The 57,019-nt window shown below is 55.5% G+C and carries 62 protein-coding genes and 2 riboswitches; of the genes, 7 read left to right on the top strand and 55 right to left on the bottom strand.

The window, feature by feature from the left end:
- Positions 1-229 precede the first annotated feature (229 nt).
- From BUA65_RS18230 to BUA65_RS08555, 23 genes are all read right to left on the bottom strand, one after another.
- The gene (locus BUA65_RS18230) at positions 230-382 is read right to left on the bottom strand and encodes a hypothetical protein (RefSeq protein WP_165613218.1); all 153 of its coding nucleotides are present in this window, start codon (positions 380-382) and stop codon (positions 230-232) included.
- A 160-nt stretch (positions 383-542) separates the two neighbouring features.
- Positions 543-2,102 carry a methyl-accepting chemotaxis protein gene (locus BUA65_RS08670; protein WP_072868927.1) on the bottom strand — a complete coding sequence of 520 codons (1,560 nt, stop codon included), beginning with the start codon at positions 2,100-2,102 and terminating at the stop codon, positions 543-545.
- A 519-nt stretch (positions 2,103-2,621) separates the two neighbouring features.
- Positions 2,622-2,714: riboswitch (cyclic di-GMP riboswitch) on the bottom strand.
- A gap of 984 nt (positions 2,715-3,698) precedes the next feature.
- Entirely contained in the window at positions 3,699-4,052 is a 354-nt protein-coding gene (locus BUA65_RS08655) for a 4Fe-4S dicluster domain-containing protein (RefSeq protein WP_072868921.1), read from the bottom strand.
- Between the two features lie 22 nt (positions 4,053-4,074).
- A complete protein-coding gene (locus BUA65_RS08650) occupies positions 4,075-6,402 on the bottom strand; it encodes an FAD-dependent oxidoreductase (RefSeq protein WP_072868920.1) in 2,328 nt (775 codons plus the stop codon).
- Between the two features lie 60 nt (positions 6,403-6,462).
- Positions 6,463-6,786 (bottom strand): 4Fe-4S binding protein, encoded by a 324-nt coding sequence (locus BUA65_RS08645; protein ID WP_013823024.1) that lies wholly within the window; start codon positions 6,784-6,786, stop codon positions 6,463-6,465.
- Between the two features lie 23 nt (positions 6,787-6,809).
- Entirely contained in the window at positions 6,810-8,567 is a 1,758-nt protein-coding gene (locus BUA65_RS08640) for an adenylyl-sulfate reductase subunit alpha (RefSeq protein ID WP_072868918.1), read from the bottom strand.
- A 73-nt stretch (positions 8,568-8,640) separates the two neighbouring features.
- Positions 8,641-10,149: an SLC13 family permease gene (locus BUA65_RS08635; RefSeq protein WP_084062197.1), complete on the bottom strand. Its 1,509-nt coding sequence runs from the start codon at positions 10,147-10,149 to the stop codon at positions 8,641-8,643.
- 272 nt (positions 10,150-10,421) lie between these two features.
- A complete protein-coding gene (locus tag BUA65_RS08630; protein ID WP_072868916.1) occupies positions 10,422-11,084 on the bottom strand; it encodes a Crp/Fnr family transcriptional regulator in 663 nt (220 codons plus the stop codon).
- Between the two features lie 225 nt (positions 11,085-11,309).
- Positions 11,310-11,879: a SpoIIIAH-like family protein gene (locus tag BUA65_RS08625; RefSeq protein ID WP_084062195.1), complete on the bottom strand. Its 570-nt coding sequence runs from the start codon at positions 11,877-11,879 to the stop codon at positions 11,310-11,312.
- Positions 11,879-12,517, bottom strand: a complete 639-nt coding sequence (locus tag BUA65_RS08620; protein ID WP_084062194.1) for a SpoIIIAG-related protein — start codon at positions 12,515-12,517, stop codon at positions 11,879-11,881. The genes BUA65_RS08625 and BUA65_RS08620 overlap by 1 nt, the downstream gene beginning before the upstream one ends.
- 34 nt (positions 12,518-12,551) lie before the next feature.
- Entirely contained in the window at positions 12,552-13,211 is a 660-nt protein-coding gene (gene spoIIIAF / locus BUA65_RS08615) for a stage III sporulation protein AF (RefSeq protein ID WP_072868914.1), read from the bottom strand.
- Positions 13,212-13,224: 13 nt separating this feature from the next.
- Complete coding sequence (spoIIIAE, locus tag BUA65_RS08610; protein WP_072868912.1) at positions 13,225-14,406, bottom strand: stage III sporulation protein AE; 1,182 nt, start codon at positions 14,404-14,406, stop codon at positions 13,225-13,227.
- Between the two features lie 11 nt (positions 14,407-14,417).
- Positions 14,418-14,804, bottom strand: coding sequence for a stage III sporulation protein AD (spoIIIAD, locus tag BUA65_RS08605; RefSeq protein ID WP_072868911.1), 387 nt, complete (start codon positions 14,802-14,804; stop codon positions 14,418-14,420).
- 13 nt (positions 14,805-14,817) lie between these two features.
- Positions 14,818-15,021, bottom strand: coding sequence for a stage III sporulation protein AC (gene spoIIIAC, locus BUA65_RS08600; RefSeq protein WP_072868909.1), 204 nt, complete (start codon positions 15,019-15,021; stop codon positions 14,818-14,820).
- Between the two features lie 16 nt (positions 15,022-15,037).
- On the bottom strand, positions 15,038-15,556 hold the full coding sequence (gene spoIIIAB, locus BUA65_RS08595) for a stage III sporulation protein SpoIIIAB (RefSeq protein ID WP_072868907.1): 519 nt from the start codon (positions 15,554-15,556) through the stop codon (positions 15,038-15,040).
- Entirely contained in the window at positions 15,556-16,566 is a 1,011-nt protein-coding gene (gene spoIIIAA / locus BUA65_RS08590) for a stage III sporulation protein AA (RefSeq protein WP_072868905.1), read from the bottom strand. The genes spoIIIAB and spoIIIAA overlap by 1 nt, the downstream gene beginning before the upstream one ends.
- A 116-nt stretch (positions 16,567-16,682) precedes the next feature.
- Positions 16,683-18,362 (bottom strand): FAD-dependent oxidoreductase, encoded by a 1,680-nt coding sequence (locus BUA65_RS08585; protein ID WP_072868896.1) that lies wholly within the window; start codon positions 18,360-18,362, stop codon positions 16,683-16,685.
- Positions 18,363-18,491: 129 nt separating this feature from the next.
- Positions 18,492-18,938, bottom strand: a complete 447-nt coding sequence (locus tag BUA65_RS08580; RefSeq protein WP_072868894.1) for a CD1247 N-terminal domain-containing protein — start codon at positions 18,936-18,938, stop codon at positions 18,492-18,494.
- A gap of 107 nt (positions 18,939-19,045) precedes the next feature.
- Positions 19,046-19,603 carry an elongation factor P gene (efp, locus tag BUA65_RS08575; RefSeq protein WP_072868893.1) on the bottom strand — a complete coding sequence of 186 codons (558 nt, stop codon included), beginning with the start codon at positions 19,601-19,603 and terminating at the stop codon, positions 19,046-19,048.
- 58 nt (positions 19,604-19,661) lie between these two features.
- Complete coding sequence (locus tag BUA65_RS08570) at positions 19,662-20,747, bottom strand: M24 family metallopeptidase (protein WP_072868891.1); 1,086 nt, start codon at positions 20,745-20,747, stop codon at positions 19,662-19,664.
- Positions 20,731-21,186 (bottom strand): type II 3-dehydroquinate dehydratase, encoded by a 456-nt coding sequence (gene aroQ, locus BUA65_RS08565; RefSeq protein WP_072868962.1) that lies wholly within the window; start codon positions 21,184-21,186, stop codon positions 20,731-20,733. The genes BUA65_RS08570 and aroQ overlap by 17 nt, the downstream gene beginning before the upstream one ends.
- Before the next feature lie 75 nt (positions 21,187-21,261).
- The gene (locus BUA65_RS08560) at positions 21,262-22,626 is read right to left on the bottom strand and encodes a TldD/PmbA family protein (RefSeq protein WP_072868889.1); all 1,365 of its coding nucleotides are present in this window, start codon (positions 22,624-22,626) and stop codon (positions 21,262-21,264) included.
- A gap of 73 nt (positions 22,627-22,699) precedes the next feature.
- A complete protein-coding gene (locus BUA65_RS08555; protein ID WP_072868887.1) occupies positions 22,700-22,912 on the bottom strand; it encodes a hypothetical protein in 213 nt (70 codons plus the stop codon).
- Positions 22,913-23,077: 165 nt separating this feature from the next.
- On the opposite strand from BUA65_RS08555, the gene BUA65_RS08550 reads away from it, so the two are divergent.
- Positions 23,078-23,356 carry a DUF3243 domain-containing protein gene (locus tag BUA65_RS08550; RefSeq protein WP_013823042.1) on the top strand — a complete coding sequence of 93 codons (279 nt, stop codon included), beginning with the start codon at positions 23,078-23,080 and terminating at the stop codon, positions 23,354-23,356.
- A gap of 65 nt (positions 23,357-23,421) precedes the next feature.
- Here BUA65_RS08550 and BUA65_RS08545 read toward each other — a convergent pair whose 3' ends face one another.
- From BUA65_RS08545 to cobK, 30 genes are all read right to left on the bottom strand, one after another.
- A complete protein-coding gene (locus tag BUA65_RS08545; protein WP_072868885.1) occupies positions 23,422-24,063 on the bottom strand; it encodes a Uma2 family endonuclease in 642 nt (213 codons plus the stop codon).
- Between the two features lie 32 nt (positions 24,064-24,095).
- On the bottom strand, positions 24,096-25,514 hold the full coding sequence (locus BUA65_RS08540) for a TldD/PmbA family protein (RefSeq protein ID WP_072868883.1): 1,419 nt from the start codon (positions 25,512-25,514) through the stop codon (positions 24,096-24,098).
- Positions 25,515-25,602: 88 nt separating this feature from the next.
- Positions 25,603-26,247: a Uma2 family endonuclease gene (locus tag BUA65_RS08535; protein ID WP_072868881.1), complete on the bottom strand. Its 645-nt coding sequence runs from the start codon at positions 26,245-26,247 to the stop codon at positions 25,603-25,605.
- Between the two features lie 82 nt (positions 26,248-26,329).
- Positions 26,330-27,079, bottom strand: coding sequence for a type 4a pilus biogenesis protein PilO (locus tag BUA65_RS08530; RefSeq protein WP_072868879.1), 750 nt, complete (start codon positions 27,077-27,079; stop codon positions 26,330-26,332).
- Positions 27,076-27,876 (bottom strand): PilN domain-containing protein, encoded by an 801-nt coding sequence (locus BUA65_RS08525; protein ID WP_072868878.1) that lies wholly within the window; start codon positions 27,874-27,876, stop codon positions 27,076-27,078. The genes BUA65_RS08530 and BUA65_RS08525 overlap by 4 nt, the downstream gene beginning before the upstream one ends.
- Positions 27,873-28,937, bottom strand: a complete 1,065-nt coding sequence (gene pilM / locus BUA65_RS08520) for a type IV pilus assembly protein PilM (protein ID WP_072868876.1) — start codon at positions 28,935-28,937, stop codon at positions 27,873-27,875. Before pilM ends, BUA65_RS08525 begins: the two co-directional genes overlap by 4 nt.
- Positions 28,938-28,967: 30 nt before the next feature.
- A complete protein-coding gene (locus tag BUA65_RS08515) occupies positions 28,968-29,462 on the bottom strand; it encodes a type II secretion system protein (RefSeq protein ID WP_072868874.1) in 495 nt (164 codons plus the stop codon).
- A 103-nt stretch (positions 29,463-29,565) separates the two neighbouring features.
- The gene (locus BUA65_RS08510; protein ID WP_072868872.1) at positions 29,566-30,993 is read right to left on the bottom strand and encodes a PilX N-terminal domain-containing pilus assembly protein; all 1,428 of its coding nucleotides are present in this window, start codon (positions 30,991-30,993) and stop codon (positions 29,566-29,568) included.
- Between the two features lie 54 nt (positions 30,994-31,047).
- On the bottom strand, positions 31,048-31,662 hold the full coding sequence (locus BUA65_RS08505; protein WP_072868870.1) for a PilW family protein: 615 nt from the start codon (positions 31,660-31,662) through the stop codon (positions 31,048-31,050).
- Between the two features lie 40 nt (positions 31,663-31,702).
- On the bottom strand, positions 31,703-32,089 hold the full coding sequence (locus BUA65_RS08500; RefSeq protein ID WP_072868869.1) for a prepilin-type N-terminal cleavage/methylation domain-containing protein: 387 nt from the start codon (positions 32,087-32,089) through the stop codon (positions 31,703-31,705).
- Positions 32,086-32,208, bottom strand: coding sequence for a type II secretion system protein (locus BUA65_RS19195; protein WP_165613219.1), 123 nt, complete (start codon positions 32,206-32,208; stop codon positions 32,086-32,088). Before BUA65_RS19195 ends, BUA65_RS08500 begins: the two co-directional genes overlap by 4 nt.
- Positions 32,209-32,447: 239 nt before the next feature.
- Entirely contained in the window at positions 32,448-33,089 is a 642-nt protein-coding gene (locus BUA65_RS08490) for a prepilin-type N-terminal cleavage/methylation domain-containing protein (protein WP_242656269.1), read from the bottom strand.
- A 154-nt stretch (positions 33,090-33,243) separates the two neighbouring features.
- Positions 33,244-33,825: a prepilin-type N-terminal cleavage/methylation domain-containing protein gene (locus BUA65_RS08485; RefSeq protein WP_072868865.1), complete on the bottom strand. Its 582-nt coding sequence runs from the start codon at positions 33,823-33,825 to the stop codon at positions 33,244-33,246.
- A 186-nt stretch (positions 33,826-34,011) separates the two neighbouring features.
- Positions 34,012-34,530 carry a prepilin-type N-terminal cleavage/methylation domain-containing protein gene (locus tag BUA65_RS08480; protein WP_072868864.1) on the bottom strand — a complete coding sequence of 173 codons (519 nt, stop codon included), beginning with the start codon at positions 34,528-34,530 and terminating at the stop codon, positions 34,012-34,014.
- A gap of 522 nt (positions 34,531-35,052) precedes the next feature.
- On the bottom strand, positions 35,053-35,196 hold the full coding sequence (locus BUA65_RS18810) for a prepilin-type N-terminal cleavage/methylation domain-containing protein (protein WP_242656268.1): 144 nt from the start codon (positions 35,194-35,196) through the stop codon (positions 35,053-35,055).
- A 76-nt stretch (positions 35,197-35,272) separates the two neighbouring features.
- Positions 35,273-35,854 (bottom strand): prepilin-type N-terminal cleavage/methylation domain-containing protein, encoded by a 582-nt coding sequence (locus tag BUA65_RS08470; protein WP_072868861.1) that lies wholly within the window; start codon positions 35,852-35,854, stop codon positions 35,273-35,275.
- A gap of 153 nt (positions 35,855-36,007) precedes the next feature.
- Positions 36,008-36,505: a type II secretion system protein gene (locus BUA65_RS08465; RefSeq protein ID WP_072868859.1), complete on the bottom strand. Its 498-nt coding sequence runs from the start codon at positions 36,503-36,505 to the stop codon at positions 36,008-36,010.
- 324 nt (positions 36,506-36,829) lie between these two features.
- Complete coding sequence (locus BUA65_RS08455; protein WP_072868855.1) at positions 36,830-37,336, bottom strand: prepilin-type N-terminal cleavage/methylation domain-containing protein; 507 nt, start codon at positions 37,334-37,336, stop codon at positions 36,830-36,832.
- A gap of 130 nt (positions 37,337-37,466) precedes the next feature.
- The gene (locus BUA65_RS08450) at positions 37,467-38,699 is read right to left on the bottom strand and encodes a type II secretion system F family protein (protein ID WP_242656267.1); all 1,233 of its coding nucleotides are present in this window, start codon (positions 38,697-38,699) and stop codon (positions 37,467-37,469) included.
- Between the two features lie 54 nt (positions 38,700-38,753).
- A riboswitch (cyclic di-GMP riboswitch) is annotated at positions 38,754-38,842 on the bottom strand.
- A gap of 68 nt (positions 38,843-38,910) precedes the next feature.
- A complete protein-coding gene (locus BUA65_RS08445; RefSeq protein ID WP_072868854.1) occupies positions 38,911-39,996 on the bottom strand; it encodes a type IV pilus twitching motility protein PilT in 1,086 nt (361 codons plus the stop codon).
- A gap of 25 nt (positions 39,997-40,021) precedes the next feature.
- Positions 40,022-41,719, bottom strand: coding sequence for a GspE/PulE family protein (locus BUA65_RS08440; RefSeq protein WP_072868852.1), 1,698 nt, complete (start codon positions 41,717-41,719; stop codon positions 40,022-40,024).
- Between the two features lie 2 nt (positions 41,720-41,721).
- Positions 41,722-42,483 carry a prepilin peptidase gene (locus BUA65_RS08435; protein ID WP_072868850.1) on the bottom strand — a complete coding sequence of 254 codons (762 nt, stop codon included), beginning with the start codon at positions 42,481-42,483 and terminating at the stop codon, positions 41,722-41,724.
- 136 nt (positions 42,484-42,619) lie between these two features.
- Positions 42,620-43,198, bottom strand: coding sequence for a Uma2 family endonuclease (locus tag BUA65_RS08430; RefSeq protein ID WP_072868848.1), 579 nt, complete (start codon positions 43,196-43,198; stop codon positions 42,620-42,622).
- A 32-nt stretch (positions 43,199-43,230) separates the two neighbouring features.
- Positions 43,231-44,319, bottom strand: a complete 1,089-nt coding sequence (gene aroB, locus BUA65_RS08425; RefSeq protein WP_072868950.1) for a 3-dehydroquinate synthase — start codon at positions 44,317-44,319, stop codon at positions 43,231-43,233.
- 76 nt (positions 44,320-44,395) lie between these two features.
- A complete protein-coding gene (locus BUA65_RS08420) occupies positions 44,396-44,914 on the bottom strand; it encodes a shikimate kinase (protein WP_072868847.1) in 519 nt (172 codons plus the stop codon).
- A 37-nt stretch (positions 44,915-44,951) separates the two neighbouring features.
- Positions 44,952-46,301, bottom strand: a complete 1,350-nt coding sequence (locus BUA65_RS08415; RefSeq protein ID WP_072868845.1) for a chorismate synthase — start codon at positions 46,299-46,301, stop codon at positions 44,952-44,954.
- Positions 46,302-46,386: 85 nt separating this feature from the next.
- Positions 46,387-47,343 (bottom strand): shikimate dehydrogenase family protein, encoded by a 957-nt coding sequence (locus BUA65_RS08410; RefSeq protein ID WP_072868843.1) that lies wholly within the window; start codon positions 47,341-47,343, stop codon positions 46,387-46,389.
- A gap of 78 nt (positions 47,344-47,421) precedes the next feature.
- Positions 47,422-47,943, bottom strand: coding sequence for a YqeG family HAD IIIA-type phosphatase (locus BUA65_RS08405; RefSeq protein ID WP_072868842.1), 522 nt, complete (start codon positions 47,941-47,943; stop codon positions 47,422-47,424).
- A gap of 23 nt (positions 47,944-47,966) precedes the next feature.
- The gene (mobA, locus tag BUA65_RS08400) at positions 47,967-48,629 is read right to left on the bottom strand and encodes a molybdenum cofactor guanylyltransferase (protein ID WP_207543874.1); all 663 of its coding nucleotides are present in this window, start codon (positions 48,627-48,629) and stop codon (positions 47,967-47,969) included.
- A 16-nt stretch (positions 48,630-48,645) separates the two neighbouring features.
- Positions 48,646-49,416, bottom strand: a complete 771-nt coding sequence (gene cobK / locus BUA65_RS08395) for a precorrin-6A reductase (protein ID WP_072868840.1) — start codon at positions 49,414-49,416, stop codon at positions 48,646-48,648.
- Positions 49,417-49,559: 143 nt separating this feature from the next.
- Here cobK and sigK point away from each other — a divergent pair, with 143 nt between their 5' ends.
- Entirely contained in the window at positions 49,560-50,273 is a 714-nt protein-coding gene (gene sigK / locus BUA65_RS08390) for an RNA polymerase sporulation sigma factor SigK (RefSeq protein ID WP_072868838.1), read from the top strand.
- A 182-nt stretch (positions 50,274-50,455) separates the two neighbouring features.
- Here sigK and BUA65_RS17620 read toward each other — a convergent pair whose 3' ends face one another.
- The gene (locus BUA65_RS17620) at positions 50,456-50,758 is read right to left on the bottom strand and encodes an aldehyde ferredoxin oxidoreductase C-terminal domain-containing protein (protein ID WP_242656271.1); all 303 of its coding nucleotides are present in this window, start codon (positions 50,756-50,758) and stop codon (positions 50,456-50,458) included.
- A 113-nt stretch (positions 50,759-50,871) separates the two neighbouring features.
- Entirely contained in the window at positions 50,872-51,678 is an 807-nt protein-coding gene (cas6, locus tag BUA65_RS08380) for a CRISPR-associated endoribonuclease Cas6 (RefSeq protein WP_072868948.1), read from the bottom strand.
- A 650-nt stretch (positions 51,679-52,328) separates the two neighbouring features.
- Between cas6 and BUA65_RS08370 the strand changes: the two genes are divergently transcribed.
- From BUA65_RS08370 to BUA65_RS08350, 5 genes are all read left to right on the top strand, one after another.
- On the top strand, positions 52,329-52,874 hold the full coding sequence (locus BUA65_RS08370) for an ATP-binding protein (RefSeq protein WP_242656266.1): 546 nt from the start codon (positions 52,329-52,331) through the stop codon (positions 52,872-52,874).
- Between the two features lie 21 nt (positions 52,875-52,895).
- Positions 52,896-53,552: an IS607 family transposase gene (locus tag BUA65_RS08365; RefSeq protein ID WP_072868834.1), complete on the top strand. Its 657-nt coding sequence runs from the start codon at positions 52,896-52,898 to the stop codon at positions 53,550-53,552.
- Positions 53,509-54,726 (top strand): transposase, encoded by a 1,218-nt coding sequence (locus tag BUA65_RS08360; protein ID WP_072868832.1) that lies wholly within the window; start codon positions 53,509-53,511, stop codon positions 54,724-54,726. Before BUA65_RS08365 ends, BUA65_RS08360 begins: the two co-directional genes overlap by 44 nt.
- Before the next feature lie 183 nt (positions 54,727-54,909).
- Positions 54,910-55,056, top strand: coding sequence for a hypothetical protein (locus BUA65_RS18550; protein WP_207543875.1), 147 nt, complete (start codon positions 54,910-54,912; stop codon positions 55,054-55,056).
- Positions 55,057-55,570: 514 nt separating this feature from the next.
- Positions 55,571-56,797: an IS110 family RNA-guided transposase gene (locus BUA65_RS08350; protein WP_072868946.1), complete on the top strand. Its 1,227-nt coding sequence runs from the start codon at positions 55,571-55,573 to the stop codon at positions 56,795-56,797.
- Positions 56,798-57,019 lie beyond the last annotated feature (222 nt).

The raw sequence follows: 57,019 nt of genomic DNA, 5'->3' as shown, positions 1-57,019 counted from the left end.
GTAGATGGATTGTCAATGAACCTAACTGCTTCGTGCACCCCCTGGTCGCATCCCCCCTTTTTTACCAAAAAGAATTCGGCCTTTCGAAGAGAGATTATAATTTAATTTTACAACAAAAACAAAACCTTTTGCTCATGCGTCGAGCCATTCGGTGATCGTGCCGTTGGTCAGGGTGCTCCCGGTAACCAGCAAAAGCGTCCACCAGAACTACTGAAGGGACTTAGTGATGCTATTCCATTTCTTCAAGGGCTATTTCCAGATTCGTAATCATCACATCCACCTCCCACGGATTGGCGCCAATAATCCTGTCAACCTTGCTGGAGAGAAGCTCTCTGTATCCTTTGTCGTGGGAATGGTGGTGGGACTGTCTGTCATCAGGCACGGGTTCATTCCTCCTGTGGCTGTATTATACCACATCCGGCCGGGGATTGACATGAGGCGGGCTGAACCGGATTCTGAATCGTGTACCGGCAGTGAAAAGAAAAAGCCCCGCCGGCGCGGGGACGGGGAGCTCGATAAGTTAATAAGTTAAGTGCCTGGCACTACACGCGAAAGCGTGCGGCTAACCTGTCCAGTTCGCCAGCCAGCGCGGTAAGCTCTTCGGTAGAGGCAGAGACTTCCTCCATTGCCGACGTCTGCTCTTCTGTTGTCCCGGCAACGTTCTGCACGCCAGCCGACATTTCTTCCGCAGCAGCGGCCACCTCCTGGACCTGCCGCGCAACATCCTCGATGGCAAGGTTGATGGCCTTGATATTGGCCCCAACCTCGTTGATCACCTTGCTTCCCTCCGTGACCTCCACCGCCCCGGTGGCCATGACTTCGACCGCCTTCCTGGACTCGTCCTGGACCGTAGCGATCAGCTCGTAGATCTCTTTGGCGGCGTTGGCGGACTGCTCGGCCAGCTTGCGAACTTCCTCGGCGACGACAGCGAAGCCGCGGCCCTGTTCCCCGGCGCGGGCCGCTTCGATGGCGGCGTTCAGGGCCAGCAGGTTCGTCTGGTCGGCGATCTGGGTGATCAGGTCCACAATCTGGGTGATCTGGCCCGCGGTCTGGTTCAGAGCATTAATGGCGGAAGAAACGTTGGCTGCTGACTGCTCAATGACCTTCATCTGCCCGATAACCCGCTCGATCCCCCTGGCACCTTCAGCGGCCTGGGCCGCTACCTGTTCCGCCGACGCTGAAACCATTTGCGCATTTTCGGTTACCTGTTCGACGGTCGAAGCCATTTCGCTCATGGTGGCGGCCGTTTCGTTCGCCCCGGCGGCGGTCTGTTCGGCCTGGGCGGCGAGCTGGGAGGCCGAGTCGGCCACCTGCTTGGACGTTTGGATTACCTGGCCGATGATCTCGCGCAGGTTTGTACGCATGCGGTTGAAAGCCCCGGCCAAACGGGCAATCTCGTCCCGGGTACGTACCACCAGTTCCTCGCCTGTGAGGTCGCCTTCAGCGATACGATCCGCTTCCCGGACGGTAGCCAGGATCGGACGGGTGATCATGCGCGTTATAAAAACTGCCATGAGGAGCCCGGCGGCCAGGGCAAAAACGCTGATAATGACGACCCGGGAACGGCCACGGGCGGCATTGACCTGCATGTTATCCACGACGTCCCCGGTCTTTTGTTCATTTTCCATAATCAGTTCGGCCAAAATCTTTTCAGCGTCGTTGGCATACGAAGCGAAGCTTTGTGCTGCGGCAACTGCTTCCTGGAACTTGCCTTCCTTGGCCAGAGGAATTGCACTGCTGGTAAGCTGACGGTCGTATTCAGTAACCTTGGCGAGCACTTCCTCCAGTTTGGGTCGGGCCTGGGCAGAACAGTTATTGAGTCGTTTCTCCAGCAGGGTCTGCGTGTTCTCGATATCCTTTTTGTATTCGTTTAAGTATTTTTCGTCACCATAAAGTAGGTAAGCCCGCAGGTCTCTTGATGCTTCCTTGTAGGCGTCGACAATCTGATAGTCAAGACTGAGGCGTACCACCCGCTGATCGACATAGGCGGCATCCGAGATCGTATTCCCCATTATTAGCAACGACTGGATTGCCACGGCAGCCATGAAAAGAAGCAACAATACAAAACCGCCGCCGATTTTCATCCCAATGGATATTCTCATTTCAAGATCCTCCTAGCATCAGGTTCAACAACGGTCAGATTGGTAACAAACCACATTCTTTTCTAAAAGCAGGACAACTCCACGGCTGTCTCTGGTAACCATGACCGTCGTAACGTTCATGATGATAAAGCACCATGCGGCTGAAAAACACCCGGGCAACATGTGCTATTGAGTCCATAGAGCCACGTCAGGGAAAGAGAAGCTGAAAATACAATCTTTATTATGGGGAAGCAAAGAAGAGACAGGGGGAGATCAAAAGGAGGGGAACGTAAGAGGAGAACTAAGTTGGTTGATACACCATTTGCATAATATGCTATATTATGACATTGTTTACAGAATCCCCCCCCCCCCCCCCCGAACATATGTTACATAACACCTGGTCCGTCCGGTCATTAAAAAATCCCCCTACAAAGAAATTTTTCATGATAAAAATTTTAAATGAAAAATTTCGTTCACTCAATCAAACCTTCAAACAAAAAACCACAGGGAGATACCGACTACCCTGCGGCTACCCTTCTCCCTTGCAACCCAGCCGTCATGGTTTCTTCAATGAGAAACTTTAGACCTGTAGCTTTGCGTCCCCGGCTTTCGCCGGGTTTGCCCGCCGGGATTTAATATTGTCTACATTTTTGACCATTGTTTTTATTAAATCATCGTAATTTACCCCCTGTCAAGGAGAATTATGTCATATTTTGTTTTTTAATTTTATAGGGTTGCAGGGCGCATCGAGTAGGAGAGGGTGGCTAGCCCCCGTCCTCTCACACCGCCGGACATGCGGGTCCGCATCCGGCAGTTCACCAAGCTTGACGGAGACTTTGATAGCGTTCGGTTAAGCTCTGGCCCCCGCGAGGTGCCGCCCCGCCTTGTGCCGGAGAAGGACTCGGCCCTCCCGCGATCCCCTGTGGCTTCACCACTACCTCCCGCGGGCAGAGCCATTCGGTGATCGTGCCGTTGGTCAGGGTGCTCCCGGTAACCAGCAAAAGCGTCCACCAGAACTACTGAAGGGACTTAGTGATGCTGTTCCATTTCTTCAAGGGCTATTTCCAGATTCGTAATCATCACATCCACCTCCCACGGATTGACTTTGCCAATATTCAAGGCGTCAAAGATATGGATAATATCATATCTATGACGTTATCCAGGAAGTCCGGTCACACAACCCCAGCGCGCTTCTTCCCGCCCCTGAATGCGTGCAATAAAACGGCATTCACTGCAGGTATATATGACCTTTCCCGCATTTCCGGTAATATAATTCTGTGGAGTCCCTGGCAGCCAATCCAAAGGTAACCAGGGTTGTGTTTGCCATTCCTGCGAATAAGGCCGCCTGCCAACACGATTTTCACCTCTAGGGCTCACCAGGGAATATGCCTTTGGCTAGGCTACCGAAATGGAGCTCATTTTTACCGGCACCCGGCAAAAAGAAAGCCCCCGCTCGCAGCCCTCCCTCCCTGCCGGCTGCAGGAGCTAGTAATCCTCTTTACAGGCAAAACCTCCCCGTGAAAGGGGAGGCAAAAATTTAAAAATTATACGGGAAGGGTCGCCCCGGTATTGCAGGCTGATGGATGCCCTGTGCTTTGTCAGGGTTTTATGACTTATCTAGCTACATAGCAATCGCAATAAATGTTCAGGAAAGGTGGCCCGGGGATGTCTTGCTGCCAGGCGCCGCAGCCGCACCACTGCCGTAGCTACATCCAGTTCCTGGGGGCAACACCGGCTGCACCGCCGGCAGCCGATACACGACCAGAGAAAACGGGAAGTTAGTACTTCGTCCAGCCGGCCGAGTTGCAATAGACGCAGCACGCGGGCAGGCGACAGGTCCCGGATACGGGCAAGGCAGGCTCCACCACACCGTCCGCAGTTGGCGCAACTGCGGGCAATATGAAGAGTAACCGGATCAAGTCGTTCCAGATCCTGGAGAGTTATTTCCCTGAAGGGACGATCCTCATGCATGGGGATAACCTCCGGCATAAATTCATTCTTTAAAAGGATTGGGACCTAATTCTTGAAGCTGCTTTACAAATCTTTTTATTGCTGCCACCAGGCTCTGTCCGTCCTCAATACCGGCAGTGAGCACCTGCACCCGCTCGGGTTCCACCAGCATGCGCTGCAAGGTTTCCCGCAAGTTGTTGACCCGGGATTCGGCCAGGGATGTACCCCGCCCGTAATGGCACTCCGTAGTACGGCAACCTACTACCAGTACACCGTCTATCCCGCTGAGCAGCGCATCATTGATCCAGCCTGCATTCACCGCTCCAGCACAGGGAACCCTGACCGTCAGTATATTAGCCCCATAGCTGTTCCCCCGGGTGCCGGCCAGATCCAGCGCCGGGTAAGCATCGTTGGCACATAAGAAAGCCAGTACGCAAGGTTGCTCATCCATGCTACCCGTGTCCACCGCTTCTATAAGTCCGGCCATCTCCCGGGAACTGAATCCCGGCAGGTAAATACATCTCAGGGGACATCCCCCTTGACAGATACCACAACCACGGCAGGCCGGAGGATTTACCGCCGGATAACCGTCTGTATCAAAGCTGCAGGCACCGTAGGGACATTCCTCTACACAGCGCCCGCACCGGTCGCACTTGTGCCGCTCCACTACCGGTGGAACTACCACAGACTGGTTCTGGATAGTAGCCAGACATTCCGCTGCCGCAGCCAGGGCGCTTTTGACGCTTGTACTCACATCCATCGGTTCCTGAGCACAACCGGCCACATAAATGCCCGCGCGTCGCACCTCCATGGGCGAACAGGGCAGGTGACCGGTGATAAAGCCGGTTGTGTCCTTTTCCAGGCGTTCAAAAGCCGGGACGGCACAGGGTACCATACCGGTGGCCAGTACCACCAGTTCGGCCCGTACCGCTATCCGTGAACCACTTAAGGTATCATCAGCCGTGACGACAAGTTCTTCTGCCACAGGGTCCCATTCCACTGCATAGGGGTTACCCCGGATAAAAACTGCACCGTGTTCTTCCCGTGCCCGGCGGTACAGTTCTTCCAGGTTGCCCGGAGTACGGATGTCCATGTAAAAGACAAAAATGCCGGCTCCCGGCGCCACCGCCCGTACGTAATCAATTTGTTTTAATGTGGCCGCACAGCATACACCGGAACAATAAGCAAGGTGCTGTTTATCACGGCTGCCGGCACACTGGATAAAGGCCACCCGCCTTACGGGCTTTTTATCGTGAGAACGGATTAACTGGCCACCGGTTGGTCCGTCCGGGCGGGCCAGAACCTCCAGGTCCATGCTGGTAATTACTCCAGGCAAACGCCCGTAGCCGTAATTGTTAATCCGTCCGGCATCGTAAGGTTCCCAACCCGCAGCCAGAATGATCGCGTCCACACCAATGCTCAGCCTGTCTTCCTCCTGGTCCAGGTCAATGGCCCCGGCCGGACAGACTTCCACACACCGGCTGCAGGATTTACCACGACAAAACACACGGTTGACGGCATAGTTAAGAGGATAGGGAAATAACCCCGGGCCTTCAATGGCCCGCTGCCTGCCCGGTGGCAATGCTGCGGAGGGTGCTACCTCCACCGGGCAAACCTCAAGGCAGGCACCGCACCCAGTGCAGGCATCCTTGACGTAACGGGGTTGTTTTAAAAGTTCCACCGTAAAGTTACCGGCGGTACCACGCACACCGGTTACCTCGGTCAAGGTGTGCACCGTTACCCTTCCCGTAGCCAGCAAACGCGCCATCAGTACCTCCAACCCACACCGGGGTGAGCAAAAGCGCGGGTAATAGCGGTGCAACCGGGCCACCTTGCCTCCCAGGAAAGGGGATTTTTCTACCAGCGTTACGTTAACCCCGGCCCGGGCCAGATTCTCTGCTGCGGTTAGTCCGGCAATACCTCCTCCGACTACCAGTACAGACCGGGAAGTTGAAGAACTAACCGGTTCAAAGGATTCTGCCGGGCTCAACCGCCCCACGGCCATTTTTAGCAAATTACGGGCCTTTGCCATCGCCAGCGCCGGCTGGTCCCGGTGGGCCCTGGTGCACTGTTCCCTGAGGTTACAGCGTTCCAGGAAGTGTTCGTTCAAGCCTACCTGCCGTGCAAGACGAAGAAAGGTATCCCGGTGTACGGCTGGTGAGCATGCTCCAACCACTACCCGGTCTACACGCCCCTGACGCACATCCTCAGCAATTATTTCCAGGCCGTCAGCGCTACATAACCCAGGATAATGGATGCTGGCAGCAACCCCGCGCCATTTACCTGCCTGCTGGGATAATTTCTCCAGGTCAAGAATTTTACCAATTTCACCGTAACAATGACACAGGTAGACACCGATTTTTGGCGGCACTGTGTTCCCCCCCCCCTGAAAACACCGGGGGCCGGCAACGGGCCGCCGGCCCCTTAATTCTTAGTCATTCCTGTTTTTAAAGGTGAAGCGTTCTACCTTACCGTGAATATCCACAACAGTCCAGCTGATTTTATTGCTTCCAACCAGCGGAATAAGCTTGGCCGGATAATAACCCAACTGGTAAGGTAGACGGGTTTCAATGGCTCCATTGGGGCAGGCTTTCACGCAGGACATACAATCCCAGCAGTCCCGTGCCGAACGGCAATATGCCTTTCCATTATTTTCATCCAGAGCCATCAAATCCCCAGGGCATATTTGTACACAAAGGGCTTCGCTTTCAGCACGGCAACCGTCACATTTTTGGAGATTAACCTTTGGCGGCACCAGTAATCAACCTCCTGTCGGAATTATGGCCGGTAACGATCTCCAGGGATTATCTGTTCATATGGCCTGGTAAATACTTCTATCTCGCCGGTTTGCGGGTTACGCCGGGAGTTGACAAAGCAATCGAAACGGGTATCATCCCGCTCGGGGAAGTCCACCCTGTTCTGCCAGCCCGGCCAGCGGGTTTCCTCACGGAACAACAGGTGATGTACCAGCACTTCCGCTACATCCAGCCGGTCAATTATTTCATGAGCTTCCATTAGCTCGTGTAAATCGTGGGCTACAAGATACCTGGTTTGATCCTTCAAAATAGCCAGGTGTTTCAGCGCATATTCCAGTCTTTCCCGGTTCATCCGGTAAAACTGGTGCACACCACCTGCATATTCGTCCATAAGCCGCTGAAGGCGTTCCTCCATTTCCCGCGGGATAACACCATCCCCTTCCCGAACCTGCCTGATGGCCGGTGCATAAACCCGCGCCTTTTCCGCTGCCACAAGAGACTCATCCACCTGACCCCTGTCTGCCAGGGATTCCAGGTATTCGACAGCCCCCCGGGCCGCCAGCATTCCTTCGGCAGCACAACCGCCGACAAACTTGTTCGGTACCCCACCGGCCACATCGCCGCAGGCAAAAAGACCGGGCAGGGTAGTAGCACGCTTAACATCAATCCAGTACCCGCTGGCCGTATGGCCTCCCACGATGTAGGGGTCGCTACCGTAGACCTCAATGGGCTCCCTGGTAATGTCCTGACCGCGGGCAGCCAGGAAGAGTACAAAGCTGGGACGCTCATTCAGATAATCTATTTTCAGGGTCTTGACCTGTTCTGGAGTCATATGACGGGTATCAACATAACAGGGGCCCCTGCCGGCCAGCCATTCTTCCATCGGTGCGTTGGCCCGCACGAAACGAGGAGAAGCATCACCGCCCATGTGAGCATACCGTTCGGCTAAAATTTTCTCCCCTTTGGCGTTAATCATAGGCGCTTTATAACCTACCGAAATGGTGTCAATGGGCCCGTTAAAATCCTTGGTACGCACAGCGCACCAGCGCATCTCGAAGGTGGTCATTTCCGCACCGGCCCGAATACCCATGGCATAACCGGTACCCACGTTAAAGGGGCAATACCAGATCTGGTGGTGGCTATCAACGCCATCGTTGGTATAGGGTTTATATAGCCCGGCTGCTCCTCCGGTGGCCACAATGGTCGCTCCGGCTTTAATAATATAAAACTTGCCGTCCCGGACACCAAACCCCATGGCGCCGATAACGCGGTCACCATCGAGGAGATAATTGGTGGCCACCACCCGGTTTAAAACTTCGCAGCCGTATTCCCGCACCTTCTCGGCCAGGATCACCTTCATCTCTGAACCCTGGATGGCAATATCCCAGCGCCCCCGGGCCAGGTATTCCCCGTTTTCGTCCTTTTTAATGGGCAGGCCCCACTCTTCCCATTCTTCAATGGCCTGATTTAAAAGTTCGGCCATGGTAATGGTCAGGTCTTCCCGCAAGAGACCTCCTGCCTGGGCGCGGCTCCAGCGAACCAGGTTTTCCACGGTTTCGTTTTTCTTAATGTAAGTATTGATGGCATCCATGCCTGAGGCCAGGCAGCCGCTGCGATCGATGTGGGCTTTTTCCATCAGGGTGACCCGCAGATCGGGACGACGGCGCTTGGCCTCAATGGCAGCATAGCAGCCGGCGTTACCGGCACCGATAATCAAAATGTCAGTCTCAAGCCTTACCTCTCCCACCTCTTCGAGTTTCGCAGGCAGTTTTGCAGCCATATTCTAAAACCTCCCCAAATCAATCTTTATTTGATAACTCCTTACAACTAACTGAACTTAAACCCGGGCTTCATCACCTCCATGTGACATACCCGCCCCAAACGGGTAAGCCGTTAACAGCATACCAGGGCATCATAACCAGCACAAAGTAAAGGAGAGTTGCCACCATGATCGGTATTCCTACTCTGGCGTAGGTCTTCGTGTCAAAAGTTCCCGTCCCGTAAGCAATCACACAGGCGGTTACCTGAGTGGGAACAAGGAAGGAGAAGGTGTCAAAATTTCCCACCAGCAAAGTAAAGGCTACCGGGTTTAAGTTAAGTACCCTGGACAGGGATATCAGTATCGGCGCCAGCATGGATACCGCAGCCACATTGCTGAGCATAAATATCCTGACAAATGCGGTGAGCACGATGAAACCGACCACGATAACCAGGAAATGCTGTCCTTTAAAGTACATTCCTGCATACCCGGCAATCCACTCCGAAAGACCCGTAGCACTGATTGCGCTGGCCAAAGATAGTGCTCCGGCCAACAAAAGCCACGTTCCCCAAATGGTTTTGTTCTGTAACGTTTTCCATGGAGTGGGCAGCAACCCGGGTATAAAGAAAATTCCCAGGGCAATTAGGGTGGCCAGGCCTGTCTTTATCTTGTGCTGTGGTTCTGTGATCCAGAGCAGAACCGCAACAGCAAAGATTGCCAGTACAAGCCATTCTATAAAGCTCATTTTACCCATGTTTTTCTTCTCACACTGAATGAAATCAGTTCCGCCGGGCACTGAGATTCCGCCCACATTCAGCTGCTTCCTTATGATCAGAAACATAACAGGGAGCAAGCCTATAACCGGCCAGTGCAACCAGAACCACCTGGCATAATTTAACTGATACCCCAGCTCCTTTTCGAATAGACCGGCCATTATCACGTTAGGCATGTGGGCAGTGAGAAGCAGAATTCCACCAACCATGGGGAAATAACACAGGCCCGTTATAGCCAGTGCTCCCCTGGCCCTCCTGCCTTCAGGGGTTTCTTCAAACAATTCCATGATGCCCTTGACAATGGGCAGGAGTACAGCCGACCTGGAAACCGCCGCCGGGATGATCAAGCTTAAAGCAATATTTACAGCCATTAATCCTTTGATCACCTGGTCAACACGCGGCTTAACCCTGCTCAGTACGGCCAGGGCAATCCTTCTATCGAGACCGGTGCTCTGCATGATGGCGGCAAAAATGAAGGAACCCAGAACCAAAAAGGATACGTCCTGACTAAACCCCCCAAAGGCCTGGGGAATTTTTTTCTGAGCACCAGTTAACACCAAAAGGAGCGGAATGAGCAGTCCCGTCACTCCAACCGGCATTGCTTCGGTAATCCACATAATGACGGCCCAGACGGCTACCGCAGCCGCTGCCAATCCCGCAGGCTTTAACCCCGGCGGAACAGGTAAGGAAAGAATGATGAAAAAGGCGATCCACGCTACCACAAAACCAGGAAAGGCCGTGTTTGGATCCAGTCCTGCCTTTCTGGCATTCTCGACCATAAATCCGGGTACGAACCGTATGTACCACTTCAGATCGCCATTACCCCGCATAAAGTCCCCTCCACTTTTCCAGGTGAAAATTCTTCCTTAATAGCAGTTTGCTCACCATTTTAACCTTTTCTTTTGTCGCAGTACTTTATTTACTTTCTTTTAGTTCATAAAAAGCTTTCACTCCCCCCTTTTTTGCACAGCTTTATTCAGCATATACTTATGGCCAATATAACAGAAACTTTTAAAACGTGCAGTTTCCTAACATACTGAAGATTTGTTATCTTGCTTACAAAAAAAAAAAAAATGAAACCCAGTTGAAACTGGGTTACTCTTTAATCTATCCACTTAAGTAGTTTTGCAGGTCGAATTTTTTTGATTTCACGCCCTTCCACGGTAATGGCCCCTTCTTGTTTAAATGTGTTTAAAAGGGTGGTAACAGTGGGGCGGGAAGTGCCAATCATGCATGCAATTTCCTCATGGGTAAGGCGCAGGTTGATTTCTACCAGTTCCATTTTTCCCGTTGTGTCTGTGCGTTCGGCCAGTTTAAGGAGCAGAAGAGCCAGCCGTCCTGCAACGGGCCAGGAAACAATTTCGTATATGGTGTTCTGGGCTTCCCGGATTCTCTTCCCCAGTATTTGCGCTATTTTTACCGCCAGGGCAGGTTTTGAGGTGAGGAGTTTAAGAAAGTCATCTCGTTTGAACACCAAAATATTTACATCTTCCACGGCCTCGGCAAAACAGATACGCTCCATGCCGCACAAAGCCTCGGCCAGGCCAACAAATTCTCCGGGATGACGTAAAGCCACAGTAACCCGGCGGCCGTCTCCGGCCAGGTAGTAAATTTTAATTAACCCCTTCTGAATGAAATAAACCCTGTCTGCAACTTCCCCAGAGGAAAAAATTAATTGACCCCGGGGATAATCAATGGCCGTACCGTGACCCTTTAACTGCTCTTTTAACTGCCCATCCTCCAATCCTGCTTTTTTAACCTTCATTACCTCTCCTCCACCAGATAAATAATGTCAGGCAATTGACAATCCAACTGCCACCTACCAGACAGCAAAAACACCCTTATTTTTGTCATAATGTTTACAGTCCTGATGAAACTTTTCCCGGTGAAAGATAGCAGTTTGCTTATTATTTACATTGTAGCATTTTTCGTGTTTTGTGTATCAGGAAATTTTTAAGGGAGCACCACTTACGGTTGCTCCCTTTCTTTACTACGGCCTGGGAATAATCACCACATCCTGCTCCGCTACCCCCGTTCCCCGGGACACCAGTTCGGCAATGCGGGTGGCCTCCTCGGGGGAGATGCGGGCCGCCTGGACTACCACGGTGGCACCCCGGTCGTCTAATGATACGGCGGCGTCCTTGAAGCCCTTGGCCCGGAGCAGATTTTCCACTTCAACTTCCCGGGCCATGCTCTGGCTGATGGCCAGCAGCCGCTCCTGGGCGGTCCTGCGGGTTTCGGCCGCGGCCTGGGGGTTGTTGATGATTTCCCGCAGCAGTTCCAGCTGCTGGCCCCTGGTGCGCTCCCGGTCCAGGCGATACTCCACAAAAAAGGCCGCTCCATCCCGGGACACATCCTGAACCTGCCGGGGCGACTCCGGCACAGTTCCCGCTGCTGTCCCCTGGGCGGCAGGCATATTATTTGCTGACACCGGTGCACCGTCATCCTGCCGTTTCATCTGCCCGGGAGCACCCTGCCAGCCCAGAACAAGCAATGTTAATCCCAGCAAACCCAGCAAGAAGGCCAGAAGGATCCTTTTCTGGATCATGATGGTATGCATTAAATCTCTCCCCTTTCCCGCGGTAATACCAGGATTTTTTGTGGTTCAATACCCAGGGCCACCTGCACAGCCTGGAAAAGCCGGGCCTTCACCAGGGGATCCCGGGCTCCATCGGCCACCACCAGCACTCCCGCCACCCGGGCGGCAATTTCCTGTTCCACCACCGGTATTTCCCCCTGGCCGGAACGGATTAAAACCAGCTGGTCGCTACCGGTATCTTCACTGGTTACCCTGGTCCCCCCCGCCTGGTCCTTTTCCTGGGTGGTTTTGCGCCCGGTGGTGGTGTTCACGGCATATTCCTCCCGGCTGGAACTGGCCAGGCGTACCGTTACCTTCACCTTGCCGGCCCCCTCTACTTGTCCAAGCATTTCCCGCAACTTTTCCTCCAGGGCTGCCTCCTGGCGGGCCATATTGGAATCATCCGGTTGTTCGGCCAGGCTTTCCTGGGGGGGATGGTTCCCTTCATTCACCGGCGGTTTTCCTTTTGCCGGAAGGCTTACACTCCCCAAAAGGAGCAGGACTACCCCCAGGGCAACCAGGCCGCCCAGCACTCCGAGCTGGCGCCGCGTCATTTTCGGAGGGAGATCCCCTTCCTCCCGGTTTCCCAGGAATTTCTTCCATGCATCCCAGATAAACACCTTCACCGACCTCCTCAAAAATAGTCGTCAGTCGTCAGTAACTCACCCAGTGCACCTTAACCTGTTCAGGCGAGAGGTTATAGAAATTGGCTACCGTTTTGGCCAGCTGTTGCGCTGCCCTTTCCGCTTCCGACCCTGGTTTCAAACCCGTAACATCATTCCCTGATAGATCCCGGCCGCCCACATCAATGGTTACCGGGTCCACCAAAGGGGCATCCCGCCTGGCCCCCTTTTCCCGGGCATCAGGGGAAGCCGCGGCCAGTAAAAGTAGAACCTTCCGGATTTGTCCGAAACGCCTGTCCCCGGGATCCGTATAAATCTCCACCTGTGCTTTTACCACCTGTACCTCCTTGTTTAAACCTGCCAGGGCGGCGATCTGGCGGGAGAGGCCCTGCCGGTACTCCTCCAGGGCTTTTTGCTGTTGCCCGTCCTTTAAACGCTGCCCGGCCGCCACAATATCCGTCAAATCCGGGACTCCTGGCGGAGTACCGGTTATAGCCGGTTCCGGCAGATCCTGCTGCCATTCCCCCCGCACCACCCCCCCTATAGCCTGCAAAACCACCACGATAATTAGCAGTCCCATAACCATTTTCACATAGCGCCGCATGTCGCCGGCCGGCAGCAACATTTCCAGAAAAACTGCCAGGACTACGATCACAATCAGGTTCTGGACCAGGTTACGGACGAGTTCCACATCATCCCTCCCCCTAACGCAGCATGACGGTAAGGTTGCCCACCCCTACCAGGATGGCAATGGCAAAGAAAAAGAGTAAACCCACCGTGGCCACTGTGGCAAAGATGATGATTATGCTGTTGCCCAGGTCGGAAAGACAGGCCACCACCTGAGAATCACCTACCGGTTGAATCAACGCACCGGCCAGTTTATAAATAAAAGCCAGGGAAATGAGCTTGACCAGCGGCAGGGTCATGATCATCACCACTGCCACCACACCGGCAATACCCAGGGCATTTTTAATCAGCAGGGAAGAACTGATCACTGCCTCCAGGGCATCGGAAAACATTCCTCCCACTACCGGGATAAAGGCGTCCAGGGAAAACTTGGCCGTGCGCAAAACCACTCCATCCCCTACAGCCCCGGCCACCCCCTGGATGGCTAAAAGGCCCAGGAAAACCGTCCCCATTATCCCTAAAAGCCCCACTGCTGCGCCCCGCAACAGGCCGGCCAGGCCGGAAACCTTAAAGCGGGGGGAAAGGTGACTGACCAGTCCCAGCACGGCGGAAAAGAAAACCAGGGGCAACACGATGTTCTTAATCAAGGTTCCAATGAAGGTGATGCTGACCAGAATCACGGGGTGAAAGATGGCCGCCGAAGCCACCCCGCCCAGGGCCACCAGCAGGGTGAGCAGGACGGGCATCAAGGCCTGCATAAAGGTAACCATCTTGTCTACCACTTCCCTGCCCGTTTGCACCGCCAGGGCAAAGGATCCAATGGCAATAGTAACCAGCACCAGGTAGGTGACGGTATGGGTAAGCTGGCCGGTGGTCCCCCGGTCAAAGGCGGCGGTAAAATTTTGTAGCACCACGCATATTATGGCCAGGACGACCAGTTTGCCCAGGAGGGCGGAATTGGCCACCACCTCGCGAAACAAGTAGGAAAGGAGGCTCTTAAAGATTTCCCCGGGGCTCAAGTTAATTTCTCCACGGATTAATTTCATGACCATTTCTTTAAAGTTAAACCCGGGAACGGCTTCTTTAATTTCCGCGTCCAGGGTGTTTATGTAATCCTCCACCCCGCTGATGTCCAGGGCCTTTTGCACGTGCTGGGGGGAAGAAGCAGGTTCGGATAAATCCCCTGGTAAAGCCCGGGCGGCGGCGGGAAAGAAGAGCAATGCCATGCAGAACACGCAAAACCAGAAATGGCGGAGCATCCCCTATCACCTCAGGGTACCAGTTTTAACAGGGACTGGAGCACGGCGATCATTATGGGCACTGCCAGGACAAGGATGAGAACCTTGGCCGCAAACTCAATTTTGGAGGCCACTGCTCCCTCACCGGCATCCCGGCAGATCTGGGCGCCAAAATCGGCAATGTAGGCTATGGCCACAATTTTGAGGATTGTCCCCAGGTAAACCATATTTAAATTGGCCCGGGCGGAAAGCTCCTTGAGCACGTCAATTACTGCGCCAATCTTGCCCAGGACCATCATGAAGAGAATGATTCCTACGGCAATGCTTAAAAGCATGGCCATTTCCGGTTTGTTGTGCCGGATGGTTACCGCCAGTACCGCCGCCACTATCCCCAGCCCGACGATCTGCATGATCTCCACCAGTGCCACCCCTTTAAAACAACTTGAACACCGACCTTACCTGGTCAAAGAAACCGCCCAGAAGCTGCACTACCCAGATAAGCACAATGCCCAGACCGCCCAGGGTAGCAATAACGGCATAATCCTCCTTTCCGGAATTTTTCAGGACGTAATGGGCAACCCCGACGAGAATTCCAATGCCGATAATCTTAAAAATTAAACTGATATCGTAGCTCATATGGCTCCCCCCTTTTTCAATAGAATATCAGAACCAGGGCCAACCCGCTGAGAAAGCCCAGGTAGTTCCAGAGCTTGACATAGCGGGAGGCTTCTTCTTCAGCCCGCACCATTTCCACGCCCAGTTGCTCCATGGCCAAGTGCAGGTGTTTGCTCTGGTCCTGTACGCTGGAAATACCCAGGGCCGGACCCAGATGCCGGAGAACGGCCAGATCGGAAGGCACCAGGGCGCTGGTGGGATAAAAGGCTTTCAGGGCACTCTCCCAGGCCTCCCGCGCTGTACGGCCCGAGGGGGATAGGAGCTCTTCTCTGGCACGGTTAAACAGCAAAGCCACCCGCGGGCCCGCCCGCTCCGCCACCCGGCCCAGGGCTTCGGGCAGGGGAGTGGCGGTATAGGTGATCTCTGTTTCCAGCATCTTTAAAGCTGCCTGTAAACTGCGCAGGTCCCGCGGCCGCCGGGCATAATGCCCGGCCATGGTCATCCCTGCTCCGCCACCGGCCAGGAGGATCAGGGCACATCCAAGGATCTTCAGCATCACCTCACCCCCAGGGAACGCATGGTCTGACCATCCAGGATATCTTCCACCGTACCCACACCGCGGGAACGACCCAAAAGGACAAAGCGCTGGATTACTTTAAGCTTGAAGAGATGCTGCAGGGCCGGCCGGGCAGCCAGTTCGGCCAGGGAAGCACCATGGACGGTAACCAGTACGCGCACTCCGGCATGGAACACCTCTTCCAGGGCGGCGATATCCTCGTCTCTCCCGATCTCGTCGGTGGCAATCACCTGGGGAGCCATGGAACGCAGCAACATGATCATACCCTCGGCCTTGGGGCAACCGTCCAGAACATCAGTACGCACCCCCACGTCCCGCTGCGGCACCCCCCGGTAGCAGCCGGCAAGCTCGGAACGCTCGTCAACCACCCCTACGGTCAGGCCGGGCAGGTCCAGCTCCGGCGCACCGTTGCTGAGCTGGCGGATGATATCCCGCAGCAGGGTGGTCTTCCCGCAGCGGGGTGGGGAAAAGATCAGCGTGTGATAAATGCTTTTCAGCCGGCGGTCAATGAGGTGCGGCAGGAGGGGGGTGGCCAGCCCCGGCACTTCCCGGGAAATACGGATGTTCAGGGAACTGATGTACTTTAAGGTTTTCACCCGCCCCCCTTCCATGACCGCCCGCCCGGTCAGGCCGACCCGGTGCCCGCCGGGAAGGGTGATGTACCCGTTGCGCAATTCCTCTTCCAGGGCATAAAGGGATGAACCGGTAACGAGCTGGAGGGTACGTTCCAGGTCGCCGGCGCTGACCCGGTAGGCCTGTTCCGGGCTGCTCACCAGGTTTCCCTCCGGGCTGAGGAAGGCATCCTTGTGAACCAGTCCCAGGGCCAGGGGCCGCTCCTGGCGCAGGCGAATTTCCTCCAGCCGTTCCAGGACTTCCAGGGGCAGCCCGGCAATCAGGTTGCGCAGCTGAACCGGTAGCACCGGCAACACTTCTTCCACGGGATGGCTTTTGGTGGATTTGACCGGTCGAAGCAGGGGGGTAGCGGCCATGGTTTGTCCCTCCTTCTCTAGTCCATAGATATTTGAAAGGACAAGTTTTTATACCCCAAAAAATTGTCAAAAAAAGAACCCTCCACTTTATGTGAAGGGTCCAAAAAATCCAGGTTTTATTCCAGCTCGTAGGGCCAGCCCTGCAGGCCACCTTCCAGAAATTTTACGTCTTTGAAGCCGGCTCCGGTTAAAGTGCGCATGGCTTCATAGGCCCGCACGCCCAGGGCGCAAAGGGTAACGATTTCCTTGTCCCGGGGAATTTCGTCAATGCGGCGGCGCAGGTCGCCCAGGGTCACCAGCATCACCCGGTCGTCTTCAATGTGCCGGTAGTTGAACTGTTCCGGGGTGCGCACATCCAGCAGGATAAAATCGTCACCCCGGTCCAGCTTTTCCTTGAGCTCTCGGGCGGTGATGGTCCGGGCCAGGCCGTCCAGCTTGTTGCGTACAATGTTGGCCGTGTGGTGGCTGGCATCGATGGGGGTGCTGAAGGGCGGGGCATAACCCAGGTCCACATCAAACAGGTCGTCTACCGTAGCCCCGAAGTGCAAAGCCGTAGCCACCACGTCAATGCGTTTAATGGCGTCACCGCCACCAATGGCCTGGGCGCCCAATAGTTTGCAGCTCTTTTTATCCACCACCAGTTTAATGAGCAGGTTGTCGTGACCGGGGTAGTAGTGGGTGCGGTCATGGGTGGCGTTGATGGCAGTAATCACATCGTAACCCAGATCCCGGGCCTGCTGCTCGCCCAGTCCGGTACGGCCCACGTTCCAGCCCAAAACCTTCAGCACTGACGTACCCAGCACCCCCTTGAATTTGCTCTTCCGGCCGGCCACGTTATCCCCCGCCACCCGGCCCTGGCGGTTGGCCGTGGAAGCCAGGGGAATATACACCTTGCGTCCGGAAACCAGGTGCAGGTTTTCCACGCAGTCTCCCACGGCGTAGATGTCCGGGTCGCTGGTCTGGAGGTATTCGTTTACCGCAATGGCTCCCGTCTCGCCAATGGTGAGGCCGGCGGCCCGGGCCAGCTCCACATTGGGCCTTACTCCCACGGCCACTATAACCATCTGGGCATCCAGGGTACCGCCGTCGGTCACCACTCTGGTGACATGGCCCTCTTCATCACCCTCCAGGCGCAAGACCTTCTTGCCCAGGTGGAATTCCACGCCTTCCTCTTCCAGGCGATAGGCCAGTACCGCCGCCAGGTCGGGATCGAGCACCCCGGGCAAAATCTGCTCTTTGAGTTCCACCACCGAAACAAAGATCTTCCGCTTGAGCAGGGCCTCCATTGCCTCCATACCAATCAGGCCCGCCCCCACAATTACCGCTTCACTGACCCCTTCCAGCTGCTCCACAATCTGCCGGGCGTCATCGGGATGGTTGAGCCGGTGGACGCCTTTGAGTTCCAGGCCGGGTATGGGGGGAACCACCGGGCTGGACCCGGTGGCCAGCACCAGCTTGTCATAGGGGATGGTGCTGGTTTCGCCGGTATCCAGGTTCGTCACCATGACTTCTTTTTTCTGCCGGTCAATGGCTTTGGCCTCGGTACGGGTGAGCACTTTCACCCCTTTTTCGTTCATAAAATAGTGCTCGTCCCTGATTACGCCATACGATGTAGCGAATAACTGGTTAAAGTCCTTGACCTGACCGCCGACATAAAAGGGCATACCGCATCCGGCATAAGAAATAAGGCGGCCCCGTTCGATAATGGTGATCTCAGCATCCGGCATGAGCCTCCGGGCACGCGCCGCCACCTTGGGGCCCGCCGCCACACCACCGATAATTACAATTCTGCTCATGGTGTTAACCGCCTCCCTTGAAATCTCTGGCCTATTGTAAACCTGCCCCTGGCCGGAAGTCAAGGGGGATTGTCATATCGTACATCCGGTCCCTTCAAAATTAAAAAAGGTTTCGGTATCACCGAAACCTCAGAGGTCATCTTCGTGCTCCGCCTCTGCACGCCCTTCCAGCAACTCGGGCTCATCGGCAGAGGCGTAAGTATCGTCATTAACGAAGACTACCTCATCGCAATTGGGACAGGTGACCTCAATCACATCTTCGTCATCGACAATATCCCGGTCAAAACAAACGATTTCACCGCAGCGCGGGCATTCCACTTCCATGTAATCGTCATCATCCATGCCCGGGCGGTCGTCGTAAATCTCGTCTTCCAGGGAGTAAAGGTCCTCGTCAATACTTTCCAGGTAATCCTCCAGCTGTTCCTGGGCCTCCTGCAGTTCGTTAAAGGAACTGGCAAAGTCGCCGAGAACGTCGATGATGCTTGAAAGCAACCGGCCCTCCTTACTTTCCTTTTCAAGGTCCATACCTGCGGAAAGACCCTGCAGGTAAGCCACCCTGGATTTCAGGTCCTCCATTTCAAAACCCCCTTTGGTTTGATGAGTACCCAACTGGACTGTTATAGTATTGCTCTTTTCCGGGGGTTTTAAACATATATTTCCTGGGGAACGGTTTTGCTGAACATTTACGCCCGTTTGATATATTGACCGGTACGGGTGTCGATTTGCAAAACATCCCCTACTTCGATAAAGAAGGGAACCTGGACGACATAACCGGTTTCGAGGGTGGCCGGCTTGGAGCCTCCGGAGGCGGTGTCTCCCTTGATGCCCGGGGGCGTATCCACCACTTTCAGCTCCACAAAGTTGGGTAAATCCACGCCAATTGACTTACCCTGGAACATGAGGAGGTTGATGGTCATATTTTCTTTCAAGAAGTTGATTGCATCGCCCAGCTGTTCCTTGGTCAGAGAAAACTGGTCAAAGGTTTCCATATCCATAAAGTTGTAACTGGTTCCGTCATTGTAAAGATACTGGACTTCCCGCCGCTCCACGTGGGCCCGGGGTATTTTTTCGCCGGCGTTGAAGGTCTTTTCAATTACCGCCCCGGTACGCAGGTTTTTGAGCTTTGACCGGACGAATGCCGCTCCTTTCCCCGGTTTGACGTGCTGGAAGTCAATCACCTGGTACACTTCCCCGTCCAGGTCAATGGTTAATCCGGTTCGGAAGTCGTTGGTGGAAATCACCTTTAGCTAAACCTCCTTTAAAATATTCATTAAACGGAAACACGGTTTTGCTGAATAATTACACGGGAACAACGGGCAGAGGGTCCTTTGGGGCACGGGTGAGGATACGGCACCCCTGTTCCTCCACCACCACCATGTCCTCAATCCGTACGCCGCCCCATCCCGGAAGGTAAATGCCCGGTTCCACGGTGATGACCATGCCCGGCTGAAGCACAGTTTCATTCTTTTTAGAAACGGAAGGATCCTCGTGTACCGCCAGGCCCACGCCATGGCCGGTGCTGTGGCCGAAGTTTTCCCCGTAACCGGCAGAGGCAATCACTTCCCGGGCAGCCCGGTCAACCTCACAGGCCTTCACACCGGCCCGCACGGCCGCCAGAGCGGCCCGCTGGGCGGCCAGCACCAGGTCGTAGATTTCTTTCTGGCGTGGATGGGGCGAACCCACCACCACCACCGTGCGGGTGAGATCGGAATTGTAGCCCTCGTACAGGCAGCCGAAATCCATGGTGACCAGATCACCCTCGCGAATGACCCGGTGGGAAGCCACACCATGGGGCAAAGCTCCCCGTGGGCCGGAAGCTACAATAGTATCAAAGGCGCTTTTACGGGCACCCAGGCGGCGCATAAAACATTCCAGTTCCACGGCCACATCCCATTCGGTAACCCCGGGTTTCAGGTAGTCAAGGATATGCTCAAAAGCCCGGTCGGCCAGAGCCACCGCCCGGGACAGAAGTTCAATTTCCCCGGGGTCCTTGACCTGCCTTAATTCCTCGACCAGACCGTAGAGGGGGGTGACCTGGATGTTTTCCAGCTTCTCCTGCAGGGTGACTACCTGCTTATAAGTAAGGAAATCTCCTTCACAACCCAGCCGGCTGACCCCCCACCGGGGCAGTTTTTCAGCCAGTGCATCATAAAGGGATTCCTTGAACCCCACCACCTGACAAAGGGGGCATTGTTCCCGCGCCTGCTCAAAATAACGGAAATCGGCCATAAAATAAACCTGCCGGGGAGTAACCATCAGGGCACCGGCGGAACCGGTAAAGCCACTTAAGTAAAACCGGTTTTCCGGGCGCATCACCAAAAAGGCGTCCACATTCTCTTGAGCAAGCCTGGCCAGCAGACGTTCAATCCTACCCTGCACGTCCATGCCCCCTGCTTCGTGCCAGCTCCACCGCAGCCCTGAGGGCCAACCGGTAACCGAGCACACCCAGGCCGCTAATTTGACCGGCGGCTACCGGGGCAATTACTGAATGGTGGCGGAATTCTTCCCGAGCATAGATATTGGAAAGATGCACTTCGATTACCGGCAAACCAATGGCGGCCACCGCATCCCTTAAGGCGATGCTGTAATGGGTATAGGCGCCGGGGTTAAAAACCACCGCATCCTCTTTACCCACTGCCTGGTGGAGCCTGTCCACCAGTTCGCCTTCGTGGTTGGACTGGTAAAAGGTTACCTCCACCCCCAGTTCCCCGGCCAGCTGTTCAAGGGAAGCATTGATCTCATCCAGGGTAAGGGCGCCGTAAACCCGGGGTTCCCGGCGCCCTAATAAATTTAGATTGGGACCATTTAGAACCAGTATTTTCACCCGGAGCACCGTCCTGCCAGAAGAGGATCGCAAAAAAAATTTTACCATAACCCAGAACAATTGCAAAGCCCGTTGTTAGTGGCCGCTGATGGACATTCCGGCCACCCTGATGGCCGGTGCCCCCCGCCCCCCAAAAAAGGTCAGATTATTGGCCACGCCATCCACCTGCTTGAGTAAATCAAGAAGATTACCGGCTATGGCTACGCCCCGTACAGGACGGGTAAGCTGCCCGTTTTCAATTAAAATCCCCGCCGCGCCTACGGAAAAATCGCCGGAAATGGGGTTGGCCGTGTGCATCCCCAATACTTCGGTTACATACAGTCCCTGTTGCGTGTCGCGGATGAGGTCCTCTGGGGAAATGGTTCCCGGCTGGATGAAAAAATTGGTCGTCCCCACTTCCGGGGGGCTTTTAAAGGAGCCGCGCACCCCGTTGCCGGTGGATTTGACGCCGTCTCTGGCGGCAGTGTAAGTATTATGTAGAAAGCCGCACAAAATTCCGCCTTCAATCAAGACCGTACGGCCTGTGGGCACGCCTTCGCCGTCAAAAGGAGCGGAAGCAATACCCCCGGCCAGGGCGCCGTCGTCAATGATGTTCACCAGCGGGGAGGCCACCTCCTGCCCCACCTTACCGGCAAAAGGCGACCGGTTCTTCTGCACCGCTTCGGCAGTAAGCCCGGGACCCAGAAGGCCCAAAAAGCCCGTGACCACGTAGGGCTCCAGGATTACCGCCGCCCGCCGGGTGGTCACCGGTTTGGCCCCGAGCATGCGTACGGCGCGCTCTGCGGCTTCCTGCCCTACTTTAACGGGATTCAACTGATCATACTGCAGGCGGTAATCCATGGCAAAGCCCGTCTGGCTGTCGTTGTTTTCTTCAGCCACCAGCGACATATAAAGGCCACAGTAAGCGCTCCGGTAATTGGCCTTAATGCCCCGGCTGTTGACCAGGGTCACTTCTATTTCAGCATCATGGTAAGCGGCACTTTCAATAATTTTTACCCGGCGATCAAAATCCCGGGCCGCCCTTTCCATGGCCCGGGCCAGCTCGATTTTTTCTTCCACGGTAGCCTTCCGGATGGCCGGGTCATAGAGGTCCAGTTCGGGGTAGGCGGAAGCGGGTTCAGGCAGCACCCGGTAAGGATCCGGGTCCGCGCTGGCGGCATTGCTAACCGCCTGGCGAACAGCATCCTCGACCGCCGTTTTAGTAAGATCGGTAGTAAAGGCAAATCCGGCACTGTTGCCGACCATCACCCGCAGGCCCAGACCACGGTCCTGCGCCAGTTTCATGGTTTCTACCTGCCCGTCCCGTACTTCAACGACCAGTTCCTTGCCGGCATTCAGGTAGGCTTCAACCTGGCCGGCCCCCAGGCTGGCGGCCCGCTGCAGGGCATACCGGGCAATCTCCATAAAGTCGGCCAACGCAAATCCCACTCCTTTCCACATTAACAATAAGTATTATTCAATAGACGTTAACCTATTCCTTTAGAGCGAAGCAAAAAAAACTGCCTGCCGGCAGCTAGTGTAAATAAAGACTGGTGGTAAGGGCAAATATACCTTTTAATGATACCGGGGCAAGTTCTTGTACTGAAGCTTCCACTATGGTGGTAGGGTCCAGCATGGCCAGAATGGCCACCCGTTCTCCGGTGCTCTGTTTGGTGTAAAAACCCAGAATACAAAACTGCATATCTTCCCCACATACCTTGCGGGTTACAATATCACCAATTTTCATGCAGCCTACCCCCTGGATAAGGCCTAAAATAAGCTTACTCCCTTTTCTTTTGTTACCATATGCCGCTGTTTACAGAGGTGTGTATTCCTTTTCTTGAATAAGACGGTGGAAAGAGGAACAAAATAGAAATAAGCCCTGCCAGTAATCAGGAAAGGAGTGTTAAAATTGGATATTCGCCAGGTTAGCACGGACTGGGATAACTGGAAACGTTTTCTCGGCCAGGCGGTGGAATTTGCGGAAGAACTGGGCATTTCCCGGGAACGCATTGTAAATCTGGCACAGCAGGCCGGTCAGGTGCTGGCCGATCACGTACCCCCGGCCAATCCGGAACAAAAGGTGCTCAAGGAGCTGTGGCAGGTGGCCGACCAGCAGGAAAAACAGGTCATCGCCAACCTGATGACCAGGCTGGTTTCGGAGCGACCGGGAAATTATACCGCGTTTTAAGAACAATTCAAGCGGAAAGATAAGACATTAAAAGGCGGGGTCCGGCAGTGGACCCTGCCTTTTGTTTAAATTAAACCCAATTCTTTTAAACAGTCAATAGCTGAAGGAAGGGGGTCCTGCCACAGCCAGCTCACCTGCAGCCAGAAGCCGGGGATGGCTTCCGAACAATAGATCCCCTTTTCGTCCGGATGAATTGTGCGATAGCGCCCTTCTTCAGCCAGCCTGTAAAATTCCGCCTGCCGCCTGTCCGGGTCGATAAGCCAGTATTCTTTAACGCCTGCAGCCTCATATTCCACATACTTTTCCCCCCGGTCCCGGGCCAGGCTTTCCGGAGAGGTTATTTCCACAATCAGATCGGGGGAACCGTCCATATATGTTTCCTTTAGCAGATGTAGCTTTTCGTTGCTTACGTAAAGAATATCCGGCTCCCGGCCCCGGCGCAGGCTTTCTGGCAGACGCACCAAAAAGGGGGCAGACAATACTTCACCGAGGCTATGCTTACTGACAAATACCTCCAGCAAGAACAAGAGAAATTTATATATCCTCTGATGTTTTCTGGCTGCCGGCGTCAATACAACGACCTCCCCATCCACCCACTCCGCCCAGGTATCTTCATCGCACCAGGCCAAAAACTCCTCAAAGGTGATTTTGCCTTCCGGCAGTGGCCTGGTTTCATAAACCGCTGCCGTTTCTTTAAGGCGGCTCATTATCGTCCCCCCTTAACTGTAACCGCCGGCCCCTACAGGCGCCGGATCTTACCGTTGGCCCGGCCGTGGCTTGTGCCGCCCACGATGAGCTCCTTGATGGCCATGGTGGGCTGGGCGTCGCTTACCGGCACCCCCTGCCCGTCCTTGCCGCAGGTACCGATGGTAAAACCCAGATCTCTGCCGATCATTTCCACAATCCGTAACACTTCAGGGCCATTGCCCGTTAAGGTTGCTCCCCGTACCATGGGACCCACTTCCCCGTCCTGAATCAGGTACCCCTCGGCAACGTCAAAAACAAAATCCCCGGTGGTGGTATTCACCTGGCCGCCACCCATTTTCTTCACCAGAAGACCACTTTTTGTCTCCCTGATGATCTTTTCCGGGTCCATCCTGCCCGGAGCTATGTAGGTATTGCCCATGCGGGGGATGGGTTTGTGCTGGTAGGACTCCCGGCGGCCGTGGCCGTTGGATGCTTTCCCTTCCCGCGAAGCGGTGAGCCGGTCGTACATGTAGTCCGTAAGCTCGCCTTTTTCAATCAGGGTTACTTTCCGGGCCGGCACTCCCTCGTCATCAAAGCGGTAGGAACCGTAATGGCCGGCCATGCCGGCGTCATCGATAACGGTAACAATGTCGGCAGCCACCTTTTGCCCCTTTTTGCCGGCATAAACCGAAAGCTTCTTCTGTACCAGATCCGCTTCCAGGCCGTGGCCGCAGGCTTCGTGAACCATGGTCCCTCCGGCCTCCCCGGCCATCACCACGGGCATTTTACCGGTGGGGGCTGGCTGCGCCTTTAGCATCTCCACGGCCCGCCGGGCCGCGATTTCCGCCACCGACTCGGGGCGATAACGCTCCAGCAGCTCAAAGCCGGTCAGGCCGCCCACGGCCTCGTAACCCGTTTGAATGGTCGGCCCCTCGGCAGCCACCACCTGCACCATCAGGCGGGTGCGGATGCGCTCGTCTTCCACATATTCACCGGCGCTATTGGCAATGACCACCTTCTGGACCACGTCCCCGTAGCCCACCATTACCTGCTTGATTTTCTCCACATCCACAGCCCGGGCGGCCCGGTCGGCGGCCTGGACCGCCTCCACCTTGCGTTCCGGCTTGACCGCATCGGGACGCTCTACCACGGGAAAATCCACCAGCGGCCGCACCCGGCGCAGGTCCAGGTGGTAGTCCTTTTTCTCCCCCCGGGAAGCATGACTGACAATGCGGGCGGCCTCGAGGAGGCCTTCCCTGCTCAGGTCGTTGGTATAGGCATAGGCCGTAGAATCACCGTTAATCACGCGGATGCCGGCACCCATATCTATACCCGAATGAACCCGCTCGATCTTGCCGCCTTCAAGGCCGACACCCGTAGCCCGCTTGTGCTCGACAAAAATATCGGCAAAATCTCCCCCGCTGGCCAGGGCGAGATCCAGAACTTCCTTTAACAACTGTTCATCGACCAAAAAGAATCACCTCTTGGCGGGATTAATCAATGCACATTAAGTAATATTGTTAGTAAAAATTTAAAAATTTATACCTCTTTACTATAACCTAAATTAAGCCCATTTCTTTAAAACAGGCAATGGCAGATGGAAGGGGGTCCTGCCAGAGCCAGTCTACCTTTAACCAGAAACCGGGGAGGATCTCTGAGTGATAAATGCCGTTCTGGTCAGGCCAGATGGTCCGGTAGCGTCCGTTTTCTCCCAACCGGAAGAACTCCGCCTGCTGACGGTCCGGATTGATGAGCCAGTACTCCCGCACACCGGAGGCCTCGTATTCTACGTATTTTTCTTCCCGGTCCCGAACCAGGCTTTCTGGAGAAGTTACCTCCACAATAAGATCGGGAGCGCCATCCATGTATGTTTCCTTTAAAAAGGGAAGCTTTTCGTTGCTGACGAAAAGAATATCCGGTTCCCGTACCCGCCGTAAAGTTCCGGGAAGGCGCACCAGAAAGGGAGCGGTTAAGATTTCACCCAGATTTTTTAACAGGGCAAATTCCCGCAAGAGACTTGATAAAAGCATAGTTATTCTCTGGTGCTTACTTGCCGCCGGCGTCAAGATTATAACCTCCCCGTCCACCCATTCCGCCCGGGTATCCTCATCGCACCAGGCCAGGAATTCCTCAAAGGTGATCCTGCCCGCCGGCAAAGGTTTAGTGGTCTGGTAATGAGAAGCCGCCTCGCGGACCTCAGACATTGCTTTTACCTCCCCTCCGGTATAACCGGGGTTTTGAACCGGGTTTTTCAAGATTATACCCTGAGTTATCCCTACTTTCCAACTACCCTGTTTTGGCTCCCGCTCGCTCCGGTGCAGACGCCGGAACAGGTTCCTGGCCGGCCGTCTCCGCCGCCTGTTCCGGCAATGCAGAAGAAACAGGCGGACGGCCCGAAAAGAAGGGGTTGGGACGGCCCAGAGCCCAACGTCTGACCTCCTCCAGCTGCAGGCGCCCGGCGGGAGTCGGCCGGGAGTAGAGCAGCAGCGTCGTACTTGCCGTCACCGTACCATCGGGCAGTGCCGGGGACTTTCCACCCGCATTTTCAGGTTCGTAACGGGTAATTTGAATATTGCGTAGCTCACCTAAGTTGGGGAGATTTTCCAGATAATCGATCACCAGCGTCACCTGGGGAAACAAACCTCTCAGCTCTATTTCCACAGGCAAAACCAGCACATATCCCCTGTCAACGATGGCCAGCGGTTTAAATTTCAACACCAGTACCCGGTTTTTTTCCGTCACAAGGCTGAACTGAACGAGAAACTGGCCGTCCTGCATATCGGTGTTGAACCTGTTGTTCATCTCCAGAAAACGCTTTCTGGCCTTTTCCAGGGCCTTTTTTTCCTCTTCCAGGGAACCGGCCCTGGCGGACAACCGGGAGATGAGGGCCCTGGCTTCATTCAACTCGGTTTTTGTCTTCTGGTAAGCCTGGATTTGTGGCATTAACACGAAACGGTAACCGGCATAAATAAAGGCCAGCAGCAGTAACAGAATGAGTATGGTTCTGCTCTTCTTATCCAGGCCACGTGCCATCAACCCCCACCGCCCCCTTTTAGGCGGGCGGAAATACTAAAAGTGGTGATGCCCTTTGTCTCATCGTATTTAATTTCGTTCAGGTCAACCCGGGAGAAATAGGGTAATTCTCCCAGGTGATAAATGAACACCCCCACGGCGGCCAGGGAGGTAGTGTTGCCTTCCAGGGTCAAAGTATCGGGCGGCTGGGGAATGACATTCCCGTCCTCGCGCCGGACCTGGCTGCCTGCCTGCCCCGGCTGCCCGGTTTCCCCGCCCTGGCTTGCCGGCACGGTTGCCGGTGCCCCGGGCTGAGCGGATACCTGCTGGAGTGCATCACCTACTGCCCGACCGGCCTGCTCCAGGCTGCTCTGCAGCAGGGAGGGAACGGAACCCGGTTTTTGAGCGGTGGCGGGTCCGGTCACATTCTGGCCTGCTCCTGAAACATTTCCAGCCGCCTGCAATCGCAGGGCAGTCAGCCAGATTTCCCGGGGGACCACTTTATTGAGGTCCAGTAACATTTTGGACCAGGTGTGCCTTTGCTGGATCAGGCGTTCCAGTTCACCGGACGCTGCTTCCAGTTCCTGGCGCTGTTTTTTGAGCTCCTCCAGCCGGGCAACCGTTTCCTGGAGTTTGGGCACCTGCCGCTTGACGGCAGCCAGCTCAATACGCATGTGGTGAAAATTTATGCCCCAAAAGACACAGGCAGTAACAAGCCCACCTGCTGTGAGGGTAGCCAGGGAAATTAACAGCAGGCGTTTCGGTTCCAGGACGGGCCCGGGTTGCAGTTCCGCAAGCAGGAGGTTAACCCGGTAATTCACTGCAACACCTCCCGCAAAGCCAGGCCCACTGCCACGGAAAAGGCTGGGTCCAGCACCCGGGGAGGATTCTTAACATCCCGGAAGGGCAGCCGGGGAAAACCGGCTGCCACCCTTATTCCCAGTTGGCCGGCCAGATAAGCAGGTAACCCCTTGATTTTACTGAAGCCGCCGGTAACCACCAGGGTTTCCACCGGGTTGTCCCGCTCCTGCAGCTGGTAAAAGTCCAGGGAGCGGCGGATCTCCCGTACCAGTTCCCCCAAATGTTCGAACTGTGCTTCATCATAACCGGCATATTCACCGGACAGATCTTCCGCAGCCGCAGCAGCTTCCCCGCCCGGTATTTCCATACCCCCAGGAGGTGGTGCAGGTTCTGCCGGTGCCGGCTCAAAAACGCCCGCGGGCAGCAACCTTCCTAATTCGACCGGCAAAGAACGCACATAAACCAGTTCCTGTCCTTTTAAAACGATAAACTGACCGGAAGAAAAACCCAGATCCAGCACTGCCCGTACACCACCGTCATGAACCGGGTATCCAAAAGAACCGTGAAAGACCCGCCACAGGGCCAGGTGCTGCAGGTCAATGGCCGTAATCTGCAGTCCGGCCCGGTCGAAAGCCTCGTAATAACGGTAGACGAGTTCTTTTCTCACGGCCACCAGGAGGACATGAAACAGCCCGCTTTCTCCGTTCTGGCTTTCCCCAAGCACCACAGGCCGGATTACCAGCTCATCGACTGGCAGCGGCACCAGTTTCTCCGCCTCCCATACGACCGCCTGTTCCAGTTCCTTCAGGGGCATTGCCGGCAGGCGCAGTTGCCGGGTAATCACTCTTTGCCCCCCGATGGCGGTAATTACCTTTCTTCCTGCTCCGCGCACAGATTTAAAGGCCGCCTTAAGAGCTGCGGCCAGTTCATCAGTCCTGTCCTCTTCCAGGTGCTCCATGCCGGGGCTCAAGTAACGATGCAGCAGGTTGCAGATCACCCTCCGGCGGCGGCAGGAAAGAACCGCAATTTTGATTTCGCCCGCTCCGATGTCAACAGCAGTAAAAGTTTTGCTTCTGAACATTGGTGACCTTCCATTATTAAATAATCTGGATTAACCTGCCGGGGGCAGAGGAGAAACTCGCACCCTTCCGGTAACAGGGGCGACAATGACGTAATACCGTCTTCGGGTCAACTTTTCACTCAAGGTAACCGTCCCGCCACCGGAAATGGGGATCCCCCGCAGGTTGAATTTAAGCTCATTGGACGGAAAATTTGTCGAGTCCAGGTCCAGGTAAACAGGGAGACACTGCTTTTGTCTGGATACATTATTAATCATTAAATGATAGGCGTCGTTGAAGGGATCAAACTGTATGCTGTAAGTAGACATGGTATCCCCTGCGGAAAGGGCCTGTTGCTGCCAGCCGCGAATATCCGTGGCCATCTGGCGGGCGCCGGTGTACAGGGCGTACTTGCTTAAACCGTTAAGTACGGCGGGCACCACAATTAAAAGCAGGATAGCACTGATGGCCGTGGAGACAAGAACCTCGAGTAAAGTAAAGCCCCCGGGCGAGGATATAATTTTGGGGAACGAAAATTGGCGAAACATGAATATACTTTCGTGGTGAAAGTAAAAAAGTCCTGCTTTTAAAGGAAACCCTGAAATGGAAATGTTACCTAACTTTCAGGACGTTACGGTCAGATTCGGGAAATCAAAATACATCGTATTCCTCCCGCCAGGAAATTATGTTTACCGTGATCAGATCTGACGGCAGGACGGGAACGGCGTTCCGGATCAGGTCAGTATCCTGGATCAGGCTCGCATTACCACCGACATCAAAAGATTGCGCAACCACCGTCCCCCTGATGGTACTGCTCCCGCCGGCTTCGAACAGGCACGCATATATAACGGCGCTGACGTTTTCATTCCCCTGTATGCTAACCGTACCGTCCACCAGCAACACCAGTACGTCCTGGTTTGCATTTGCCGGCTGCAAATCGCCGCTGATCTCCACGTTCCCTTTGACGGCAATGAGCCATTTCCCGCTGTATGTACCCGAAAGCTGGATTTTTTGATCTTCATTATTAACCTGCTTATCTTCATTATTAACCTGCTTACCTTTACCTTTATCACCCTCATTTAAAGTAGCAGTGTCCAAATAATAGATGCCGGCGGTTTTTCCGGTAAAATCAAACTCATATTTGTTTCCATTTCTGGTCACGGGTAGGCTGGGATAGCCCTGGTAGGCGTCCACTTTTTCCGCCGGATCCAGGCGGGCTGCCGGCTCAACCAGGGCAGCAATATTTTCCCGCGGGCCGTCCAGCCGGGGTACCTGGCCGTCATTTTGAATGATAAACGTGCCCGCCGGATATTGCGTGGCGGGGGTGTAGTAGGTCCCGCCGGGGGAGAAAATCACGGTGCCTGAAGAATTATCGATGGCGCCGTCTACCTGGAGGTAGCCCGGTGTTTCAATGCGGCCGTGTCTATTATAGAGGTTGCCTCCCACCAAAAGGCTGCCTCCGGACAAAATGTTGATGCTACCATTTTTATTATCCAGATTGCCCTTCACCACCACCAGCCTGGAATTGGTAAGGCTTATACTGGAGCCAGTTTCCAAATTGCCGTTAATCAACAAGTTGCCGCTAATAGATACGTTGCCGCTTAAGTTAGGGGAATTTCCGGCACAAAGGGCGTTCTGGAGGACGGGGGCAGCCGTGCGCTGCACCCGCACTTTGAGTGCCTTGCGGGCGTTGCCCGCCCGCCCCTCGGCCAGGATCTCTCTGGTGCTGGCGTCCACCGGGCTCACGGTAATTTTTGAGATCCGGCCGTTCCCCAGCTCGATTGGTGTGGACGGCGGCCCGGCATCAAAATTCCCGGCCAGGCGGGCGACCATCACTTCCACCCCCGCCTCGGCCAAATAAAGGGCCTGGGTCATGGCCACCTGGCTGGCGGACATTCTTTTGTCCACCGTGGTCAGCTGAACCAGGGAGCCGGCAAAGACCAGGAGCAGGAGGGTGAGCAGGAGCACCGTGATCAGGGCCGCGCCTTTTTGTGCTCCAGCACGCATGTTTTTCCAGAAAGCAGGAAGCCTCCGGCATACCTGCCCGCTCTTGAATTTTCCCTTGCGCCCGCCGGTCAATACAAGATGCCCTCCCCAAATTCTTTTCTATACGGAACATTTATTCCGGGAAAATTAATTTTGTTCGCGCATCATCCGCACGGTCACGCGGGAAGTTAAAACAAAACCGTTGGTGCCGGTGAGCTTTATCTCCACCGTGGCCGGCAAGCCGGTAACTCCCTGGAATGATACCGCCTGAACCCGCCCGGCCACGGGATTGTCCCCTTCCCAGATAATTTTATTACTGCTGGTGGCCCGCTTGATCTCGCCGCCGTAAAGATAATACTTGATGTATTTTGCGTTGTCCGGGCTCTTAAAAATGATGTATGATTGGGGATTTATTTCGTCCACCCCTGCACTAACCCTCAGCTCCCGGGTCAGCCGGTCCATGGCCAGCCGCAGGTTCTGCTGCACGTCAACCTGCTCGTCGCCCTTCTTCCAGTTGAGCATGGTGCTGTCGACGACGAAATAGGCCGCCCCCAGGATTAAAGACAGAAGGACGGCCGTCACCAGGACTTCGATCAGCGTCAGGCCCCGGCGGTCAAGCGCCAGTCCGAGCAGGGCGGCCCGCCAACCAGAGGCCGGTGTATCAGCCGTGCCATATTTTGATTGCCCGGGTCCTTTAGCGATTATACCCACGCTATTATCGCTAACTGCTCTGCGCACTGCAATTTTTTTAACCGGTCCCATCAGGCCTCGTCCCGCCAACTCATCAAATTTGCGCCGGCCGTCATCCCCTACGTTTCAGCGTCACCAGTTCCAGCTGCCGCTCCCGCCCCTGGTGCTGGAAATGGATGATGACCCGCACCTGGACCAGCCGATCATCCGGCTGATAGGTATCTACCGAATATGTGTAAGTATAACCGGACGCGCCGGGAAATGGCTGCGGCTGGTCCTGCCGTTCGCCCCCGGCCAGGCGGCGGGCCAGCAGCTCCTCCATTACGGCCTGGGCGGCGTTTACGGCCACCGTGTCCTCCCAGGCTGCTTTAGCCGCCATTTTGCCCGAAACCATCAGATTTACGGCAGTAGCCGCCACCAGCACCAAAATGGCGGCGGCCACCAGGACCTCGATCAGGGTAAAGGCGCGGTCATGCCTGGAAAACGGACGCATAATCATAACCATTCCTCGTCTACATGAAGCATTGCAGGCGGACTTAAAGGTTCGATGACCACTAAAAGCTCCACTAGGGTGAAACCGCGGTTGTTCCGGCGCAAGTTTGATAAACTATTTACCACCGCTTCACCTGCTTCAAAAAGAATATTGGCACCACATAATTGCTACTCCACCGCCAATAAAACACATACAGCGAGTTTCGTCCAGGAGCGGGCCGCGTGATTCCATCGCTAAGACGCACTGGCGGTAGTTAAAACATTGTATTACCTTTTAACACTCAATGTACCTCTGCCATGAAGGCGTTGGAAAAATTGTGACGGCCAGGAACCGACAATGACGATGACCACCTGAAAGCTCCTTTTCATTGCGTGGCCACCACCACCTGAAGAAAGCCTTGGCCAGTCCCACTATCCGGGTAACCAAAGTTACCACCATTCTGGTAAAACACATAGCCCCTGGATAGATCACCATCATCCACGATCCTATCAATCGCCTCCAGCGATGCATGGGGAATGCGGCCGTAATCCTCCAGCGTTACGATTCCCGCCTTGCTTACCGTTGTGCCTGTTCCCGGTACAGGGTAATCCCGCCAGTAATTCCAGGTGTAGACGTCACCCCAGGGATGCTGTGACGGCCACCTTTCAAGATACGGTCCGTTCCAGGCATCCAGGTTTCCTCCATAACCAATATTGGGATTATCCGTTTGCCACGAGCTATCAGGCTTGCGAACGAATCCGGGATCGCTTCCATTCTGCAAAGGTTCACCGGGAGGATGCCCTTTAGACCAGGGAAAATCCCCCACATCGGCATAGTAGGCCATTGCCGCGCTTCCGATCGCTCGAAGATCCGAAACCGCCTTGGAAACCTTGCCCTTCTCTATAGCCCTGAACGCATTAGGGGTAATGATGGCCGCCAGCACCCCGATGATGGCGATAACCACGAGGAGCTCTACCAGGGTGAAACCGCGCTCGTTGTTCAGTTTTTTCCTTAGAATATAAAACACTTTAAATGCACCCTGCATTTTCTGTTCGTTTAAGCTGGGTGACCCCTGCAAAAATGCCAGCAAAGGTACAATTCAAGCAGATCGAAGTCAGGACGGACGGCGGTTAGTTAAGCAACCCGCTGCTGTCCTGGCCTTATCGTTGTTGTTCCACCGCTTAGTAAATCCAGTTGGTAATCTTTAAGGTTACTTTGTGCAAACTGGGATTAACATCATCTTGCCCCTTATAATAAACTTCAAAGGGACTCAGTTCCGCCAGTTTGTCGGCGCTGGCCCCGGGTATTTCATGAATAGTTACGAAAATTCCCTGTCCGGGCCAGCACTCATAGTCGTACCTGCCTCCCCAGGCGGTCTTCTTGGTTAGGGGGAAATCCAGATAAGGTCCCTGCCAGCGGGAGTTAAGTCTATCTCGATATTCCTGCTCCGTCAAGCCCATAGCCGCGATTGTATCAGCCCTATAAGTAACAGTGTCCGTGTTTACTCCCAGGCCGGGATCCTGGTGCCAAGGGTCCGGGTCAGCCGGGAAGAAACCCACATCGGCATAAAAGGCCAGCACCGCCGACTTTAAGGCGGTCATATCCTGAATTGTTCTGGAAATTTTAGACTTCTCCACCGCCCTAAATGCATTGGGGGCGATAATGGCTGCCAGGATGCCGATGATGGCGATGACCACCAGAAGCTCCACCAGGGTGAAGCCGCGCTGGTCGCGTGCAATCACCAGTATCAATTTAAAACGCATAACCGGCCGTTTTTTTTGGGGGCCCGTACATCAGCGAATCCTTACTCCACTTCAGACTTCTATTCAGAAGTCAGCACCCTGCAACCCCGCTAAGACGGAAAACAACAAAGAGCATTAGTTACATTTTTCGACATCTGGCAAAACCTTACCCTAAAACCTTACCCTATATCAAACGTAACCGCATTATTAATCCTTAGAAACTAAAATCTTTACTAAACTACCGTCAAACTTGACAACATCTTCTCCCAGATCATCCTGCAATCGCTTCGCAGCACCAGTGGATGAATTCCCGTTTGCACCTGGTACACTACTTAATTCAACCCACCTAGCAGGGCTTCCCCACGGAGAGTCATTGGCAGTCCAATTAACAAACTTATAGTAGCCTCCCCATGGGTTCTTGCTTGGCCACCGTTCAAGGTAGGGGCCATTCCAGCCATTAGGTACATTTACACCAGTAACAAACATTTCGGTTTCTCGGGACCCATTATCACTTCCCATACCTGGCCACTGGCCGGTGTCGGTATAGTAATTCAGAACCGCTGCCTTAATAGCCTTATAATCCGCCTCCGCTGCCGCCACTTTACCCTTTTCGATGGCCTTGAAGGCGTTTGGGGTGATTATGGCGGCCAGAATGCCTATAATGGCAATAACTACCAGTAATTCAACCAAAGTAAAACCACTCCGGTCACGCAGTCCACCTTTCATTTCCCGTGTCCCCCTTTCAAAAGCTACCTCTTCCAGCGCACCAGGAGTACCTGCACTTCGCCGTTTGGCCAACCGCCGACATCGTGGCCCTCCCTGATCATGAGCTCTTCGGCGGCCACCGGAATTCCTGTCTCTACACGGTCGCCCCAGTCCCGCTGGATCCCTACGTAGACGCTGGCCTCTATGGGCACGCCGTAGCGCACCGCACCGTTGGGCCAGAGATTCCAATCGTACTTGCCACCCCAAGGCGTCCTTTCCGGCCAGCGCTCCAGGTAGGACCTTTCCAGTTACGAACAATGGCCTGCTTTTGCCAGGGAGTCAGCTGGTCGGCACCCCATCCTCCGGTCCAACCCTCAGCCTTTGCCCGGGCCAGCACCTGTTGCCCTTCAGGCGTGCTGTAGTATTCCGCCGGGCTCATAGGATACAGAAAGCCTGGATCAAAGCCACGATTCACGTCCTGCGGGAAAAAGCCCATATCCGCGTAGTATGCCAGCGCCGCCGCACGGAGGGCCTTTGCGTTGGCTAGGCTCTAGCCACCTTAGCCTTTTCCACTGCCTTGAAGGCATTGGGAGCGATGATGGCTGCCAGGATGCTGATGATGGCGATAACCACCAGCAGCTCTACCAGGGTGAAGTCCTTTTCATTTTTAGAAAATCGTTTAATCAATCCAGAATCCCCCCGGCCTATAACAAAGCGGATTGTACGCCCGGTCTCCGGCAACCAGACCGGTAGCGCGCCGACGCTACAACCCTTCCATCCAAATGATCACCGATATGTAGTACGTGCCGTTTTCTTCCCCCACATAGGAGTAACCGACACTCTCCCGGATGCGCCGGTCCACGGCATCGCGGATGCCCTGTTCGGGAAAACCGCCGATGGTGACCACGGCGCATCTGGTGTTATTAACTGCAATGGGATTGCCCGCAGCGTCATAGACAGTACCCGTAATCCTGCTCTTCCAGTAGCGGTAATGACCGCCCCAGGGCGTGACGCCGGGCGGCTTCTCCAGGTACGGCCCGTTCCAAACGGTGCTGCCGTCCGCCTTCATGAAGTACAGAAAGCCGTAGTCATCGCTGGAGCCGGGGTCGTAGGACTCCTGCCCTGCCTTCGGCCAGTCACCGGTATCGGCATAATATGCGTAACCGGCCGCCTTTATGGCCCGCACGTCGGCAACGACCCGGGACACTTTCCCCTTTTCCACCGCCCTGAAGGCGCTGGGAGTAATAATGGCTGCCAGGATGCCGATGATGGCGATGACCACTAAAAGCTCTACCAGGGTGAAGCCGCGATTGTTGCGGCGCAGGTTAGATAAACTAAAAAACACCGGTTCACCTGCTTCCGAAAGAAAATTAGCACCATATGCTTGCTACTTCACCACTGGAAAAACATAGATGGCAATTTCTTTCTGGCTGGGGCCGCGTGCTGAATGCGACTTCCGGCACATTCAGCACGCGTGGAAATGACGTTAGCTTAGCCTTTACCACCGTTGCAGAATTACCTGAAGCCCGTAATCGAGCTTTACCACGTCGCCTGTATCTAAATTGCCATCGTCCATATCCCTGTCAATTAAAAGCATGAGATTGTTCGTCAAATTAGGAGCGTGTGCAATAGTAACCCCTGCTCTGTCGCTCCATTTATCCCAGTCGTACTGCCCGCCGAAGGGCGTTACTTCGGGCCAGCGCTCCAGGTAGGGGCCATCCCAGCCTGCCACGCTCCAAACGTTAGTCATAAACCCGGGATCTTCGCCTGGATTTTTGTCTCCCGGCCACTGGCCGGTATCAGTGTAGTAATTCAGTGCTGCGGCCTTAAAGGCCTTCAGGTCGGCCTCCGCCTTGGCCACCTTCGCCTTTTCTACCGACTTGAAGGCATTTGGAGCAATGATGGCGGCCAGGATGCCGATGATGGCGATGACCACCAGAAGCTCCACCAGGGTGAAGCCGCGATTGTTGCGGCGCAGGATCGGCAAACCGAACATCAATGGCTCACATCCTCTCACGGGAAAAAGAGGATCCGGTTCACTACTTCAACCCCGCCGAAACGGGGCACACGGCGATTTCCGGCCGGGGCTGTGTGCCGCCGGCGCCGGAGGGCGCCGGCGGCACTTAAAATTACGTCTGGTACCGCGACACAAAAGTTCTTAAACTCTTTTACAAAAAGGATCGGTTCAAATAGCATGGTTAAAAACAGCCTTTTTTTGTTCGTTAAACAGTTGTGAAATCTTTCAAAAGGATTAGTTTTTGTTCTCTAAATTGGATAATAAAAATGTTAATTTTTATGCATTAATTTATGTGTTAGGGAACTAGTCTTTTGAGATCAGAATATTAATTAACGTGTTATCGCTCTTCTTTTTCGCAACGTCACTTCCGAGGTCACTAATCAACCTGTCGATGGCGCTGGCTGGAACCGTATCCAATTGTAAAAACCTGTAACCTGAATCATTATTACCATCAAAATCCCAATCGCCATCTTTAATATAATAATACTTTCCGCCCCACGGGTTCCTGCTCGGCCAGCGCTCTATGTAGGGGCCGTTCCAGCCATCGTAACCGGACGTGGGTTCTGTCACAAGGTAAGAGTCAGGAACTGTCGATGTATAGCTAGGCGCCCACTTACCAGTATCCGTATAAAAATTCAACGCCGCAGCTTTAATTGCCTTGTAATCCGCCTCGGCCGCCGCCACCTTGCCCTTTTCAATGGCCTTGAAGGCGTTGGGGGCGATGATGGCGGCCAGGATGCCGATGATGGCGATGACCACCAGCAGCTCCACCAGGGTGAAGCCGCGGTTGTCCTTGAGTTTTTTGCGCATAGTTTTTTCCTCCCCAAAAAGTAGTGTCTTAATAAAACAAGAAACAAGGGTTGTCAATTAAATAATTGACCTGGAAACGGTGCCTAAATGGCCGGTTAGAGTATGTAAGAACACCTTTGAAACCACCGCCCTACTTCCCCAGCCCCTGCATCATGCTGGTGAACATGGGCAGGAGCACCGAAAGGACGATGAACCCTACTATGCCGCCCAGGAAGACAATCAGCACCGGCTCCAGCACGCTGGAGAGGCGGCCCACGGTGATGTTCACTTCCTGGTCGTAAAAGGCGCCGATGCGGACCAGCAGCGCGTCCAGGCTGCCGGTTTCTTCCCCCACGGCAATCATGCGGATGACCAGAGGGGGGAAGATGCCGCTCTCTTCCAGGGGGCCGGCCAGGCCCTGCCCCTCCCGCACGCTCTCCTGCGCCCTGGCCACGCCGGCCGCCACCACCTGGTTGCCGGCAGTTTTCTTCACCACTTCCAGGGCCTGGATGATGGGCACCCCGCCTTTGAGCATGGCGGCCAGGGTGCGGGCGAAGCGGGCAATGATTATTTTTTTCAGCACCGGCCCGAATACGGGCATTTTCAGGACCAGGCGGTCCCACATCTCCCGGCCCCGGGGTGAGCCCCGCAGGCGCTGAAAGCCGAAAGCCGCCGCCAGTGGAAACAGCGGGAGGAGGTACCAGTAGCGCCCCACCAGGCGGCTGGCTCCCATCACCACCCGGGTGGGCAGGGGCAGGGGCACACCCAGGTTCTGGATGGTGTTGATGATGGGGGGCAGGACGAAGGTGAGCACGAAGGTGAGGATGACCACGGCAAAGCCCAGGACCATGGTGGGGTAGGTGAGGGCCGACTTCACCTTTTCCCTCACCTCGTGTTCCCTTTCGAAATGGCCGGCCAGGCTTTCCAGCACCTCGTCCAGCACGCCGCCCACTTCCCCGGCTTCCACCATGCTGATGAAGATCTCGGGGAAGACCGACGGGTAGGCGCCGAAGGATTCGGCCAGGGAGTGTCCCTGCTCCAGGCGGCCGGTCACCCCGCGCACCACCTCTTTGAGTACCCGGCCCTCCACCTGCAGCTCCAGGATGCGCATGGCCCCCACCAGGGGCACGCCGGCGCTGACCAGGGTGGAAAGCTGGCGGCAGAAGAGGGCCAGCTCCCTCAACCTGACCCCACGCCGGAATGAAGGCAGCCGCAAAGTCAGTCCGGCGCCCCCCCGCACGGCCCGGATCTGCACGGGGAAAAGCCGCTGGCCCTGCAGCATCCTGGCCGCTTCCCCCGGCCCGCTGGCTTCCAGCCGGCCGGAAACCAACCTGCCGCTTAAATCCCGGGCCCGATAGGCATAGACGGGCAAAGCTCCCCTCACCACCTCCCGGAAATAAAAATCCAGGCGAAACGCCTGGAAGAACGTGCCGGAAAGTTCGGCAACCCGGCTGCCCTGGCGGCTCGCTCCGCTTTAGGCCCGCGGCTTTGCGCCCCTGCCTTTCGGCAGGTTTGCCTTTTTTTCGCTTTGCCGCACTCTTCCTAAGATTATCTTAACTGGAGCCGTCCTGCCAGTCAATAACCAGCTGGTTGTTTTAAATCATTTTTAACAAATTTTCGGCATCAGCCGCCCGGCCTAAGGCCTCCTCCCTGCCGATCACCCCTGCACGGACGAGGTTTCTTAAAGCCATATCCAGGGTCTGCATGCCGTACCTGGCCCCGGTTTGCAATTGGGAGACAATCTGGTGGGTCTTCCCCTCCCGGATGAGGTTGCGGATGGCCGGCGTGGCCACCAGGATTTCCAGTGCCGCCACCCGGCCGGGGCGGTCCCTGCGGGGCAGCAACTGCTGGGCAATCACTCCTTCCAGGGCGCCGGCCAGCTGCAGCCGGACCTGCTGCTGCTGGTGGGGCGGGAAAACGTCGATAATGCGGTCAATGGTCTGGGCCGCGCTGGTGGTGTGCAGGGTGGCCAGCACCAGGTGACCGGTTTCGGCGGCGGTGATGGCCGTGGCAATGGTCTCCAGGTCCCGCATCTCTCCCACCAGGATGACGTCGGGGTCTTCCCGCAGGGCCGCGCGCAGGGCGGCAGCAAAAGAAAGGGAGTCCCGGCCGATTTCCCGCTGGTTGACCAGGCTCTTCTTGTGCCGGTGGACGTACTCGATGGGGTCTTCCAGGGTGATGATGTGCAGGCGGCTCTCGCTGTTGATGAGGTCGATCATGGCCGCCAGGGTGGTGGACTTGCCGCTGCCCGTGGGCCCGGTAACCAGCACCAGGCCCCGGGGCCGCCTGGCCAGGTGGGCCACCACCTCGGGCAGGCCCAGTTCATCGAAGGTGGGGATGCGCTCCGGGATGAGGCGGATGGCCAGGGCCACCGTGCCGCGTTGCTTGAAGGCGTTCACGCGGAAGCGGCCCACTCCCGGGATGGCGTAAGACAGGTCGCTCTCGCCCACCTGCATGAACTGCTGGAAACGGTCCCCGGGGATCAGCTGGCGGGCCAGGGCCTCGGTATCCCCGGCGGTGAGGACGGGCAGATCCTCCACCCCCGGCACGGCCCGGGCGCCCAGCTCGTCGGCGGCAAAAAGTTTTCCGTGAACCCGGAAGACGGGCGGGCGGCCGACAGTGAGGTGGACATCGGAAGCTTTCAGCTCGAAGGCCAGCTTTAAAAGTTCATCGGCATGCATTCCACCACAACACCTTCCTTTTCCGTCACCACTCGTTATAGGCCACGCGCATCACTTCCGCTATGGAGGTTATCCCCTGCCGGGCCTTGTCTATTCCATCTTCTTTCAAGGTGACCATTCCCTCGGCCACCGCCTTTTCTTTGATCACATCGGCAGAAGCTTTTTTATTTACCAGCTCCCTGATGGCCCGGGTCACGGGCAGCACCTCCTGGATGCTCGTCCGCCCCCGGTAACCGGTGTGGTTGCAGTGGTGGCAGCCGGCGGCCCGGTAAAGGGCCACCGGCTCACCGGGCGGCAGGCCCATGAAAATCCTCTCCGGCGCGTCTTCCGGGAGCTGGTAGGGCTCCCTGCAGCGGGGGCAGAGCAGGCGCACCAGGCGCTGGGAAACCACGCCCACCACCGAGGAGGCCACCAGGAAGGGCTCCACCCCCATATCGATGAGGCGGGTCAGGGCACCCGCGGCGTCGTTGGTGTGCAGGCTGCTGAGCACCAGGTGGCCGGTGGTGGCCGCCCTCACCGCGATCTGGGCCGTCTCCCCGTCCCTTATTTCGCCCACCATGATGATGTCCGGGTCCTGGCGGAGGATGGAGCGCAGGCCGGCGGCAAAGGTAAGCCCGGCTTTCACGTTGATCTGGGTCTGGTTGATCCCCCGCAGGAGGTACTCCACCGGGTCCTCTATGGTCACAATATTGCGCTCCGGGGAATTCAACTGGGCCAGTACCGCGTACAGGGTGGTGGTCTTGCCGCTGCCGGTGGGCCCGGTGACCAGGATCATGCCGGAAGTGCGATGGATTACCTCTGTAAAACGATCCAGGTTGTAGCGGTGGAATCCCAACCGGTCAATGGGCAGTATTCGCCCGCTCTTAAGCAGCAAACGCAGGACCACCTTTTCCCCGTGGACCGTAGGCAGGGTGGATACCCTCACATCTATTTCCTGTTCTCCGTACTTAACCTGAAACCGGCCGTCCTGGGGGAGGCGCTTTTCGGCAATGTCCAGGCCGGCCAGGATTTTGATCCTGGTAGTAAGGTTGGAGCGGATATGCCGGGGTAGAGTAAGGGCTTCCCTCAACAACCCATCCACCCGGTAACGCACCAGCACCCGGTCCTCCTGTGGTTCAATATGAATGTCGCTGGCCTTTTCCGCCACCGCCTGGGCAATGATAGTGTTGACCAGGCGCACCACCGGTGCTTCCTCCGGGGGCACCTCATCCCCCGCCGCCAGGGTGAGAGTCTGGATTTCCCGCTCCTCCGGGGCGGCCGGCTGGCCGAAGGCCTGCTCCACAAAGGTAAGGCCGAATACCTTCTGGAGGACGGCGTCGATTTCCTCTTCCCGGGCCAGCACCGGTTCCACTTCCAGCCCGCTGGCCAGGCGGATGTCGTCCAGGGCAACCAGGTTCAGGGGGTCGGACATGGCTACGATCAGCCGCCGTCCCTCTTTTTTCACAGGCACCACCTTATGCCGGCGCAGGACGGCCTCGGGGAGAGATTTGATCAGCACGGGGTCGACTTTGTCCATCAGGGTAATCTGGGGAATGCCCAGCTGCATTTCCAGGGTGTTCAGGATGTCCTGCTCCGTGACCAGACCCAGGTTGATGAGAACCCGGCCCAGGCGCTCCCCGGTCTGCTTTTGCACCTCGAGCGCCTGGTTCAACTGCTCCCGGGTAATCAACCCGGTCTGCAAAAGGAGGTCCCCCAGGCGCTTTCTGGTGTAAACAGCGGCCATTTTCAACCACCCCACAGGTTCAGATACCAGGAAATAAGCTTATCCCCTGTCAAAACGGCCAGCATGGCCCCTGATGAAAGAAACGGGCCGAAGGGAATGGCCGTTTTAAGGGTCCTCCCCGTTCTGAGCGCCCATAAAACCCCCACAAATGCACCCAGCACAAACGCCAGGAACAGGGCCACCAGGGTCTCCTGCCAGCCCAGGTACCATCCGATGGCAAAGGCCAGCTTTACGTCCCCACCGCCCATGCCGCCCCGCGAAAAAAGGGCCACGATCAATAATATTCCGCCCCCCAGCACAGAGCCCCAGAAGCCGTCTTTGAGAGCCTCCGCACCCTGGAGGGCGGCCAGAGGTATGCCGGCGGCCAGGGCAAACAGGGTGAGCCGGTCGGGGATGATGCGGTGGTCGAGGTCAATGAAGCTGGCCGCCACGAGGACGGAAAACAGGACCAGCAGGCCGGCAGTATGAACGTGCAGGCCGTGTTCCCGGGCAATCAGCAGGAAACCGGCCCCGGTCAAAAGCTCCACCAGGGGGTAGCGGGGGGAAATCGCCCCGCTGCAACGACGGCACCGGCCCCGCAGGAAAAGATAGCTCACCACGGGAATTAAATCCAGAGGTCCCAGGCGTGCGCCGCAGGCCGGGCAGTGGGAGGGAGGCGCCAGCAGGGACATCCCCCGGGGCAGACGGTAAATGCATACGTTTAAAAAGCTGCCGATACAAAGGCCGAAGAGGAAAGAAAAGAACCAGAACCAGGCCAGCGGCAAGTGACAATCTCTCCTTCAAAAATAGTCGTCGGGATAGTCGGAATCCGCTTTAGGCGAATTCCAGATTGAACTTGCTTGATCGATTTTCATGATTAACAGAGAGAACGAACGTTCCCATAGGGAACTCCTTAAAATTTTAAGGGGCGTCTACAAAAATTTCTTCCAATTCTATAGAAAAGCCCCCTAAAACACCAGATTCAACCCTTCCCGTTTCCTCAGCCCTGGCAACTTGAATGAACTTACCTTCCTTTCCGGTGTAAAGCTCAATGCTTTTCTCTATGGGATCTACTATCCAGTACTCTTTCACGCCACAGCGAGCATAAATCTTAAACTTTTCCCGCAGATCGTAGTAAGCTGTGGAGGGAGACAAAATCTCCACCACGAGATCAGGCGCACCATTAATCTTTTCTGCTTCAATGATAGCAAACCTATCTCTGGAAACAAAAGCAATATCTGGTTGATATACTGCCGTTTCCTGCAGGTAAACATCCACGGGGGCAAAGTAAACCGCCCCCACTCCTTTTTCATCAACAAAATTAGCCATTTTTACACCCAGGCGCCGCAAAATGGCCTGGTGACGGGTGGATAGCGAAGGGGTCATTACCAGCTTCCCTCCAATGAGCTGATAAGGGGCTCCCTCGGGGAGAGCAGCATAGTCGGCACAGGTGTAGACTTCTTTGGGAGGAATTTGAACCCGGGAAAAGGCCGCGCTCATTCACCAGCACCTCTCTGATAACCCTGCTCTGGTTAATTATAGCATAAACGCAAAACCCGCCCCACCGCTTCTTCCGGCACGTCCCGGACGATCTCCACCCGGCCTATTTCCACCGGCAGGACGAAGGTAAGCCGCCCGGCCAGCACTTTTTTGTCCCGGCGCATGGAGGCCACCAGGTCGCCGGTGGATAATTCCGGCGGTATTTCTACCGGCAGCCCGGCCCGCCGGATAAGGTTGATTACCCGCACGGCGTCTCCTTCCGGAAACATCCCCAGGGCCACCGCCAGCCGGGCCGCCGCCGCCATCCCCATGGCCACCGCCTCCCCGTGGCGGTATGCGGTGTAGCCGGTGAGGGCCTCCAGGGCGTGGCCCAGGGTGTGACCGAAGTTGAGGATGGCCCGGCGCCCCTGTTCGGTTTCGTCCTCCTGCACCACCCGCGCCTTAATGCGGCAGGAGGCGGCCACGGCATGGGCCAGGGGTTCCGCCTCCAGAGCCAGCAGGCGCTCCAGGTTCTCCTCCAGCCAGACAAAGAAGGCCCGATCGGCAATGACACCGTATTTGATCACTTCGGCCAGCCCGGCCCGTACCTCCCGCAGATCCAGGGTCTTCAGCACATCCAGGTCGGCCAGGACCAGCCGGGGCTGGTAGAAGGCGCCGATGATGTTCTTGCCCCGGGGGTGGTTGACGGCCACCTTGCCCCCCACGCTGGAGTCCACCTGGGCCAGGAGGGTGGTAGGCACCTGGATGAAAGGCACGCCTCTTAAATAGGTAGCGGCCACAAAACCGGCCAGGTCCCCCACCACCCCGCCCCCCAGGGCCACCACGGGGCTCCGCCGGTCCAGTTCGCGGGTGTAGGCCAGGTCGTAGAGTTTTTCGGCCGTGGCCAGGTTCTTGTATTCCTCCCCGTCGGGTATCTCCGCCCGGATCACCTCAAAACCGGCATTCATAAGGGCGGTTTCGGCCACCGCGCCGTAAAGGGAGCCCACCACGGGGTTGGTAATGAGGAGCACCCGGGGAGTTAATTTAAAAACTTTCAGGTACTCCCCCAGCCGGGGCAGCAGGCCGGTGTCAACGTAAATGGAGTAACTGCGGATGCCAAGATTTATGTAAACTTCCTGCATGGATGACGTCCTTTCTTTTCTCACACAAAATTTAAAGTATGGTATCCCTTTATGTTCTTCCAGGTTTTGCCTGGTTTCAAACAATTCCGCGTTCCTTCAGATAAGCAATAATCATCTCCACCGCCTCGTCGATGGTGTGCCGGCCGGTATCCACGGTGAATTCCGCCACCGCGTAGGCGTCTGCCCGGGCGGCCAGCAATTCTTTGATCCGGGCCAGCATGTCTCCCGGACCGTTTAACAGGGGCCGGTTTCGCTTGCGCTTCACCCGCTGGTAAATTACCCCGGGTTCAGCCACCAGCCCGATAAGCACGCCGTTTTGCTGTAGTGCCCGCACATTTTCGGGGTTCAGCACCACCCCGCCCCCGGTGGCCACCACCAGGTTGTCCCTGGCGGCTACCTTCTTCACCACCAGGGCCTCCTCCGAACGGAAGCGGATCTCCCCGTCCCGGGCAAAAATCTGGGGAATGGTTTTGCCGGTGACCCGCTCTATCTCCTCGTCGGTATCCACAAATTCCCGCCCCAAATGGGCGGCCAGGCGCCGGCCGACGGCACTTTTCCCCGTCCCCATAAAACCGATCAGGACAATATTTTTCATTTCCTCTCCTCCGCCACACTCCCGTCCTGCCGAGGAATCACCATATCCTGGTCTTGAGATAATCAAGGTATTGCTGATAATTTGCTTTCATTTCCTGCAGGGTGTCGCCGCCGAATTTCTCCACGCAGGCCGCCGCCAGTTCCCAGGCCACCACCGCCTCGCCCACCACACAGGCGGCCGGTACGGCACAGACATCGGAACGCTCCACCGAAGCAGCAAAGGGTTCCTTTGAAATCAGATCCACGCTGCGTAAAGGTTTGTACAGGGTGGGGATGGGTTTCATAGCCGCCCGCACGATCAGCGGCTCACCATTGGTCACGCCCCCCTCCAGGCCGCCGGCCCGGTTGGTGCGGCGGTAAAAGCCCCTCTCCCGGCTGTAAAATATCTCATCGTGCACCTGCGAACCGGGCAGGGCGGCACCGGCAAAGCCCAGCCCGATCTCGACCCCTTTGATGGCCTGAATGCTCATCAGCGCGCCGGCCAGGCGCCCGTCCAGGCGGCGGTCCCAGTGGACATAGCTGCCAAGGCCGGGAGGCAGGCCGTAAACCCGGATCTCAAAGACACCCCCCAGGGAGTCCCCGGCTTCCCGAGCCCGGTCGATTTCACGCATCATCGCCTCTGCCGTCTCCCGGTGGAGGCAGTAAACGGGGGAAGCATCCAGGAGTTCCCTCAGATGGAACAGATCCGGAAATTTACCGGGAGGCGGCATTTCGCGTTCTCCGCTGGTGCCGGCACCGGTAGAGACATCTCCGGAACACATTCCCCCGCCTTCCCCGGCAGCAGTTTCCACCCCCGTCGGCATGGTAACAGCTCCCTGTTCCGCCATCCCGCCGGCTTCAGCCAGGCAGGCGCTCAAGATGTCCTCATCCCTGCCCGGTTCCGGTACCGCCACCGGCCCGATGCGCACCACATGACCGATGATCTCTATACCCAGTTCCTCCAGAAGACGGCGGGCCACACTGCCGGCGGCCACCCGGGCGGCCGTCTCCCGGGCGCTGGCCCGTTCCAGCACGTTGCGGATATCCCGGTGACCGTATTTTAAAGCTCCGGCCAGGTCGGCGTGGCCCGGCCTGGGTCTGGTCACCACCCGCTGGTCGAGCCGGGCAGCAGCGCCGGGATCCATAATCTCCTGCCAGCTGGCCCAGTCCCGGTTTTCGATATGCAGGGCTACGGGGCTGCCCAGGGTGAAACCGCCTCTTACCCCAGCCAGAAAACGCACCTGGTCCTGCTCGATCCGCATGCGGCCGCCCCGGCCGTAGCCGCCCTGCCGGCGGGCAAGTTGCCGGTTTACATAATCTTCCGGAAGGGCCAGCCCGGCGGGTAACCCTTCAATGATGGCCGTTAAAGCAGGGCCATGTGATTCTCCGGCAGTTAAATAACGCAACATACGGATCGTTCCCCCTTATTTCAACAAACTCTTCTGCAGGTCATCCACCCGGGGTGGTGGGCGCTCTTACGTGCCGCGAACAGGATCAAAAAGGCAACGCCCGGCGCATTACTTCCACCGGAGCCTCCTCCCCGGTCCATAGCTCAAAGGCCAGTACCCCCTGGTACAACAGCATGCCCAGGCCGTTATAGACCCGGGCGCCGGAATGGACGGCCCGTTCCATAAAGAGGGTGCGCGGCGGGTTGTAAACCAGATCCACCACCACCTGACCCGGCCGCAAGCAGTCAAAAGGGAAATCCAAGCAGGTATCTTCCCGGGGGTGCATGCCCAGCGGCGTTGTCTGAACGACCAGATCCACAAAAGCAGTCAGTTCCTTAATATCGCCGTCATTTGTATCCGGAACGAAGGTGAACTTTCCCTCTTCAGGGTCACGGCCGTCCGGCGGCTTCCTCTCGAGTCCTTCGGGCAAAACCCGGTCATCTTTCGCCGGCCAGGGTACGGCCCACGCCCGGGCAGGTGTCTCTTCATTGATCAGGGCAGCCAGTTCTGCCGCCCGGGAAAGGGTGCGGTTGGCCACCAGCACCTGCTCAACCCCGGCCAGGGCCAGGTGGACGGCCACCGCCCTGGCCGCGCCCCCGGCTCCCAGGAACAGTACCCGTTTGCCGGCAGGATTAAACCCGGCGTCATCAGTCAGAAAACGCACAAAACCGGCCCCGTCGGTATTGTGTCCCACCAGGCGCCCGTCCCGGTGAACAATGGTGTTCACCGCCCCGGCCAGCCGGGCCCCGGCGGTCAACTCATCAAGATAAGGTATAACCTTTTCTTTATGGGGCACGGTCACATTGACCCCGGCCAGGTTCAGCGCCCGGATCCCGGCCACCGCTCTTTCCAGCTCCCGGGGGTGCACGGCGAAGGCCACGTAAACAAAATCCAGGCCCAGATGCCTGAAGGCCGCATTGTGCATGGCCGGCGAAAAGGAATGTTCCACCGGAAAGCCGAAAAGGCCGCAAACCCTGGTACGACCGCTAATCAGTTCGCTCACGGGGACCACCTGTCCTGAAATAGTACTAGCCTGGGGTTTGCACGTGCTCGCTCCGTTCGGACATCCATTTTTTAGTAGCTAGCGGGCCAGCGTGCCACCCGGCTTGTTTCGATTCAAACGACAAAGAATTAATTTTTCCAGCCGGCGGCTGAAGAGCCGTGTGGCCCAGAATTCACGACCGGGAAGGGGAACCACCAGGATGGTGTAGAGGCCCAAACGGTTGCCGCCCAGCATATCGGTAAAAATCTGGTCACCAATGACGGCAGTCTGGTCGGGGGTCACCCCCAGCAGTTTCATGGCTTGAATGAAAGGACGCCTGGTGGGCTTAACCGCCCGGTAAACCGCCGGTATGTCCAGGCTTGACGCTAACGCTTGAACCCGCGCCGGAGAATTATTTGATACAATACAAAGCTTGAACCCGTGTTTTTTGGCCTTCTTTATCCACTGCATTATCTCACCGGGACAATAATCCTGATCTCTGGGAACAATGGTGTTGTCCAAATCTAGAAGAATGGCGCAAATACCTTTTTTTTGCAGTTCAGCCAGGTCGATATCGAAAAGGTTAGCCACATACAGTTTGGGGTAAAGCAGCTTGAACATTTCGTTCTCCTCTACAAATCAGGCTACTCCAGGAACTGCAACGCCCGCTCCAAATCCTGCGGGGTATTTATATTCATAAACACTTTATCAACGCCGGCAAAATCCGACAAGTTCCCACGTTCAATATATTTTACCCGCACGGCAGGAAAAAAGTCCACTACCCTCGCCCGCAAACCCCTGCGCAAAATCGACTCGATTGGCTCAAGGCAACCCCTGCCGTAAACAGCAAAAAGGGGCTCCAGGTATGGGCCGTCCCGCACCACCACCACATCAAACCCCGGAGCCTGCCGGGCCAGGTAAAGAGCCAGCTTGGGATCGACAAAGGGCATATCACAGGCCACCACAAATATATAAGGGGTTGAGGCTGCGCACAAACCCGCATGAATGCCGGATAACGGTCCTCGCCCGGGATAAATATCTCCAATCACGGGTAGACCAAGATAATTATACTTATCCGGATCGTTAGTGATCAGTATCAACCGGGCGAAGGCTTCCTGCATCCGGACCACCACCCGGTCCAATAATTTTTCCCCGCCGAACCGAATCAACGCCTTGTTGGCACCCATGCGGCTGCTGCCGCCGCCCACCAGGACCACACCCGTAAACTGTTCGGCGATGGTCTCCATTACGCCTGTATCGCATGCAGACAGGCGATTGACCGGTCCGGCTCTTTCTTTATGCTCCATCTTGTCCCCCATTTCCCTAGCCGGGCTCTCCCAGATACTGTTTCACCAGACGCAATACCTGCTGGTAGGTATAAACCATACTATTCCCCGTCGGTGGGGTACGTTTAATGACCACTACCGGCAGCTTCAAAGCCAGAGCGGCCTTGATCTTTGTGTCGGTGGTACGGCCGCTATCCCTCGTTACAATGACATCCGCTTTATAAGCCTGAAAAATGGCCCGGTTAAAACGGGTAGAAAAAGGTCCCTGTAAGGCCACAATATCCCGGGGTAAAAAACCCAAATCCTGGCATTTTTTAATTATGCGGTGGTCCGGCACCACCCTGACCACCAGACGTTTTCCCTTCATGACCGGAGAACGCACAAAAAGTTCTAAATTATTGCTGCCCGTGGTGAGAAAAATAGTATCTCCAAGTCGAGCTGCTAAATGTACCGCTTCATCCCAGGAATCCACGGGGTGAATAAGCGGATCATCCGGTAGGTTGGTTTCCTCACGCTGGTAGCGCACATAGGGCACCTGCAAATTCATGCAGGCCAGCCGTGCCATTTCGGACAAAGGGCCCGGAAAAGGGTGGGTGGCATCCACCACCACGCGAATATTGTGATGCTTCAACTGCCCGGCCAGATCAGCCACACTTTCCGGGGCCGGCAACACCTCCACCGCCCCACCCATACCGGCCATGGTACCCCCATAGGCCGTCAGGGCGGTAGCCAGTACCGGATAACCACCGGCACTGAGCAAAGATATTAGTTCCCGGGCCTCCGCAGTTCCGTAAAGAACTAAAATCATTGCACTCACCTGGAAACATACTTCGACCTGTGGTCCACCAAGTCCTGCTACACCAACACACAATCCGCTGGACAGGCACAGTAAATTCAAACGTTCCATATTATCTACTGATTATTCAGTGCGGCCGTTTGGGGGGATGGCGCGTGCTTTCGGCCCTCTGGGTTTTACTCTGTTTGTCCCTGATCAACGGATTGTTGCTCCTGGTTTCCTATACAGCCAGTAACATTTTCCCACAGCCGTTGTCCGAGGAAGAAGAAGCACACTACTTAAACCTGGCTGTCAAGGGAGACGAAAAGGCCCGGGCTGTCCTGGTAGAACACAACTTGCGCCTGGTAGCACATATAGTGAAAAAATATGAAGGTACGGGTAAGGACACGGACGATTTGATTTCTATAGGAACCATCGGACTCATTAAAGCCATCAACTCCTTTGACCCCAAGAAAGGAACCCGCCTGGCCACCTATGCCACCCGGTGCATAGAAAATGAGATCCTCATGCATTTGAGACTGATCAAAAAAACACGCCGGGAGGTATCTTTATACGATCCCGTAGGCGTGGATAAGGAAGGCAATGAAATCACCTTGATCGAAACCCTGGGTACACCACCGGAAATTGTCTCCGAAATGGTGGAAACACAGCTTGAACTCAAAAATTTGCTGGAAAGAATTGTTGCGCTAAGTCCGCAGGAAAAAAAGGTTCTGACCCTGCGGCTTGGTTTAATCAGTGGCGTTCGTGCAACCCAACGGGAAGTCGCCCGGAAGCTGGGAATATCCAGGTCCTATGTGTCCCGTATTGAAAAGAGAGCCCTGTACAAGTTAACCCGGGAGATGAAAAAAGAAAGCCCCCCTGCACCATAGAGAAAAACCTTTACCCAAAACAGGGTTGGGTTTTTTCGTTAATTCGCAATGATTGCTGGTTCATCAGTTGTGCCACAACGCCCGGACGGTTGTAGCCTCAACGTAAACGCCGCGAGCAAAAAGGCAGATGCACAGGATGTTTAGAACATTGCGCCAGCATTCTTCGGCCAGAAGGTGATCGACTATCGCGTCGGGAGCCCCCCTCCTGACCTCTGATCGATCCCGTACCCATCGTTGCACAGGTGCGAGTGGCGGGCTCCAACAGCATGACCGAGAAGGTAACCGTAACCTGTATGATACCCTGCCATCTCATGCCCGCGCAGCAGCGCAAAATCCTCTCCCCCGTAACAGCGAACCGCAGCGGCAAGCCCCTGGGCCAGCGTCCTGTAAAAATCGTTGGGCTGGGCCCCCAGGTTATTTACCGCCTTCAGATAAGCTTCCGTATTACCGAAGGCAAGGTCGACACCAGGTTCTTCCCGCGGCAGCAGGCCTTTTTGACGCGCCTCGGTCGCCCAGGCCAGCAGGACACCTGTGGAAAGCTTTTTAGAAAAACCTGCTACAGCGGCCGCCTACGCCCGATAACCGGCCGCCATCACCTTTAACGGGACACGACGCGGAACATGCCGAAACCCTGGCTGTTCCCCGAAGAAGGCTCCCCACCGCACCGACCCTCCACCGTACAACAACCAAACCCCTGGGAATTTTTCCCTCCAAGTCCGGCGTCAAGGGCTACCTCTAAAAGCTGCGGATCCCCAACAAGCCTGTATGTACCCATCCAACCCTTAATAACCGTTCCCTTGTATTCCATGATTTTCAGGTCGGAAGGCCTTACCCGGACCGGCGAGATATCAAAACCCTCCCCATCCCCGGGCTGCCCGAAGATCAAAAGATACTTTTTAGACAGGTTGGTCAAAATGAGCTCTTTAAAACGCGGCTCAAAAGGTGAATAGTAGTAAGTGTAGCGCTTTCCTCCAGTCTCCAGGGTACTGTACACCACCACCGGGGAAAGCATCCGCACCAGAATGGGACTTGACCGCACCACCACATCCTCCACTTTAACAGCACGTACCTCTAAAAGACTGTCCCCAAGGCGCATGTTCCCTTCCCGGAGAAGGCCATTTCCTATCTCCTCCAGAACAAAGGGGATGGGTGAACACACAACAAGATCAAAGGGGGGCTTGAAAACAATTTTACCTGCCGCCCGATCAAGCCGCAACCGTCCCATCAGGCGTGAAAAAGTAAATAACTTAAAACGGCGCTGGCCCAGAGCAAAGCCCTGCTCATGCAAAAACTCCCGCAAGGCCGGCCGGGTAATCTGGCGGTAAATGGCAGCCTGTAAGAGGTAGTTGTAATGGACGGGAAGTATAATTTCCCCCGGGCTCTCCAGGGTTACCATAAGGCGCATGAAAACACCAGCCTTCCCCAAAACATTTTCACTTACCAGGGAAACGACAAACATTGCTACCTGTTCTCTTATCCCGGCAAAAAAAACCTGAGCAGTTTCGTTTTCCTCACCCGCCGGCTGCCGTATACAGCAACAGCCGGGCACGACCGATTCTATATGCTAAGCGGATGCACGCAGGGCTTTACCCCTGCGCTTCGGTTCAGCGACACCGTGCTCTTTCCACCTGCGGGAGTTCTTTTTGAGCCTGGAGCGTTTTAAGCCTTAAGCTCCGCGCGGCGTCTTTCTTTATACCACCCGGCACGGCGAACACTCCCGGCGGACATTTTACATAATATAACGCAAAAACCCTGTAGTTTATGAAGAAGGTTGGCGGATTCATTTCTTTACGCAATTTCGCCGGAATGCTACAATTTTCCTGCCGGATAATTTCTTTTTTTCTTGAATCGGTAGCCGTCATCAAAATAACCCGCAAATCGAGATGCACGCAGGCCTGCCGCAGGCTCTCTTCAACGAGCGGCCATTACTCCACCGGGATATTCTGCACTTCGTCCAGGATGACTACAGCCCCGCCCAACCGATGAAATTTTTTAAGCATTCGGTTCCCATATCCCACCAGAGTGCAAAAAAGCTGCACAAAGGTGGTGAACTCCGTGACCAAGTTGTCGTTGAAGGAGCAGTGTAAGGCTTTAAAACTGGCATATATCCCGTCTATTTACCTGGAGATCACCTGCCATGACCGGGAACAATACCTGACCGACCTGTTCGCAGCCGAACTGGAAGCGCGTTGGGCTAACAGAGTCCGCCACCTTATCAAGAAGGCGGGTTTCCCGGCCCATAAGACGCTGAATGACTTTGACTGGAAGCCCGTGACCTTACCGGCCTCCACCACCATCACCCATCTGACAGAACTCACCTTCATCGAGCGCTGTGAAAACGTGCTGGCGCTTGGGGCCGTGGGCACCGGCAAAACGTATTTGGCCATCGCCCTGGGGGTTCGGGTCTGCATGGAGGGGAGGATCGTCCGTTTCTACCGTTGCCTGGACCTCGTCAACGCCCTGTTGGAAAGTCACCGCCAGGGTCGTTTGCAGCGGCTGATGGGAGAGCGAGGGATTGAAACATTTCTTCCCTCACTTTGGCTAGGACGTAGAAAACAGCTTCTTCCCTTAGGTATTGCCAACCAACACCATCTGATATAAATTAATATCAGGTGGTATTTTATGAAACTTTACACAATAAGCGAGTTTGCCGAAAAACTTGGTGTCAGTGTATCAACGCTTCGAGCGTGGGATAAAGAAGGCAAGCTGGTTGCTTTACGTACACCAACCAACAAGCGAAGGTATACTGAAGAGATGCTCTACCGGGCACTGGGTATAAAGAACCGCCAGGAACCAAAGAAAATTGTTTTATACGCCCGGGTGTCATCAGCCGGCCAGAAACCGGACCTGGAAAACCAGCTTGAGTACCTGAAGGATTTTGCCGCCGGCAAGGGGCTGACCGTGGACGAAATACTTTTCGACGTCGGCTCCGCCCTCAATTATAAGCGCAAGGATTTCCTGAAGCTGTGCGGCATGGTCACCCGGGGAGAAGTCAAAACCGTTATCGTTGCCCACAAGGACCGCCTGGTGCGGTTTGGCTTTGACTTTTTTGAAGAGCTATTCGCCAAATTCGGCTGCGAAATACTGGTGGTCAACAAAGCCGAAGACATGTCCCCGGCCCAGGAGTTGACCGAAGACCTGATTAGCATCGTCCAGCATTTTGCGGCCAAACTCTACGGCCAGAGGACATATAAAGCGCGAAAGCTCACCAGAACCGTCCGGGAGGCGTTAAAAAATGCAGCAGACGGTAAGGCAGAAGAGCCTGCCGCTGAACAATGAGAAGTGGGCCAGAATAACTGAAACGGCAGAAGCATATGCCCGGCAGAAGGACGCCTTTCTGGTGGGGTACGGGCATGTAAAATACCTGCACTATCTGGGCGAAAAGCGGAAGCTGCGGGACGAATTAGTTTCAACGGGTTTTATAAGTCCTTTTGGCCTGCAGGCCCGGCAGTGGAAGCTGGCCCTGGAAGACGCTCTTTACACCCTGGAGAGGCAGTGGGAGGCCGCCGTCGTCGAAGTCAAAGAATACCTTTACCGCCACGAAGGGCTGACCGATGAAGAAAAGCACTACGCCAACTTGCTGCTGTATAAACATGAAAAGTACGGCCGCGACTGGAAGCGCATCCAGGCTATCTTCACTGGCGAAGACGTGGCCAACGAAGAGATAAAGCTGGACGCGGAAGGCCGCGCTAAAGTGAGAAAATACCTGAAGCGCGTTTTTCGGCGCGTCCTGGGCAGAAAGCCTCGCGTCAAAAGAGCCCGCAGCTTCACCATTGACCAGCAGATGTACCGGGTATTTGCTACCGGAACACGGCAGTACATCGCTATAGCAACGTTACCCCCCGGTGAGAGGGTAGTTATCCCGCTGGCCGGAGTACATGCCATAGAAGGCAACCTGCGGGTGGTGCTTCTTCCCGAAGAAAACTGCGTAGAAATCCACCTGACCAGGGAACCGCGGACTTACCCGCCCGGCGAGGGAGAAGCGGGCATCGACCTGGGTGTAACAGAAGTATTCACCGACGACACGGGCAGAAAATACCGGCCCGAATACGGCGAGGCCCTGCAGGAAATGTCCGACCACATCCTGGACAAGAGCCGGAAGCGCGGCAAGCTGTGGTTGTTGCGCCGGAAGTTCCTCGAACAGGACCCAAACAAGGCCCGGCGCATCTTAAAACACAACCTGGGCCTTATTAAGCAAACCAAAAGGAACAAAAAATACCGGACCAGGTGCGAGAACGAAATCAACCGGGCGTTTAACGAATTCTACAAGAAACGGCGACCGAAGATAATTGCCTACGAAGACCTTGCCCACCTGCGCGGGAAGGCCAGGAGCAGGGGTCTTTCCCGGAAGGTGAGCGGCTGGCAGCGCAGCATCATCAAAGAGCGGCTGGGATACAAGAATTACATTTACTCCGTCACCGACCCCGGTCCGGTGTGTCAATTCTCACTTTAATTTAGCCCAACCCCTGCCCATTTTCGCAGACTAAACAATCTGCAACTATTTCCGATACCAGAATAATCTGCAACTGCTTCGCATATTGTTTTGGTATTTCAGGTCAGTCAGTCCGTCTATTCACCAGAATATGACAACCAGTGATTGACCCCTTTTCTTCCGGCTGTGGAACAGGTAGAATATTTGCTGGAAGTGACCGCCATGCAGCAGATATTTTACACGCCTGTACCGCCGGAAGAATACGCCCGCCTGGGCAAAGATTTTCCTTTTCCCCAACCCACCTTGTATGATAGTAATTGGAACGTAATAATCTTTAAGCTTGCTCTTTGAAAATCAAATAATGATATGGTCATGATGATGATTTCATCGCCGCCGAGCCTGTGGATATGTGGGCAACGCGAAACGTTGTCCAAGCGAGTGTGGACCCTGTGGACAGGCGAGAATTAGGTCAAGGGCCGCCTGTAAACCAAGTTTTTCGGTTTAATAACCCCTGGCGGGAGTAAGATCTACTCCGCCTGTCCACAAGTCCACACGAGCGGCATATCCACAGGCTCACACGCAGGATTTTGGGGTTCTCCAGGAGAATCTTTGCCGCGAGGCTGGTTTTGGGGAAACGCTACCACTCCCTGCATAACAGTGCTTAGAAAGACTGCGTCCCCACTGCTGACCTGTAGTGCTAACCCCCACTCTGCACACCTACCTTTTGGCCCGGTAGCAGCAGCCGGCTTGTGCATCGCCAAAAGCCAGGAAAGTGCTAATGCCGCAAGGCTGCAAAATGAGGTCAGAGCTGCTGGGGAACCCCAAAGTCTTGTTAGCCTCCCAGGTCATTGGGAAGGAGGTGATTTTGATGTTATACGTCGGAATCGACGTCGGCTTGAAGGAAAATAAGGCGAGATTCATTGACGACAGCGGCAACGACTGCTGGAACCGCCTTGCTTTCCCCAATGATGCCGACGGCGCCGTAGCCCTGGTCCGGGAGACCTGCCGGGCTTTAGCCAGGCATGGTTTTCAGGCGGTCGCCTTCGGGATGGAAGCCACCTCTTTTTATACCTGGCACCTGGCTTTGTACCTGACCGGGGCGGCAGAGTTAGCACCCTTTGGGCCACAGGTGTATATTTTTAACCCAAAGAAAAAGTCCCTCAAAAACCTCCCGAAAAATGACTGGATCGACGCCTGGGTGGCCGCCAACCGGGTCCGGTTCGGCCAACTGCCCAAACCCTTTGCGCCCGACGAGCGCTACCTTCCTTTGCAGCGGCTGACCCGGCACCGCTACCACCTGGTGCAGCAGTTGACCCGGGAGAAGAATTACTTCCTCTCATACCTGTTCTTGAAGTGTAGCAGGCTGGCCCAGGCCTGCCCGCTATCCAGTCCCCTGGGAGCCAGCGCGGCGGCTTTGGTCACCGAGTACTACAGCGCCGAGGAAATTGCAGCCGCTCCTTTGGAAGAACTAGCTCAGTTCCTGGCCGAAAAGAGCAAAAACAAGATTACCACACCCGAGATTGTAGCGGCCGAGTTCCAAAAGGCAGCCCGGGATTCTTACAAATTACCGGACAAACTCAAGGACCCGGTCAACAGGATTATGGCCTCTACTTTGCAAACTATCCGCCACCTGCAAAAACAGGTGAAGGAAACCGACAAAGCGATTACCCAGGAGATGGCGGGCTTTAATAATCCTTTACTGACTATTCCGGGCCTGGGGCCGGTTTTAAGTGCCGGAATCATTGCCGAAATAGGTAACGTCAAAAACTTCCCCGATGATGATGCAGTGGCCCAGTTTGCCGGCCTGACCTGGAAAGAAAATCAGTCGGCAGGATTTGTCGGCGAAGATACCCCTTTAACCAAGAGCGGCAACGCTTACCTCCGGTACTACCTGATCGAAGCAGCCAACTGCGTTCGGATGCACAACGCAGAGTATCAGGAGTACTATCAGCGGAAATACGCCGAGGCGAAAAAACATCACCATAAACGTGCTTGCGTCTTAACAGCCAGAAAACTGGTTCGGCTCGTTTACGCTATGCTGCGCGATAACCGGGCCTACACTAAACCGGAAAGGACAGTGGTTAATCAGTAACCCCAGCTAATGCTAGTAGTTACTATTGCCTGGAATAAATTATTTTTCCAGGAGGGTGATTTATTTTTCTTTTCTCAAGTTCTTTTACATGCTTTTAAAAAATTCCCATTGACATATTCACCCCACTCTCATGCCCCAACCCCGGTTGTCTGGTCAAGGCACCCCCTCAAAAACACGGTTTTTATCAACGCAACGTCATCGCGGCAAATTTCTGTGGCCGGA

This window comes from Desulfofundulus thermosubterraneus DSM 16057, from assembly GCF_900142025.1.
GTDB classification, from domain to species: Bacteria; Bacillota; Desulfotomaculia; order Desulfotomaculales; family Desulfovirgulaceae; genus Desulfofundulus; species Desulfofundulus thermosubterraneus.
Note: the sequence above shows the minus strand (reverse complement) of the source record. Positions and strands in the feature narration are given on the sequence as shown.

Excerpts from the sequence above, each read along its gene's own strand:
- BUA65_RS08670 (WP_072868927.1), bottom strand. The coding sequence starts at position 2,102 with ATGAGAATATCCATTGGGATGAAAATCGGCGGCGGTTTTGTATTGTTG.
- BUA65_RS08655 (WP_072868921.1), bottom strand. The coding sequence starts at position 4,052 with ATGCATGAGGATCGTCCCTTCAGGGAAATAACTCTCCAGGATCTGGAA.
- BUA65_RS08640 (WP_072868918.1), bottom strand. The coding sequence starts at position 8,567 with ATGGCTGCAAAACTGCCTGCGAAACTCGAAGAGGTGGGAGAGGTAAGG.
- BUA65_RS08635 (WP_084062197.1), bottom strand. The coding sequence starts at position 10,149 with ATGCGGGGTAATGGCGATCTGAAGTGGTACATACGGTTCGTACCCGGA.
- BUA65_RS08630 (WP_072868916.1), bottom strand. The coding sequence starts at position 11,084 with ATGAAGGTTAAAAAAGCAGGATTGGAGGATGGGCAGTTAAAAGAGCAG.
- BUA65_RS08625 (WP_084062195.1), bottom strand. The coding sequence starts at position 11,879 with ATGCATACCATCATGATCCAGAAAAGGATCCTTCTGGCCTTCTTGCTG.
- spoIIIAE (WP_072868912.1), bottom strand. The coding sequence starts at position 14,406 with ATGCTCCGCCATTTCTGGTTTTGCGTGTTCTGCATGGCATTGCTCTTC.
- spoIIIAC (WP_072868909.1), bottom strand. The coding sequence starts at position 15,021 with ATGAGCTACGATATCAGTTTAATTTTTAAGATTATCGGCATTGGAATT.
- spoIIIAB (WP_072868907.1), bottom strand. The coding sequence starts at position 15,556 with ATGCTGAAGATCCTTGGATGTGCCCTGATCCTCCTGGCCGGTGGCGGA.
- spoIIIAA (WP_072868905.1), bottom strand. The coding sequence starts at position 16,566 with ATGGCCGCTACCCCCCTGCTTCGACCGGTCAAATCCACCAAAAGCCAT.
- BUA65_RS08585 (WP_072868896.1), bottom strand. The coding sequence starts at position 18,362 with ATGAGCAGAATTGTAATTATCGGTGGTGTGGCGGCGGGCCCCAAGGTG.
- BUA65_RS08580 (WP_072868894.1), bottom strand. The coding sequence starts at position 18,938 with ATGGAGGACCTGAAATCCAGGGTGGCTTACCTGCAGGGTCTTTCCGCA.
- BUA65_RS08570 (WP_072868891.1), bottom strand. The coding sequence starts at position 20,747 with ATGGACGTGCAGGGTAGGATTGAACGTCTGCTGGCCAGGCTTGCTCAA.
- BUA65_RS08560 (WP_072868889.1), bottom strand. The coding sequence starts at position 22,626 with ATGTGGAAAGGAGTGGGATTTGCGTTGGCCGACTTTATGGAGATTGCC.
- BUA65_RS08555 (WP_072868887.1), bottom strand. The coding sequence starts at position 22,912 with ATGAAAATTGGTGATATTGTAACCCGCAAGGTATGTGGGGAAGATATG.
- BUA65_RS08545 (WP_072868885.1), bottom strand. The coding sequence starts at position 24,063 with ATGAGCCGCCTTAAAGAAACGGCAGCGGTTTATGAAACCAGGCCACTG.
- BUA65_RS08535 (WP_072868881.1), bottom strand. The coding sequence starts at position 26,247 with ATGTCTGAGGTCCGCGAGGCGGCTTCTCATTACCAGACCACTAAACCT.
- pilM (WP_072868876.1), bottom strand. The coding sequence starts at position 28,937 with ATGTTCAGAAGCAAAACTTTTACTGCTGTTGACATCGGAGCGGGCGAA.
- BUA65_RS08515 (WP_072868874.1), bottom strand. The coding sequence starts at position 29,462 with ATGTTTCGCCAATTTTCGTTCCCCAAAATTATATCCTCGCCCGGGGGC.
- BUA65_RS08505 (WP_072868870.1), bottom strand. The coding sequence starts at position 31,662 with ATGGGACCGGTTAAAAAAATTGCAGTGCGCAGAGCAGTTAGCGATAAT.
- BUA65_RS08500 (WP_072868869.1), bottom strand. The coding sequence starts at position 32,089 with ATGATTATGCGTCCGTTTTCCAGGCATGACCGCGCCTTTACCCTGATC.
- BUA65_RS08485 (WP_072868865.1), bottom strand. The coding sequence starts at position 33,825 with ATGCGTTTTAAATTGATACTGGTGATTGCACGCGACCAGCGCGGCTTC.
- BUA65_RS08480 (WP_072868864.1), bottom strand. The coding sequence starts at position 34,530 with ATGAAAGGTGGACTGCGTGACCGGAGTGGTTTTACTTTGGTTGAATTA.
- BUA65_RS08465 (WP_072868859.1), bottom strand. The coding sequence starts at position 36,505 with ATGTTCGGTTTGCCGATCCTGCGCCGCAACAATCGCGGCTTCACCCTG.
- BUA65_RS08455 (WP_072868855.1), bottom strand. The coding sequence starts at position 37,336 with ATGCGCAAAAAACTCAAGGACAACCGCGGCTTCACCCTGGTGGAGCTG.
- BUA65_RS08445 (WP_072868854.1), bottom strand. The coding sequence starts at position 39,996 with ATGCATGCCGATGAACTTTTAAAGCTGGCCTTCGAGCTGAAAGCTTCC.
- BUA65_RS08440 (WP_072868852.1), bottom strand. The coding sequence starts at position 41,719 with ATGGCCGCTGTTTACACCAGAAAGCGCCTGGGGGACCTCCTTTTGCAG.
- BUA65_RS08430 (WP_072868848.1), bottom strand. The coding sequence starts at position 43,198 with ATGAGCGCGGCCTTTTCCCGGGTTCAAATTCCTCCCAAAGAAGTCTAC.
- aroB (WP_072868950.1), bottom strand. The coding sequence starts at position 44,319 with ATGCAGGAAGTTTACATAAATCTTGGCATCCGCAGTTACTCCATTTAC.
- BUA65_RS08420 (WP_072868847.1), bottom strand. The coding sequence starts at position 44,914 with ATGAAAAATATTGTCCTGATCGGTTTTATGGGGACGGGGAAAAGTGCC.
- BUA65_RS08415 (WP_072868845.1), bottom strand. The coding sequence starts at position 46,301 with ATGTTGCGTTATTTAACTGCCGGAGAATCACATGGCCCTGCTTTAACG.
- BUA65_RS08405 (WP_072868842.1), bottom strand. The coding sequence starts at position 47,943 with ATGTTCAAGCTGCTTTACCCCAAACTGTATGTGGCTAACCTTTTCGAT.
- mobA (WP_207543874.1), bottom strand. The coding sequence starts at position 48,629 with ATGGAGCATAAAGAAAGAGCCGGACCGGTCAATCGCCTGTCTGCATGC.
- cobK (WP_072868840.1), bottom strand. The coding sequence starts at position 49,416 with ATGATTTTAGTTCTTTACGGAACTGCGGAGGCCCGGGAACTAATATCT.
- cas6 (WP_072868948.1), bottom strand. The coding sequence starts at position 51,678 with ATGCGCCTTATGGTAACCCTGGAGAGCCCGGGGGAAATTATACTTCCC.
- BUA65_RS08365 (WP_072868834.1), top strand. The coding sequence starts at position 52,896 with ATGAAACTTTACACAATAAGCGAGTTTGCCGAAAAACTTGGTGTCAGT.
- BUA65_RS08360 (WP_072868832.1), top strand. The coding sequence starts at position 53,509 with ATGCAGCAGACGGTAAGGCAGAAGAGCCTGCCGCTGAACAATGAGAAG.